Below are 54,689 nucleotides of genomic sequence, written 5' to 3'. Positions count from 1 at the left end.
TCTCCGATGACAAGCATCGCTGCGGTGGGGTTCGGCATGGAAAGGCCCTCCTTGAGTGCGGGTGAAGAAATCTATAGGCCCGCCTCATGCGCTTTCAAACCCCTCTTATGTCGGCCACGCTTTTGCGCCGATACAAACGCTTCCTCGCCGATATCCGGCTGGAGGACGGCACCGAGGCGACCGCCCATTGCGCCAACCCCGGGTCCATGATGGGGCTGGCGGAGCCCGGCAGCCGCATCTGGGTCGAGCCCAACGACGACCCTAAGAAGAAGCTGAAATACGGCTGGCGCCTGGTGGAACATCCGGACGGCCATTTCACCGGCGTCGACACCTCTGTTCCCAACCGCGCGCTGCGCGAGGCCTTGATGGCCGATGCCGTACCGGGGCTTCAGGGCTATGATCAGGTCCTGCCGGAGCAGAAATACGGCACGAAGAGCCGGATCGACTTCCTGCTGCGCGGCACCGCCCGACCCGACTGCTATGTCGAGGTGAAATCCGTCACGCTCTCGCGCCAGCCGGGCCTGGCCGAGTTTCCCGACAGCGTCACGGCTCGCGGGCTGAAGCACCTGCACGAATTGTCGCAGGTGGCGCAGGCGGGGCACCGCGCGGTCATGTTCTTTCTCGTCCAGCGCACGGACGCCCTGCGCACGGCGATCGCCGCCGATATCGATCCGGCCTATGCCGCAGGCTATGCGGCTGCCCGCGCGGCGGGGGTCGAGGTGCTTGCCATGCGCTGCGTGATCACCCCGCAGGAGATCACGCTCGGTCCCGCCCTGCCGGTGCCGCCCGCGACCTGAGGAGTGCGGCTTTTGGCCCGCGTCTCTGGCATTTTCCGGCAGAGTGCATTATTTCTACGGTCCAGGCGCCGGTGGCCTCTTTTCGGGCCGCCTCGACGCGAGACCGGATTACAGACAGAGGCGCATTGATTTGAGACAGGAACATCGCGGTCGCATGACACGGGAAGGGATCCGCATCCACGAGGCTGCGGACTTCGAAGGCATGCGCAAGGCAGGCGCCGTCGCGGCACAGATCCTCGACGATGTCGCCGCCATCATCGAGCCGGGCAAGACCACCGCCGAGATCGACAAGTTCATCGAGGACAAGGTCACCGAGTACGGCACGACCTCGGCCACGATCGGCTACAAGGGCTACAAGCACGCCTCCTGCATCTCGATCAACCATGTGGTCTGCCACGGCATTCCCAGCGAGAAAAAGCTGAAGGATGGCGACATCCTGAACATCGACGTCACCGTCATCCTCGATGGCTGGTACGGCGACAGCTCGCGCATGTACGTGGCAGGCAAGCTCTCCCGCAAGGCCGAGCGCCTGCTGCAGGTCACCCACGACAGTCTGATGATCGGCATCGAGACGGTGAAGCCGGGCAATACCTTTGGCGACATCGGTCATGCCATCCAGAGCTATGTCGAGGCACAGCGCATGTCCGTCGTCCGCGATTTCTGCGGTCACGGTCTGGGCCAGGTGTTCCACGCGCCGCCGAACGTGCTGCACTATGGCCGCCCGGGCACTGGTCCCGTCCTCGAAGAGGGCATGTTCTTCACCATCGAGCCGATGGTGAACCTCGGCCGTCCGGAAACCAAGGTGCTGGCCGATGACTGGACTGCCGTGACCCGCGACAAGTCGCTCTCGGCGCAATACGAGCACTCGCTCGGCGTCACCGCCGATGGCTGCGAGATCTTCACGCTTTCGCCGGGTGGCCTGTTTCACCCGACCTACAAGCAGGACTGAGCGCGCCGCGCCGGCATCATGAAAAGGCCAGCCTCCTGGGCTGGCCTTTCGCGTTTCAGCTCGCTTCGAGCAGCGTCACATGCGTGTCGCCGTACCGGCGGTCGCCCAGCAGCGTGAAACCTTCGGGCGCGGCCTGCACGCCGTTTTCCTCGAAGACCACCAGCGCCCCAGGAGCGATCCAGCCCTGCGTCCGTGCCCCCTCGAGCGCCAGCGGGCCAAGCCCCTTGCCATAGGGTGGATCCAGGAACACCAGCGACGCGGGGGCGCCGGGGCAGGGCGGCAGGCGCGTCGCATTGGCCTTCATCACCCGGGTGCGGTCCTTCACGCCCAGCTCGCGGATGTTCTCTGCCAGCAGCCGCCCGGCTACGCGTCCGTCGTCCACGAAGGTCACGCTCTCCGCCCCGCGCGACAGCGCCTCCAGTCCGAGCGCACCGGTGCCGGCGAACAGATCCAGCACCACGGCCTCCTCGATCGGGTCGCCATAGCGCCCCCCGGTCAGCATCGAGAAGAGGCTCTCCCGCACGCGGTCGGTGGTGGGGCGCAGATGCGCCCCCGCATCGCCCTTGCCGAGGGCCGCCAGCCGGCGGCCGCGGAACTCTCCGGCGATGATCCGCATCAGCCGCGCATCAGCGTTTTCAGGTCGACCTCCGGATCGGCCACCTTCGCCGGGTCGGCGGTCTTGCCGGCGTCGATCAGGCGCTTGCCCACCATGTAGCCGCGCGGATCATTCATCGCGTCGACGGCCAGCAGCTGGTCACCCAGGTAGTACCAATGGCTGATCGCACCCTTGTCGCCATGGCGCACGACCACCTTGTCATACCCGGTATTCAGCCCCGCGATCTGCAGCTTGACGTCGTACTGATCCGACCAGAACCAGGGTTTCGGGTCATAGGTCTCGCCGGCACCCAGCATGTTGGATGCCACGCATTCCGCCATGTCGATGGCGTTCTGCACGCTCTCCAGGCGCAGCCGCGCGCCGCGGAAGGGGAAGCTGGCGCAATCGCCGGCGGCCCAGACATGGGGATCGCTGGTGCGGGCCTGTTCGTCACAGCGGATGCCGTTCTCGATGCGCAGGCCGGCCTCTTCGGCAAGGGTTTCGCCGGGCAGGATCCCCATGCCGACGATGACGAAATCGCATTCGATCTCGCTGCCGTCCGACAGGATGGCACCGGTCACCTCTGTCTCGCCGGTCAGTCGTTCAAGGCCCGTGTTCTCGCGCAGGTCAACGCCGTGTTCGAGGTGCAGCGCGCGGAAGTAGTCCGAGGTCTCGGGCGAGGCGACGCGCTTCAGGATGCGCTCGGCCATCTCGATCAGGGTGACCTTCAGGCCCTTCTTGGCGGCCACTGCGGCGGCCTCCAGCCCGATGTATCCGCCGCCCACGATCAGTACCCGCGCGCCTTCGCGGAACTGTGGCTCCATCGCGTCCACATCGGCCAGGGTCCGCACCGGAAACACCTTGCCCAGCGTGCCGCCGAGTGCCGCGGGGAGGTGTCGCGGCACCGACCCGGTGGTCAGCGCCAGCATGTCATAGTGCACCACCTCTCCCCCCACGATCAGTTCCTTGGCCGCAGGCGAGATCGCCTCTACCGGCTTGCCGAGGGCGAGGGTAATGTTGTTCTCCTCGTACCAGCTGCGCGGACGCAGGTAGAGGCGCTCCTCTTCCATCTCGCCAAGCAGGTATTTCTTCGACAGGGGCGGGCGCTGGTAAGGCGGTGCGGCCTCCTCGCCGAAAATGGTGATCTCTCCGTCAAAGCCGAGGGCCCGCAATTTGGCCACCAGCGAGGCACCGGCCTGTCCGGCACCGATAACGGCGATATGGGTCATGATTTCTTCCTTGCTTTCTCTGGCTCCGCCCGACGGGCAAGCTATAGTCCTTCGGGGAAGAAACGCAAATCAAGGACAGGATCGCGACATGACCATCAAGACAGGGGACAGCCTGCCCGATGCCACTCTGGTCACCATGACCGCAGAGGGCCCGGCGCCGGTGTCGATCAAGGACAAGACTGCGGGCCGGAAGGTAGTGATCTTCGGCCTGCCGGGCGCCTATACCGGTGTCTGCTCCACCGCCCACGTACCCAGCTTCATTCGTACCAAGGACCAGTTCGCCGCCAAGGGTGTGGACGAGATCATCTGTGTCTCGGTCAACGATCCCTTCGTCATGGGCGCCTGGGCCAAGGACACCGGCGCCGACGAGGCCGGGTTGACCTTCCTGGGCGATGCCCAGAGCGAATTCACCAAGGCGATCGGCATGGATTTCACGGCGCCGCCGGCGGGGCTCATCGACCGCTCCAAGCGCTATGCCATGTACGTCGAGGACGGTGTCGTTAAGGTGCTGAACCTCGAGGAGAGCCCCGGCACCTGCGAGATTTCCGCCGGCGAGGGCCTGCTCGCCGCACTCTGAAGCGCCTGACACAAAAGGCCCGGAGACCGACTGTCTCCGGGCCTTTTCATTTTGCCCAGTGATTAGAACTTCTACCCATTTCCCTTGATGGCGGATCTTTTCGCCCGCCTCCGGCCCCTGTTTGTCACGGATGACCTTAACGTCAATCTACCCTGTATACAGATGTACGTCAATGTTCGGAGGTGCGCCGATAGGCCGCCAGATGGCCGGAATTGTGCATTATTTGCTACCTGTTGTTATTTCCTCGATGGGGTTTGCGCGTTCAGCCAGGCGTGCTGGATTTCGCTCTCGACGGCCTCTTCGAAATGACTGCGGACGAGTGCGACCGCCGCCGCGGGCGACATCCCCCTCTCGATCAGCAGCAGTGCGGAGACCAGCCCGCTCCGCCCGGCGCCATACTGGCAGCAGAAGGCAAGTGTACCGCCATGGTCCAGCAGGGCGTCCAGCCGCGGCAGCAGGCCCGCCCATTGCGCCATGAAGGCCTCGGAAGGGGCCGAGAAATCCTCGATCGGCATGAAGAGCATCTCTGCGGGATGGTCCTGCATTCGTGTCCGCAGCAAGGCAAAGGCCCCCGCGGGCAGTTCGCTCTCCTCGGTCAGGATGATCAGCAGCTCCGTTCCGGCGGTCTCTACGGCGGCCAGGGTGTCATCCATGGCTGTCGGATCAATATAGGCGCGGCCGTCTATGGCGGTCTCCAGGCCGGGAAACCCGAGCATGATGGCGCGGCCGGTGCGCCCTGCCTGGCCAGGTATCGGGATGATCGCTCGGACGCTTCCTATATGGCTGGTTTCACTCACCAAAATGCACTCCAGAGGGCGCCGTGCGCGCAAATCGGCAGGCGAGAAGGGCTGGCGATATACAAGCGGATGGCTGCATGTTATCTCTCGCGGATCCCCCATTCCAGCGTCCAGTTCAGGTTCCATGCGCATGAGAAAGAACAGCAGTGAAATTGCCGCGGTAATCCGCGAGCGGATCTGCCTCATGGCCGGCGTCGATGAAATGCTGCTGCACGAAGGCGAGCTGGCCGCCGAATTCGGGGTGTCGCGCACGCCGATCCGGCAGGTGCTGCAGATGCTGGCCTATGAAAGCCTGGTGGAAACGCGTTCCGGAGTGGGCACCATCGTCACGCCGCTCTACCCGGAGGCCCGCGCGGCCGATGAACGTGCCTTTCGCGCCATCCTTGTCGCTGCGGGCAGCTGCCCGTCCGGTGCGCGGCATATCCCGGAGATCACCCGGTTGCGCCTGTCCGAGGCCCGGCGCAACGTCAACGCCGATCCGACCTCCGAGGAAGCGCTGTTCGGCGGCCTCTCCGGCCTGCTCGAGGCCACGATACCGCTGGTCGCCGATCACATCATCGCCACCGCCCTGCGGGCCGCCTACTGGCGCCACATCCGCTGGTCCCTGTCCCAGGACGAGGCGACGCGGCTTGCTGCACTCAAGGTGATCAAGGCGCTGCTCGACCGCGCCATTGTCACGGCAGACGAGATCGGGCCCGACGGGCTGTTGAAACTGCTGACAAGCGAGGCGGTCTGAGCCGCAAAAGCGAAGGGGCCCGCGTTGCCGCAGGCCCCCTTGCCGTGACATGTCCGGCCTTCAGGCCGCGTCGCGTGGCGGCTCGCTGTCGCCGCCACTTTCGGCCTGAACAAGGGTCCGCGTCGGGAAGGGAATGTCGATCCCGCCGGCATCCAGGGCTTCCTTCACGTTGCGTTTCATGTCGGCCTGGAACTTGAACAGCTCGCTTCGGTCGCACCAGACCCGCACCAGGAAATCGACCGAGAAATCGCCGAGGTTGTTGACCTGGATGAAGGGCTCGGGGTCGGTATGGCTGCGGGGATCGGACATGATGGTGTCGCGGATGATCTCCTCGGCCTTCTTCAGGTCGCTGTCATAGCTGACGCCAAAGGTCCATTCGGCACGGCGCGTGGGATAGACCGAGTAGTTGATGATCGTGTTGCCCCAGACTTCCGAGTTGGGGATGATGATCTGGGTATTCGAGAGGCTCGCCAGCTCGGTGTAGTTCAGGCTGATGTCCTTGACCGTGCCCGACTGACCGTTGATCTCGACGAAATCACCGCTCTTGAAGGGGCGGAAGAAGATGATCATCACCCCGGCCGCGATGCTCGAGAGCGTGCCCTGCAACGCCAGGCCAATGGCCAGCGAGAAGGCACCGATCATCGCAACGAGCGAAGTCGTCTGGATGCCGAAGGTGTTCAGTACGAAGAGCAGGGCCAGCGCGATGATCGTGTAGCGCAGCAGTGTGCCCATGAAGCTGAACAGCGTATCGTCGAGCTGGTCGTGACGCTGTGCAAGGTTCGAGACGCGGCGCTTTGCCCAGCCCGCCAGGAAGAAGCCGACGATCAGGATGATTGCGGCGGCAACCACGTTGCCCAGCAACGCCATCAGGGTGTCGAGGGTGAACCAGTCGCGAAGCGATTGCCCACCCACGACGTCCGTGTTCAGAAAGTTCTGTAATTGTGCCTGCAGGTCTTCGTTCATGCCAGGATCTGATCCATCTTTCGTGCCAGTTTCGCGTCCAGCGCGGTGATGCCGCCCATGTCATGAGTGGTCAGGCGCACGGTCACGCGATTGTAGCTGTTGCTCCAGTCGGGATGGTGGTCCCATTTCTCAGCCCAGATAGCGGCTCTGGTCATGAAGGCAAATGCCTCCGGAAAATCACTGAATTTGTATGTCTTTTTCAGCACGTCCCCACCGTCCTCAAGCTCCCAGCCGTTCTGCAGCAGGGGTTCGATGATGGTTTCTCGGACGGTTGCACTCAGGATCTCGCTCATTCCTGTTCCTCCTGATTGTCGCGGCGGAAGGGGCCATAGGCGGTCAGCACCTCGACCTCCTCGTCTACCGCGCGGGCTTCGGCCTTCAGATATTCGCCGATGGCACGGGCCAGCCCGGGGTCCGCGATCCAGTGCAGCGAATGGGTGTAGCTGGGCAGGTAGCCCCGCGCCAGCTTGTGTTCTCCTTGTGCGCCGGCTTCCACCCGCGACAGGCCGCGGGCAATGGCATGGTCAATGGCCTGATAGTAGCACAATTCGAAGTGAAGGCACGGGTGGTGCTCGATACACCCCCAGTAGCGGCCATAAAGCACGTCGCGGCCGATGAAGTTCAGCGCGCCGGCCACGTTGCGCCCCTCTCGCTCGGCCAGCACCAGCAGAACGTCGTCGCGCATGGTTTCCTGCACGATCTCGAAGAAGGCCCGTGTCAGGTATGGGGTGCCCCACTTTCGGCTGCCGGTGTCCAGGTAGAAGCGCCAGAAGTCGTCCCAGTGTTCCGGCCTCAGGGCATCACCGGTCAGGGCGTGGATCTCTCCGCCGAAATCCTGCGCCTGCCGGCGTTCCTTGCGTATGTTCTTGCGCTTGCGCGACGACAGGCCTTCCAGGAAGCCGTCGAAATCCGCATAGCCCTCGTTTTCCCAGTGGAACTGCTGCGAATAGCGTCGCATCAGCCCCATCGCCTCGCCCGCGACCGCCTCGGCCTCGGTGCAGAAGGTCACATGCAGCCCGGAGAGCCCGTTGTCGGAGGCCAGTTGCACCGCGCCCTGCACGAGGGCGCCTATCCCCTGGGCCTCGTGGCCGGGTTTCACCAGGAAACGGCGCCCGGTCGCCGGCGTGAAGGGAACGGCGATCTGCAGCTTGGGGTAATATTGTCCGCCCGCCTGCTCGTAGGCATGGGCCCAGTTGAAATCGAAGATATATTCGCCCTGGCTGTGGCTCTTGGCATAGAGCGGCGCCACCGCGATCAGCTCTTCGCCGAGGTAGACCGCGAGGTAATGCGGCTCCCATCCGGTGCCGCGTCCGACCGATCCGCTGTCTTCAAGCGCCTTCAGGAAACGGTAGGTGGTAAAGGGATCTGCGGGTGGCCCGCCGTCGGCAGATTCGGGGCAGGCGCAGGCGTCCCAAGCGGCCTCTCCGATCTCGGAAATGGCCGGCAGGGCGCGGATCTCGATTGTCGGTTGCTCGGGCATGTCCATGTGCCCGACTATCTGGCCCCGCAGGGGCGGGGATCAAGCGGGAATGACGGCCTGATAGTGTTCGAAGGTCACATTATCGGCAATCTGCCGCGCGGCAGCCTCGTCCCCGGCACTTCGGATGGTCCAGCAGAGGATCGGGAAACCTTGTGATTTCAGCGCCTTTACCCGGGCGCGGTCGAGGTCGGAGGCTTCGTGGCTGATAAAGGACGCCCCGGTTTTCGCAAAGGCTGCGATGTCGCGCAACTCTGCTCGCCAGGCCGGATCGAGCGGGTCCCAATCATGGGTGTCATAGCCGCAGGTGGTGATGCCCCGGGGGGTGTCGGGGGCACATTCGGCCATCTTCGCGACCGAATGCGGGTTGAAGGACATGAAGGCGATCGGCCCCGCGTATCCCTCTGCCACCTTTGCGGCGGCGGCTTCCAGGTCCCCCAGGGCGGGCCCCATGGCGCGATCCTGGTCCTTGATCTCGACCAGCAGAGGCACGCGGCCCGCCACCAGCTCCAGCACCTCGGCAAAGGTGGGGATGCCGGTGGCACCACCGAGCAGCGGAATGGCCGAGAGCTCTGCGGCATCGCGGGCGTTGATCTCGCCCGTCTCGCCGGTCAGGCGCTCCATGTCGTAGTCGTGAAAGACCATCGGCACGCCGTCGCGCGAGGGCTGCAGGTCGATCTCGATGCCATAGCCCGCCTCTGCCGCCGCCAGAACCGCCTCGCGGCTGTTCTCCGGCCGCCCGCCCGCCTTGTCGTGATAGGCGCGGTGGGCAATGGGCGCCTTGAGGAAGGCGGCAGGCAGGGACGGGCTTTGCATCATTTACTCCAGTTCAAAGATCGCTTCGATCTCGACGGCGACGCCGAAGGGCAGGCCACCGGCCGAGACGGCCGAGCGCGAGTGACGCCCGGCATCGCCAAGGGCCTCCACCAGGAAGTCCGAGCAGCCGTTGATCACCTTGGGCTGGTCGCCGAATTCCTTGGTCGAGTTGACGAAGCCGGTCAGCTTGACCACGCGCTTCAGTTTCGAGAGGTCGCCGCCGCAGGCCGCCTTGGCCTGGGCCAGCAGGCTGATCCCGCAGAGCTTGGCAGCCGCGGCGCCCGCATCGACGTCCATGTCGTCGCCAAGCACGCCCTTGACCAGGCCGTTGGCATCCTGGCTGACCTGGCCGGACACGAAGACCAGGTTGCCGACCTGCACGAAGGGCACGTAGTTGGCTGCGGGGGCGGCGGCTTCGGGCAGGGTGATGCCCATTTCCGCCAGGCGGGTTTCGATTGCGTTGCTCATGAGAGAACCTCCTGGAAATATCGCGGCGACGCTAGCGGCCCACGCCGGGATTGCAACCGCGATTGCAATCGGGGATGGCATGGGTATCCAGCTCGCGCGACGAACTCTGCGGAGGTCTCCGCCGGGTCGGCGCTTGCGCCCCTATGGCACGCGGATGTGACAGGATCGTGTCAGCGGCGGCGCGATATCACGTCTCCCGGAAGGCCTTGGCAAAGTAATCCGTCACCGGTTTCACCAGATAGGCCAGCGGCGTCCGGTCGTCGGTGCGGATGAAGGCCTCCACCGGCATGCCCGGGATCAGCGTCAGCCCCGCGGGCAGGCGCTCGCGTTCGCCGTCATCGATCCGCACCTGCACCCGGTAGTAGGCGCGGCCCGTGGCCTCGTCGGTAAAGGCATCTGCCGAGATCTGCATCAGGTGACCGTTCAGCTCCGGTGTGGTGCGCCGGTCAAAAGCCGAAAACCTCAGCAAGACAGGCTGTTCCAGGCGCAGCGTATCCACGTGGATCGGTTCCACCTTGGCGGTGATCACAAGGGGCCGGTCCTGCGGCACCAGGTAGAGCACAGGTTCCGCCGGCCGGACCACCGACCGCGGAGCGAAGACCGTCAGCCCGTAGACCACGCCGGAGACCGGCGCCGTGATCTGAAGCCGCTCCATCTCGTCCTTCAGGCTGCGCCGCCGCTCCGCCAGTTCGAGCTCGCGGTACTGCTGGTTGCGCAATTCCGTGATCGCATCCTGCCGGCGGGTACTCTCCAGCTTCATGATCTCAAGCTCGTATTCGGTGATCTTGCCCTGCGCCTCGGCCTTGCGCGCCGTGAGGTCGCCAAGGGCACCACGAAGCCGTGCCTCCTCACGTTCCAGCGCCAGCACCCGCGACACCTGCGTCAGCCCCTTGCCCAGCAGGGCTTGCTGCGTCGCCAATTCGCGCGCGACCAGCGAAAGTTGGAGGCCAAGCGCCTCGTATTGCGCGTCGATCCCGTCGATCTGGCTGTCGATCTGCCCGATGCGCTTTTCCATCTGCTCACGGGCCTGGCCGCGGCTCTCCGCTCGCGCGCTCAGCAGGCGCCGCTGTCCGGTCAGCAATTCGGCAACCTCGCTGTTCAGCCCGGCCGCGGCCGCCAGTGCCGGGTCGAAACTGATGGTGTCGCGGTCGTCGCGCTCCGCCTCGAGCCGTCCGCGCCTGGCCATCAACTCGTAGAGCTGCCCCTCGACGATCGCCAGATCCGACTCCAGCTGAACCGGATCGAGTCGCAGCAGGATCTGCCCGGCCTCCACCTCCTGGCCCTCGCTCACCAGGATCTCCTCCACCACGCCGCCGTCCGGGTGCTGCACGATCTGCCGGTTGCTCTCCACCTCGATCTGCCCCGGGGCGATGATCGCGCCGGCGATCCGGGTCAGCGCGGACCAGCTGCCGAAACCGCCCACCAGCAGGATCAACGTGACCACACCCAGCAAAAGCGGGCCTTGCGCGGAATAGCGATCCTTTCTCATCTTACGCCTCCTCCGCCACTGGCCCTCTGGATGTGCTCATGGTTCTGCACCACCTTCCGCAGCACCTCGTCGCGGGGCCCAAAGGCCACGCGTGCGCCGCCGTCCAGCACCAGCAGCAGGTCGCATTCGCGGATCGCCGCGGGGCGATGGGCCATGATCAGCACTGCGCGGCCCTCCTCCTTCATGGTTCGGATCGCGGCGTTCAGGGCCTCGCTGCCCTCGTTGTCCAGATTCGAGTTCGGCTCGTCCAGCACCAGGACGACCGGATTTCCGTACATCGCCCGGGCCAGGCCGATCCGCTGGATCTGTCCGCCAGAGAGCCGCCCGCCATGGGCGCTGACCCGGGTGTCATACCCTTCCGGCATCTTCAGGATCATGTCGTGAGCGTCGGCGCGTTGCGCTGCGGCGACCACCAGGGCGTCATCCGGCACCTCTGCCATGCGGGCGATATTCTCGGCGATCGTCCCGTCGAACAATTCGACCCGCTGCGGCAGGTAGCCGATCAGCTGGCCCAGTTCGGCAGGGGGATATTGATCGAGGGCTGCGCCGCCCAGGCGGATCTTGCCGCCGGCACAGGGCCAGGCGCCGGTCAGGGCCCGCGCCAGGGTGGATTTGCCCGCGCCGGAGGGCCCGATCACCCCCACGGCCTGCCCGGGCGAGACGGCAAAGCTCAGCATGCGCAGGGCGGCATTGTTCTGGCCCGGTGGCAGGATCGTGGCCTGCACGGCCTCCAGTTCGGCCGCGGGCCGGGGCAGGGCCGTGCGTGGCGGTGCCACCGGCGTGCTGCCCAGCAGCCCCGACAGGTTGGACCAGCCCCGCTGGGCCCTTTGGACGACGGGCCATTGGCCGATCAGCACCTCTACCGGGGTCAGGGCCCGGCCGAGCAGGATCGACCCGGCGATCATCGCCCCCGCGGAAACCTGCCCGGTCATGGCAAGCCAGGCCCCCAGCCCCAGCATGGCCGATTGCAGGAAGAGCCGCAGGGTGCGCGTCAGCGCGGAAAAGCCCGACGTCACGTCGGAGGAGGTCACCTGGCTGTCGAGGGCCCTGCCTCGATGCCCCTGCCAGCGGCGGGCGACGGCCTCTCCCATGCCCATGGCGCGGATCATGCCAGCCTCGGCACGCATCTGGTCGGCCTGGGCCTGGGCCGCGACCGTTGCATCCAGGGCGCGGGCCTGGGGCGGCTGACCCAGCATCCGGTTCAGTATCGCAACCAGCACCAGGACGCCGCCGCCGGTCAGGGCCAGAAGCCCCAGAAGAGGATGAAAGAGTGCGATTCCCCCCAGGAAGAGCGGTGTCCAGGGCAGGTCGAAGGCTGCGGGCACCACCGGCGAGGCCAGCAGCCGCTGCACCGCCTCGAGATCGCTCAGCGCGGTATCGGCGGCGGGATCGGGCCGCAGCGCCGCGCGGCGCAGCGCCGCGTCATAGACGCGGTCATCGAGGTCGGCCTGAAACCGCGCCCCGATTCGGGTAAGAATCCTTGCGCGGCTCAGCTCCAGCACCCCCATGACGGCAAAGAGAAAGGCCGCCAGTCCGGTCAGCGCCAGCAAAGTCTCGACCGAGCGCGAGGTCATGACCCTGTCATAGACAAGCAGCATGTAGAACGGACCGGTCAGCATGAGCAGGTTGGCAAAGATGGAAAAAATGCCCACGGCCCAGAAAAGGGAACGGCTTCGGCGGCGAACCGCGCGAAGTTCTTCGGCACCAGCCTGTTTTTGCCTGTCCGGCGTCATTCGCCACCACCCTTTATCGCGAATTGCGGGTTTCCCGTTCTCGTCCAAGCGCATAGTCTTCCGGCAGACGGGCCAACCCCAGGGCGGCAGCGCCTGTTGCCGATCGGTGACAAGTTGATCGAGACACCTGTGGTCTTATGGCGCGACTGATTTTAAGGATTAGATAAACCGGGTCGTTTACCACACTCCGGAAAACATCAGATTTGAGACGATTGTCACCAGCCATGTTCCAGCATTCTGCCATGACCCGTTCCCGTTTCGGTGCCCGCTCCATGTTTTCCCTGCTCGCGGTTTCGGCCGTGGTGGTCACGGCAGGCTGCAGCACGCCTGACCCGGATGCGCCGACACAGATGTTCTACGATCCCTACGAGGACACGAACCGGCACACTCATGAATTGAACAAGGCGATCGACAGCGCGCTGCTGCGGCCGGCCGGCGTGACCTATGTCACCATCGTGCCAGAGCCCGTCGGCGACATGGTCAGCAACTTCGGCAAGAACCTCACCACGCCCACCGACGTTGTGAACAACGTGCTTCAGGGCAACTTCCAGGATGCGCTGACCAATACCTTCCGTTTCGCGCTGAACTCCACCGTGGGTATCGGCGGGCTGATCGACGCGGCGACGCTCTGGGGCGTGCCCGACCCCGAGACCGACTTCGGCGAGACTCTCTATATCTGGGGCGTGCCCGAGGGGGCCTATCTCACCCTGCCGGGGCTGGGGCCCTCAACGGAACGTGATGCCTTCGGCAAGGTCGTCGACATCCTTATGGACCCGGTCGGCATTGTATTGGGCGGCACCGATCAATACATCGGCACCGCGGCGCGCGCGGCCTCGACCGTCGGGGAGCGCGGCAAGTACGCCGATTCCGTCGACGCCCTGCTATACGACAGCGCCGACAGCTATGCGCAGTTGCGGTCGATCTACCTGCAGAATCGGCGTTACGAACTGAGCAAACTGAAACAGATCGGCGCCGCTCGCCCGGGTGCCGATGCCGCTTACGATGATCCTTATGCCGACCCCTACGGCGACCCCTATGGTGAACCAGAGGCCGAAAGTTATGATGACCCCTATGCCACTTCCTACCAAGACCCGTACGACATCCAGTAACCTGAGCCGCCGCGGTTTCATCGCGGCTGCCGCGGCCCTTGCGGCCGCGCCGATGGTCCTGCCGCGTCCGGCCTTCGCCCTCTCCACCGGGCAGGCCGAACAGCTGGTGAATACCGTCGTGACCGAGATCAACCGCATCATCGCCTCGGGTCAGTCCGAATCCGCGATGATCGCCGATTTCGAGCGTCTCTTTGCCCGCTATGCCGATGTCAGCATCATTGCGCAGTCCTGCCTCGGCCCCGCGGCCCGCAGCTTCAATGCCCAGCAGCTCGCCGCCTATACCCAGGCCTTCCAGGGCTATATCGCCCGCAAGTACGGCAAGCGCTTCCGCGAGTTCATCGGCGGCGAGATCATCGTCAAGGGCGCCCGTCCGGTGAAGAGCTGGGTCGAGGTCGACGCCACCGCCAACCTCAAGGGGCAGGCCCCCTTCGACGTCAAGTTCCTGGTTTCGGACCGATCGGGCAAGGATCTCTTCTTCGATCTCTTCATCGAGGGCATCTCGATGCGCCTGACCGAACGGGATGAGATCGGGGCCATGCTGGACGCCAATCGCGGTGACATCGGCGGCCTGACGCAGGCCCTGAAAAAGGCCGGCTGATCGCGCCGGCAAGGCACGCGTCGCCAGGCATGTTGCACATGATCAAGGGCCCTGTCCGCCAGTGCGGGCAGGGCCCTTGATCTTGCACGGCGCGCTCTGCGCGGCTCTGCGCATGAATAAAGGCGGCGCTCCAGCAGGGGCGCCGCCTTTTTCCGTTCCGGTCTCCGACCCTCAGTTCAGGCCGAAGATATCCTTGATTGCGCGTTCGATGACGCTTTCGTTGCGGCGCTGGCCCTGGCTGTCGGTGTTGCCGGCGATGGCGCGACTCGGGGCCGGTTCCGGGCGCAGCATCGGCAGGGGCTTCGGTTCCAGGCCGTCCATCACCCGCGACATGGTCGCGTGGAAGATCTCGGCCGGCAGGCCGCCACCGGTCACGCCGGTCAGGGGGGTGTTGTCGTCATAGCCCATCCACACGCCCACCACGTAATCGGCCGAGAAGCCGACGAACCAGGCATCGCGGGCAGCCTGCGTGGTGCCGGTCTTGCCGGCGATCTCCACCCCGTCGACGGCGGCACGACGGCCTGATCCCTTGGTCACCACCTGGTGCATCATGTAGATCAGTTCGCGCGCCGCATCCTGGCGGATCACCCGTTCGCCGATGCCACCGTCGCTGCCCATCAGGGGCTCGTCGTCGCCCTGCAGGGTCACGTCCTGGATGCCATAGGGGGTTACGGAGGACCCGCCGTTCAGGATCCCGGCATAGGCACCCACCATCTCGATCAGCGTGCTTTCGGAGGCGCCGAGCGCCAGCGCCGGGCCCTGAGCCAGGTCGCTCTCGATGCCGAAGTCGCTGGCCACCCGGCGCACGTTGTCCAGGCCCGCGGCCTCGGCCACGCGCACGGCGGGGATATTCAGTGACTTGTAGAGCGCTTCCTCCAGCGGCACGGGGCCGCGGAACTGGTGGTCATAGTTTTCCGGGCTCCAGGGACCCGAGCCGGGAATGTCGATGGTCAGCGGGCTGTCGTCGACCATGTCGTTGTAATGCCAGCCGAGTTCCAGCGCAGTGGCATACACGAACGGCTTGAAGCTCGATCCCGTCTGGCGCAGCGCCTGGGTGGCCCGGTTGAACACGCCGCCGCCCTTGACGTTGCGCCCGCCGACCATGGCGCGCACTGCCCCGTCCGGGCTCATCACCACAACGGCGGTCTGCGCCTTGGATCCTTCCCTGACCTTGTTCGAGAAGATCTCGGTCACGGCGTCCTCGGCGGCCTGCTGGATGCGGGGATCCAGCGTGGTGCGGAAGACTGCGTCGGCGGTCGACTTGTGGGTCAGGAAATCGGGACCGGACGACATGATCCAGTCGGCGAAATAGCCCCCCGATTGCTCCTGCGCGGCCTTCGACAGCTCGGCGGGGTGGGCGCGGGCCTCTTCGGCCTGGGCGTGGGTCAGATAACCCTGGTCCTCCATCAGACCCACGATCACGGTGGCGCGGTTCTGGCTCCGGGCCAGGTTGTTGGTGGGGGCATAGCGAGTCGGCGCCACCAGCAGGCCGGCCAGCATCGCGGCCTCGGCCGGATCGACATTGGCGGCGGACTTGCCGAAGTAGCGCTGGCTGGCGGCCTCGAAGCCGCGGGTGCCTTCGCCCAGGTAGGCGCGGTTCATGTAGATCGTCAGGATGTCGTTCTTGGTGTAACGCATCTCCATCGCGATGGCATAGATTGCTTCCTTGGCCTTGCGCCACAGGGTGGTCTGGCGACAGTCGGCCTCATAGGCCGCTTCGTTCTTCCACTTCTTCGGATCATAGGGCGTGCCCATGCACAGCAGCTTCGCGGTCTGCTGGGTGATGGTCGAGCCGCCGTGCCCCGAGAGCGGCCCGCGGCCTTCGCGCAGGTTGATCGCGACAGCGCTGGCAATGCCGCGCGGGCTGACACCGAAGTGCTTGTAGAAACGCCGGTCCTCGGTGGCGACGATGGCGTTGCGCAGGTTGGGCGAGACCGAGTTCGCATCCACGCCGCCGCCGAACTGGTCGCCCCGCCAGGCAAAGACCTGGCCAGTGTCGTCCAGCATGGTGACAGAGCCATGGGTGCGCCCGTCATAGAGCTCTTCGGGGGCCGGCAGGGTCATCGCGGTGATGCCCGCGGCAATCAGCACGATGGCCGCGCCCACGGCCACCAGCCGCCAGGAGATCCGCCAGATCAGCGACAGGATCAGGCCAATGAAGCCCAGGACCGCCGCGATGATCGGGTTGCGGTGCCGGCCGCCGCCATTGCCCCCGGCCTTGCCGCCACGGCCACCGCCGCCCTTGCCGCCGCTTCCACCATTGCGCGCGGCCTTTTGCGGTGCCGCGCGCTTGGGGCTGGCGCTGCTCTTCTTCGGAGGGGCCTTCTTGGGAGGCGCAGGTTTCCTTGGGGCCGAACTGCCGGAGCCGCCCGTGCCGCTCGCACGGGGCTTGCCTGCCCCGGAAGGGGCGCCGCCAGAGGTACGCTTGCTGGTCGCATAACGCTTGTCGGCCACCAGAGGCGGTGTCCTGCGTCCTGATTCACTCATGTATTGCCCTGCCCGAGCCACTTTGTCGTTTTATGGCACCCTACAGGTTTTGCGACCCAATGTTGAGACATCACATTTTGGATAGAGTGTTTTTGATCTGCATAAAAATGATGCATTTCGGCAAAACTGTCGAAAAAAGTGGCGCCCCCGACGCATTTTCCCCTAGCCGACAGGGCCCTCTGTTCCTCATGTGGGTGCCGCGACGCTTATCTGCGATTGCCAAACTGCGGGCCCGGACCCGCATTAAGGAAGGGGATAGTAGTGAAACTGATCATTGCAACAATCAAACCGTTCAAGCTCGAGGAGGTCCGCGAGGCGCTGACCGAGATCGGCGTGCGCGGGATGATGGTGACGGAAATCAAGGGCTTCGGTTCTCAGTCCGGCCACACCGAAATCTATCGCGGTGCAGAATACGCGGTGAACTTCGTGCCGAAGATCAAGCTCGAGATCGCAGTGACGGCCGCCATGGCCGACCAGGTCGTCGAGACCATCACCACCACTGCCAAGACCGGGAAAATCGGCGACGGCAAGATCTTCGTGCTGGACATCCAGCAGGCCGTTCGTGTGCGGACCGGCGAAACCAACGACGACGCACTCTGAGCGCCAGCGGACAGGGAAAGGAACTCAACTAATGAAAACCGTTACGAAACTGGGCCTTGCCGCAGCGATTATCGCGCTGCCGAGCATGGGCTTCGCGCAGGAAGCGGCCGAAGTGGCCGAAGCTGCTGCGCCGGCCGCCGTGCCCACGGACACCGTGTTCATCCTGAACACGCTGCTGCTGCTGATCGGTGGCTTCCTGGTGTTCTTCATGGCTGCGGGCTTCGGCATGCTCGAAGCAGGCCTCGTGCGTTCCAAGAACGTCGCGATGCAGTGCACCAAGAACGTCGCGCTCTTCTCGCTGGCCTCGATCTTCTACTACCTGATCGGCTACAACCTGATGTACCCGCTGGGCACCTGGGCCATTGACGGCGTGCTCTCCGGCGTCTGGGGCCCCGCGGTCCTCGAAGCTGTCGGCGTGACCGCCGATGCCGCCGACGACTACGGCTATGCCTCGACCTCCTCGGACTTCTTCTTCCAGGTCATGTTCTGTGGCGCCACCGCCTCGATCGTTTCCGGTACCCTGGCAGAACGCATCAAGCTCTGGCCCTTCATGATCTTCACGGTCATCCTGACGTCGCTGATCTACCCGATCTCCGCATCCTGGAAATGGGGCGGCGGCTTCCTCGACGAAGCAGGCTTCCTCGATTTCGCCGGTTCGACCGTCGTGCACTCCGTGGGTGGCTGGGCCGCTCTCGCCGGCGCCATCATCCTCGGCCCGCGCCTTGGCAAGTACAAGGACGGCAAGGTCACCGCGTTCCCCGGTTCCAACCTGACCCTCGCCACCCTGGGTACGTTCATCCTGTGGCTCGGCTGGTTCGGCTTCAACGGTGGTTCCCAGCTCGCCATGGGTTCGATCGGTGACGTGGCCGACGTGGGCCGCATCATGGTCAACACCAACGCTGCTGCCGCCGGCGGTGCCGTTGCTGCCATGATCGTCACCCAGCTGGTCTACAAGAAGGTCGACCTGACCATGGTGCTGAACGGCGCCCTTGCCGGCCTCGTCTCCATCACCGCAGAGCCGCTGACCCCCTCCATCGGTGCCGCAACCATCATCGGCATGATCGGTGGCGTGATCGTGGTCTTCGTGGTCCCGATGCTCGACAAGATGAAGATCGACGACGTCGTCGGCGCCATCCCGGTCCACCTCGTCTGCGGTATCTGGGGCACCATCGCGGTTGTCTTCACCAACCCCGACGCCACCATCGGCGCCCAGCTCTACGGTATCATCGTCGTTGGTGTCTTCACCTTCGTGGTCTCCGCCGTTGTCTGGCTGATCCTCAAGGGCATCATGGGCCTGCGCGTCTCCGAAGAGGACGAGCTCATGGGTCTCGACATGGCCGAACTGGGTATGGAAGCATATCCGGAATTCGCAAAGGGCTGAATTCTTCCTTCCAATTCAGTCTGATGACTGGCCCGGGCAGACATGCCCGGGCCTTTTTTCTGGGGGCCCTATTCCGTCGTCCTTGGCGTCGCGACCATTGCGTCCCGCAGGAGTTCCGGGTCCACGTTGCGCCCGGACAGGATGACCACCACGCATTTGCCCTCATGCACCGCCGAGGCCCGCAGCGCCGCCGCCAGGCCCACTGCCGCCCCCGGCTCGACGATCAGGCCGAAATCCTGCGCTGCGATCCGCATCGCCTCCATGGCGCCCAGGTCACTCACGCTGGTCAGGCCGATGTCTGCGTCACGCAGGATCCCGAAGGGGATGCGCGCCGTGAACAGCCCGTTGATCGCATCGCAGATCGATTGACCGCCGGGCTCAAGGTCCACCTGCCGCCCGGCACGCAGCGAATTGGCCATCTTCTCAAAGCCCTCGGCCTCCACCGCGACGATCTCCGTGGCGGGGCTCAGCGCGTCGCGCGACAACAGGCTGCCCGCGGTCAGCCCACCGCCGGAGCAGCTCGCCATCAGCGTATCCACCTGCAGGCCGATCTCCGCGGCCTGTTCAAAGATCTCCCGCGCGACCGTGCCGGCGCCGGCCACCACGTGAAAGTCATCTGCCGGCGGCACGAAGATCCGGTTCTCTTCTTCCTGGATGCGCAGGGCCGCCCGGGTCAGCTCGGCCTTGGGCACCTGCACCACCCGCGCGCCAAGGTCGCGGATCATCTGCACCTTGATCGCGGGGGCCGACGCCGGCACCACGACCACCACAGACACGCCCGCTGCCGCCCCGGCCAGGGCCAGCGCCTGCCCGTGGTTGCCGGAGGAGCGAGCCACGATACCGCGCACCTTTTCCTCCTCCGTCAGGGCCGCGACCCTGTTCATCGCGCCGCGGATCTTGAACGATCCGGTCGGTTGCAGCCCCTCGGGCTTCACCAGGATCCGCATGCCCGCCTCGGCCGAGAGGCGGGGCGATTCCAGCAGGGGCGTTCGCACGACGCCCGCGCGGATGCGCGCGGCAGCGGCTTCGATGTCGGCATAGCCGGGCAGGGCGATGCCCTCGTGTGTCGTCATGTCTTGGGTCTCCAGAGCTGCGCCGCCCGGGCCCTTGCCGGGGCGGCGCACCGTTTCACTTGGTCGGAGTCTGCTCCACCTGTCTCGAAGGTGTAAGGCAGGAAGTGCGGTTGCGGGGCCCCGGCGCTGCCATGGGGCGAAGAAACGACACGAAAAAATACAGGCGCACGGCTGCCGGCCCGCTGCAATGCGCCGGCCGTGCCTTGCCGCGCCGCGCTGTTCTCCCAGGATACCCGCATGACCCGCCCCTATACCCTTCCCGAGCAGTTCGAGACCGCCCGCTATCACCTTCGCAGGGTGCGGGTCGGTGATGCACAGGCCATCTTCGACAGCTACGCGACCGACAGCCGCGTCACGCGCTGCCTTGGCTGGCGTCCTCATACCGATGTCGGCGAAACCCGCGCCTTCCTGGAAAGCGCCGCGGCTTTCCCTCCGTCGTCTTTGACAGGCAGCGGCCGGAGGAGCTGATCGGGCATGTTCCACCCGCATCTGTCCGCGCGGGGCCTGAACTATGGCTACGTGCTCTGTCACGCGGCCTGGGGGCAGGGCTGCGCCCGCGAGGTGCTGAGCTGGCTCGTCGGGCATGCCCTTTCGCATCCGGCCATCTTTCGGGCCGAGGCTTTCTGCGATCTCGAGAACCCGGCCTCGGCCCGGGTGATGGAAAAGGCCGGCATGACGCGCGAGGGCACCCTGCGGCGCTACTTCATCCATCCCAACGTCTCGGACGAGCCGCGCGACTGCGCGCTCTACGCCCGGGTCCGCTAGGCGGCAAAAGGGGGCGTTGCCGCCCCCCTCTGTCCTTCTCAGCCTTTTTTCACCGGGCCGCCGGTGGCCATGTCAGTGCCGATATGGGGCTTCTCCGCGGCCTTCCAGGCACCAAAGCCGCCCTCCATGTGGGCGATCTTCTCCACTCCGGCGGCAAGCGACTTGCGCGCCATCCTGTCGGACCGCACGCCCGATCCACAGTGCAGCACGATGCGCTTGTCGCTCTGGCCGGGCAGGGCCTCGGGGGTGAAAAACGCCATCGGCATCAGAAAGGCTCCCTCGATGTGCTCGAACATGAACTCCTGCGGGGTGCGCACGTCGATCAGGACGATCTTGCGGGTGTCGAGCGCGGCCTGCACCTCGTCGGGGGTCCATGTTTCCAGTGTGGCGCCGTTCACGTCTTCGGTCTTCATGCTGCTGTCCTTTGGCTTGCGGCAGGGGCTCTGCCTTTCGGGATTTCGGTTTCAGAACCGGTTGGCCGGAATCTTGAAATAGCTTCGTCCATCGGCCTCGGGCTCGGGCAGCTTGCCGGCGCGCAGGTTCACCTGCAGCGCATGCAGCATCCGGTCGGGCAGGGGCAGCGTGGCGTCGCGGGCCTCGCGCAGGGCGATGAACTCGGCCTCGCTCTTGCCGGCCAGGTGCGGGTTGTGCGCACGGTGCTCGGCCACCGTGGCCTCCCAGGCAGGCTCCTTGCGCTCCTTCACCGGCGCATAATCATGGCCGATGAACAGCCGCGTTTCGTCGGGCAGCGACAGGATCTCCTGGATCGAGGCCCAGAGATCGGCGGCGGACCCGCCGGGGAAATCCGCCCGCGATGAACCCACGTCCACGTGCATCAGCGTGTCGTGCACAAAGGCCGCGTCGCCGATCACATAGGTGACCGAGCCCAGCGTATGGCCGGGCGACAGCATCACCCGCACCTCGAGCTCGCCGAGCGCAAAGGTCTCGCCGTCGTAGAAGAGGTGGTCAAAGTCGTTCTCCACGTCGAAGGCCTCCGGCGCGTTGTAGATGCCGCGCCACAGTTCGGCGATCTCGGCCACCTTGGCGCCGATGCCGTTGGGCGCGCCGGTCTTTTCCTTCAGCCAGTGCGAGGCCATCAGGTGATCCGCGTGGGGGTGGGTGTCCAGCACCCATTGCACCGTCAGCCCTTCACGGGCGACGAAATCGAGAATCTCCTGCGCGCAGGCCATCGAGGTGCCCGCGCTGCGCGGATCGAAATCCTGCACGACGTCGATCAGCGCTGCCCGTTTCGTGGCCTCGTCGACGGCGACATATTGCACCGAACCGCTGGCCTTGTCGTAGAACCCATGCACGCGGGGCGATCCGGGCCCGCGAGAGGGGCTGGTCAGGGTGAACATCAGGGTCTCCTTCATCTTGATCCCGTAATCGGCGCCAGGGAGGCACCTTTCATATTCAGATAGTGGAATTCAACGCCTGGGCAAGGGGCGATCTGCACGTTTCCGAACCGTACCGCCAGACGCACCCCCGTGTTGCAAAACCGAAGATTGCCGCTGTCGCCCCGCGGCGGTAGTTTCGGGGACATAAGAATAACGAGGGACACCAAAATGTATGACCTGACCGCAATCGGGGCATGGCTGGAATTCGCGGTGCGCTGGACGCATGTCATCACGGCAATCGCATGGATCGGCTCTTCTTTCTACTTCATCGCGCTCGATCTCGGCCTGCATCGTGACCGCAATCTCGCCTCCGGGGCGGATGGCGAGGAATGGCAGGTCCACGGCGGCGGCTTCTACCACGTGCAGAAATACCTCGTGGCGCCCGACCGGATGCCGGATGACCTCATCTGGTTCAAATGGGAGAGCTATTCGACCTGGCTCTCGGGCTTCGCGCTGCTCTGCCTGGTCTATTACCTGGGCGCGGACTTCTACCTGATCGACCCCGCGGTCATGGACCTGAACAAGTTCCAGGCCATCGGCATCTCTGCCGGGTCGCTCGTGCTGGGCTGGATCGTCTACGACCGCATCTGCAAGTCGAAGTTCGGTGACAACAACACCCGGCTGATGCTGGCGCTCTACGTGATCCTCGTCGCTCTGGCCTGGTTCTATACGCATGTCTTTGCCGGGCGTGCGGCGATGCTGATGCTGGGGGCCTTTACCGCAACCATCATGACGGCCAACGTCTTCTTCATCATCATGCCGAACCAGCGCATCGTGGTCGCCGACCTCAAGGCAGGCCGAACCCCCGATGCCAAGTACGGCAAGATCGCCAAGCAGCGCTCGACCCACAACAACTACCTGACGCTGCCGGTCATCTTCATGATGCTCAGCAACCACTACCCGCTGGCCTTCGGCACCCAGTACACCTGGATCATCGCGTCGCTGGTCTTCCTGATGGGCGTCACCATCCGCCACTTCTTCAACTCCATGCATGCGCGCAAGAAGGTCCCCTACTGGACCTGGCTGGTCACCGCGATCCTCTTCCTGATCGTCATGTGGCTCTCGACCGCGCCTCTCTGGATGACCGACGACGAAGATCCCGAGGCCGGCCTGCTGACGCAATATGCCCAGGCCGACGGTTTCGAGCAGGTCCATGACATTGTCATGGGCCGCTGCTCCATGTGCCACAACGCCGAGCCCTTCTATGACGGCATCCTCTGGGCGCCCAAGGGCGTGCGTCTCGACACGGCGGCCAACATCACCCGCAACGCGCGGGCGATCTACCTTCAGGCGGGCCTCAGCCACGCCATGCCGCCCGCCAACGTCAGCTATATCGAGCCGGAGGAGCGCAAGGCGATCCGTGACTGGTACGAGGCCGCCACCGGCCAGCATCAGAAGAGCTGAACCATGCGCATTGCCCCTCCCGCCCTCTGCTGTCTCGCCCTGCTGGCCCTGACACCGGGGGCGGGGCTGGCCCAGACCACGGCACTCGCCGCCCCCGTGGCCTTTGCCCCCGACGAGGGCAGCACCCAGGTGCGCATCTACCTCGTCGATTTCGCCGCCATCGCGGACGAGGCATGGTTTCTCGCCGGCCCCTGTCTCGGGGCGGACAACCCCACGATGATCCGCGCCGTGCAATTCCCCGCCTGGGCCGATGTCTCCGTCTACCTCTCGCCCCATGCGCTTCAGGCCGACCGTGTGCTCTGTCTCTCCAGCCTCGCCGGCGCCCCCGCGGCCTTCCTGCCGGCGGAACCCGGCTGACAACCGGCCCGGCTGGCGTAAACCATCGGGCGGCTATCCACAGCTTATCGCATCCCGACCCGTTCCCGACTCGCATCACCCGTGCTAAGTCTTGGGTCATGCACCGCCCAGACCCCAACATACGCGAAACCGCCCCCGTCATCCGTCAGCTGGACGAGGCCGCCGTCAACCGCATCGCCGCCGGCGAGGTGGTCGAGCGCCCGGCCTCTGCCGTCAAGGAGCTGGTCGAGAACGCCCTCGACGCCGGCGCGATGCGGATCGAGGTGACGGTGGCCGATGGCGGCAAGACCCTGATCCGGGTCAAGGATGACGGCTGCGGCATCGCGCCGGAGGCCCTGCCGCTCGCCCTTTCGCGCCATGCCACGTCCAAGATCGACGGCTCCGACCTGCTGAACATCCACACCTTCGGTTTCCGGGGCGAGGCGCTGCCCTCGCTGGCCGCCGTGGGCCGGCTCACGCTGACCTCGCGCGCCACCGGCCATGACGCCGCCGAGATCCGCGTCTCCGGTGGCCGCGCCGATCCGGTGCGCCCCGCCGCCCTCAACCAGGGCACCGTGGTCGAGCTGCGCGATCTCTTCTATGCCACCCCCGCCCGGCTCAAGTTTCTGCGCACCGACCGGGCCGAGATGCAGGCCGTCACCGATACCATCAAGCGCCTGGCCATGGCCGAGCCCTTCGTCGGCTTCACGCTGCGCGATGCCTCCGGCGGCGCGGCCGGCAAGGGGGGCGAGCCGCGGGTAATCTTCCGCGCCGATGCCGAGACCGGCGACATGTTCGATGCCCTGCACGGGCGGCTCGCCAATATCCTCGGTCGCGAGTTCGCCGAGAACGCCTTGCGCATCGACGCCACCCGCGATGGTCTGCACATGACCGGCTATGCCGCGCTGCCCACCTATTCGCGGGGCGCCGCCGTGGCGCAGTTCCTCTTCGTGAACGGCCGCCCGGTCCGCGACAAGCTGCTCACCGGCGCCCTGCGCGCCGCCTATTTCGATTTCCTGTCGCGCGATCGTCACCCGGCGGCGGCGCTCTTCATCGACTGCGATCCGGTGCTGGTCGACGTCAACGTGCACCCCGCGAAATCCGAGGTTCGCTTCCGTGATCCCGGCACCGCGCGCGGGCTGATCGTCTCCGGGCTGCGCCATGCCCTGGCCGAGGCCGGCCACCGCGCCTCTACCACCGTTGCCGGCGCCACGCTCGGCGCCTTCCGGCCAGAGCCGCTGCTTACTCCGGAAGGGCGCCCGACCACCTATCAGCGCGATTATTCCGCGCCGTCGGGCGGCGGCTATTCCGCGATTTCGCACCGACGCGATACCGACGTAATACCGACGCAATACCGACGTCAGAATCCCGGCTTTTCAGAGGGTTACGAATCCGGCTTTTCGGGCCTCGACAGCGCCCCTTCGGCCCGTGCTGAACTGCCCGAAGAAGCCATCGAACGCCCCAATGAAAGGCCGCTCGAGGAATACCCCCTCGGCGCTGCCCGGGCGCAGGTGCACGAGAATTACATCATCGCCCAGACTACCCGCGGCATGGTCGTCGTCGATCAGCACGCGGCCCATGAGCGGCTGGTCTACGAGCGTCTGAAGAAGCAGATGGCCGAGAATGGCGTGGCCTCTCAGGCCCTGCTAATCCCGGAAATTATCGAGCTTTCACAAGGGGATGCGCAGAGTCTGCTTGATGCGGCAGAGGATCTCGCGCGCCTTGGCCTGCATGTCGAGCCCTTCGGCGGCGGTGCCATAGCGGTGCGCGAAACGCCGGCGATCCTGGGCGAGATCAATGCCGAGGCGCTGATCCGCGACGTGCTCGACGAGCTGGCCGATCAGAACGAATCCATGACCCTGCAGGCCCGGATCGAGGCGATCCTGTCGCGCGTCGCCTGTCATGGCTCCATCCGCTCCGGTCGCCGCATGCAAGTGGCTGAAATGAATGAGCTTTTGCGCCAGATGGAGGCCACGCCCCATTCCGGCCAGTGCAACCACGGCCGCCCCACCTACGTGGAGCTGCAACTCTCTGATATAGAACGGCTTTTCGGGCGCACATGATCCAGTTCGGCGGCACCACGCTCTCCCTCTCTGATCCGCTCGTCCTGGCGCTGTTGATCGGCGGGCTGGCTTTCCTCATCCTTTTGATTCTGTTGGTCTATTCTATCCGTGCTGCGGGCCGCTCGGCCGAGCCGGTGATCTGGCAGATGGATCAGCTCTCCCGCACGGTCGAGAGCCTGGCCCGTGGACAGGAGGGGCTCGCCGGGAATTTGTCCAGTGTTTCCAACGCGCAAACCAATGGTCAGGCACAGATGCTGCAGAGCATGGAGGCCCGCATGGCCCAGGTGCAGCAACAGATGAACGACCGTCTGCACGAGAATGCCATGCGCCAGGCCCGTTCCCTCTCCGAGATGCAGGAGAAGATGAACGCCCAGTTGCAAGGCGGCTCGGAACAGACGGTCAAGCGCCTGGCTGAATTGCAGCAGCGGTTGCAAATGATTGACAAGGCTCAGGAAAATATCACCAAGCTCTCGGGAGACGTGCTCTCCCTGCAGGATATCCTGTCCAACAAGCAGACCCGCGGTGCCTTCGGGGAGATCCAGCTGAACGACATCGTCTCCAAGGCGCTGCCTTCCGACAGCTACTCGATCCAGCACACGCTGTCGAATGGCCGCCGCGCCGACTGCCTGATCCATCTGCCCAACCCGCCGGGCCCCATCGTCATCGATGCGAAGTTCCCGCTGGAACCCTACGAAGCCCTGCGTGCCGCCGAGAACCGTGATCAGACGCGGCTGGCCGCGACCCAGTTCCGGAATGCCGTGCGCCAGCATATCCGTGCAATTTCAGACCGTTACATTATCGAGGGCGAAACGGCGGACGGCGCGCTGATGTTCCTGCCCTCCGAGGCGGTCTATGCCGAGCTGCATGCGAACTACTCCGACGTGGTACGCGAGGGGTTCAACGCACGGGTCTGGATCGTGTCACCGACCACCTGCATGGCGACGCTGAACACCATGCGTGCCATCCTCAAGGACGCCCGCATGCGTGAACAGGCCGGCGCGATCCGCAAGACGCTCCACCTGCTGCACCGCGACGTCGAGCTGGTGGTCGAGCGGGTCGGCAAGCTCGAAACCCATTTCGATCAGGCCCGGCGAGACCTTGATGGCATCGGCACGGCGGCGGAACGTGCCGGCAAACGCGCGTTGAAGCTCGACAATTTCGACTTCGAAGAGCTTACCTCGGACGATGCGACCCCGCTGGAAAGCCTCGGGCATGATGTCGCGAAAACCTGACATTGAGATAAATCAAGGACCGTGGGCGCGGGAAATGCGGTAAGCTGAAGTGCAACAGGAGGAACCGCCATGCTGGAAATCTCGATCACCAAAGTCGCCAATGTCATCCTCATGGCACGCGAGCTGAACCGTGCCGAAGGCGAATTGCGGGCCTTTCTGGAAGGACTGAACGAGGACGAGCTGACCAGCCTGGTGGCCATCATGTGGATCGGCCGCGAGGCCTTCGGCCCTGAGGAGCTTGAAGAGGCCATTGCAACGGCGCGCAACGAGGCGTCCAGCCCGACCGAGGATTATCTCCTTGGCACGCCTCATCTTTCCGATCATCTGGAAAACGGTCTCGAGGCGCTTGGACTGTCCGCACAAGATGATGAGGACGACCTGGTCCGCGGCGGCTGAGGCCGGTGATTTGCCTTCGACCGACATCGGGTGTTTCTAGGGGCCAAGCAACCAAAGAGGCACCCTATGATTCCCGTGAACCCCGACCGTTTCCTGGCCGACCTGCACCATCTGCGCAGTTTCGGCGCCTCGGGCGTTGGCAAGGGCGTTGTGCGCAGGGCCTATTCAAACCCCGATATCGCCTCGCGCAATTGGCTGGCCGGGCAATTCGGCGCGGCCGGTCTTCAGGCCGAAATCGATCCGGTGGGGACGGTCTGGGGTCTGGCGCCGGGCAAATCGATTCTCGTTGGATCCCATAGTGATACACAGCCCGAGGGGGGCTGGCTCGACGGCGCCCTCGGTGTGATCTGTGGCCTCGAGCTTGCCCGCGCGGCGCGTGAGGTTGGCCTGCCGGTGTCCGCGGTTTCCTTCCAGGACGAGGAGGGGCGTTTCGGCGTCATGACCGGCAGCCGCGTCTGGTCTGGCCGCACGACACTCTCCGAGGCCGATGTGCTGACCGACAGCACGGGCGTAAGCTTTGCCGAAGGTCGTGCGCGGATGGCTGATCTGGTGACGGGCGAGGTGGATCCCACGCGATTTTCCGGCTTCGTGGAGTGCCATATCGAGCAGGGCCCCTGGCTGGATGAAGCGGGGGAAGCGGTGGGTGTGGTCAGCGATATCGTGGGTATCCGCGATATGCGCATTACCTTCACGGGCGAGCAGAACCATGCAGGCACCACCCCGATGCACCGGCGCAAGGATGCGTTCAAGGGCATGCTGCGGTTCCAGGCCCTTGTCGAAGAGCGATTCCGTAACGTGGTGACGCCGCAGACGGTCTGGACCACTGGGCATGTCGAGCTCTATCCCGGCTCGCATTCCGTTGTGCCCGGCAGCTGCAGCTTTGCGATGCAATGGCGGGATGGGGACAAGAACCGCCTGGACCGGATGGAAGAGATCATCCGCGAAACAGCCTCCGAGGTCGCCGAGGCCATGGGCTTCGGTCTCGAGACGACTGGTATGCTCGGGCTGGAGCCGGTGCCAATGGATGCCGGGTTTCAGAAGGCACTCGCCGATGCAGCCGAAGCTCAGCTGCCGGGGCGCTGGCGCAAGATACAGTCGGGGGCGCTGCATGATGCGGCGAGCCTCTCTCGCCTGATGCCGGTGGCCATGCTCTTCGTGCCGTCGATCGGCGGGATCAGTCATGCCTTCGGCGAGGATACGGCAGAGGCCGACCTGGTGGCCGGCCTGAAGGTGCTGGCGGCGGCTGTCGAGGAGATCGCGGCCGGGATCTCTCAGGGCTGACCCCAGTCGACATCGCCGAGGAAGATATAGCCCGCACCGTATATCGTCTTGATTAGGAGCGGGTTTTTCGGGTCTTCGCGCAGTTTCGTGCGCAGCCGGGAGATGCGGACATCCATCGCCCGATCGAAACTCTCTCCCGCGGCGCCACCCAGGACCTCCTGCATCGTTGACCGCGAGACGAGTCTCTTCGGGCGCTCAAGAAAGAGACGAAGCACCTCGGCCTCGGCATGTGAAACAGGGATTTCCGCGCCCGCGTCATCTTCGAGCATGAACCGATCGAAATGGGCCGCCCAGCCATTGAAGCGGGCGGTCTGACTGGCGCTCGCGACGGGGCGATCCCGCCGCAGCCGTGCGCGAACCCGGGCCACCACTTCGGCAGGATCGAAGGGTTTACTGATATAGTCGTCTGCCCCGAGCTCCAGTCCGGTCACCCGATCCTGCACCTGCGCCCGCCCGGAGATGATGATCACCGTCGCCCCCTTCTCCAGCGCCAGCCGATGCACGAGCGTCAAGCCGTCGCGGTCCGGAAGTGACAGATCCACGAGGCAGAGATCGGGGGTAGACGCCTGAAGGGCCGCCTCGAATTCCGTTGCGCGCCCAAAGGCCCGGGTGCGGAATCCTGCCTGCTCCAGCGCGGTGGACAGAATGCCGCGGATGGCGGGCTCGTCGTCCAGTATGGCAATCGTCGGGGCGCTCATGCGGCCACGTCTCCCTTTTTCAGGAACATGCTCAACTGCCCTGCATCAAAGGGCTTTTGCAGTACAGGCCCGCGGGTGCGGGCGATGCGATGCAGCGGGTGGTCCTGTCGCAGCGATGTCATGATGCAGCAGGTCGGAGCTTCGGGGGGCAGGGCGTCGAGCAGGTCGATACCGGTCGATCCCCCTTCCAGTGTCAGGTCGCTCAGGATCAGCGTGAGGTCGGGGACTTTGCCCGCGAGCTCCGCCGCTTCCTGAGCAGAACTGGCCTCGATCACGGAATACCCCTCGGCAATCAGCATGGTACGGACCGAGAGCCTCAGGTCGGGGTTGTCCTCGACCAGAAGGACCAACCCGGGCCGAACCACGGGCAGGACTTCGCGCCAGGGCAAGGACAAGGTGACCTCGCCGCCCGGGCTGTTACGCAGCTTCATCCGCCCGCCAGCGCGCTGCGTCATGTCATAGACCATCGACAGACCCAGCCCGGAGCCTTCGCTACCCTTGGTTGTGAAGAAGGGCGTCAGTGCCTTTTGCAAGGCCATATCGGAAAAGCCCGGGCCGGTATCGCTCACACTCAGCCGCAGCCAGGTATCCTGCTGGCTGGTCGCTGTCAGGCGGATGCGGCCCGGTCCCTTCCCGATGGCGTCGCGAGCGTTGAGCACAAGGTTCAGCAGGCTGTCCTGAAGCATGCCAGGGTCAAGCCAGAGGCTTCGGTCTCCCAGGCTGTTCTCGACCTGCAGGGCGATTCCGGCGGGCAGGGCAGAGCGGGCAAGGGTCTCGAAATCCTTCAGGAAAGACGACCAGTCGGTCGGCCCCGGTGCATGTTCCCTCCCTCCGGTCATGTCCGCGATGCGGTTCAGCAGCCGGCCCCCGCGCCGCGCGGCGCCCTGTGTCGCCTCGACAAGGTCGCGGGCCGACTCGGTCAGCTCGAACCGCGCCAGCTGTGACTGAAGCCCCATGATGATGGTCAGGAGGTTGCCAAAGTCATGGGCCATGCCGGAGGTCACCTGCGCGGCCAGCTCGCGGCGGCGCGTCTGTTGAAGGGCGGCGCGGGTCTGGCTTTCTTCCGTTATATCGGTGGAAAGCAGGTAGGTGCCCTCGCGGCCATTCGGTGTCAGGGCGGTGCGGATGCGGCGAGAGCTGGCCTCGTCCGTGAATTCGAAGACCGAGGGTCGCCCCTCGAAGGCGGCGTCGAGAAAGGGGCGGACAGCCTGATAGGCCTGGTGGCCAAGGACATCGGCGATATGCATTCCGACGATGTTGCCCGGCCGGCCGGGCATGATCCTGTTCAGGCGCCGGTTGGAGTAGGTATAGATCCGATCCGGCGAAACATGGGCGATATGGGCGGGAATCATCTCGGTTGTCAGCCGCGTGCGGGCTTCCATCTCGGTAAGTTCGCGCCGGGTTTCCTCCAGTACCGCATTGGTGGCGAGCAGCTTGCGGTTGGCGGCAGAGAGTTCCTCGGCGCGAGTGAGAAGCTGATCCGAGAGCTCCTCGGATCTGGCGCGCAGCAGGCCCTCTTGTCGCTTTACGTCGGTGATGTCGGTGTAGACGGCAACCCATCCGCCCTCGGCCAGCGGGGCGCCCTCCACGCTGATGGCGCGTCCGTTGGAGCGTACCCGTTCGAGGTAGTGGGGCTGAAACGCTCGGGCCTTCTCGACGCGTATCCGCACGGCCTCCTCAAGGTCGTCGATCGGGCCGTAATCTCCTGTCACGCAAAGGAAACGTATCGTGTCCTCGAAACGTGCGCCGGGGCGCACCAGTTCGGCTGGCAGATCGAACATGGCGCGAAAGCGGCTGTTGCATTGCACCAGCTTCAGGTCCTTGTCGTAGATGGACAGGGCCTGCTGAATCAGGTTCAGCCCGGCCATGGTCATCAGCTCTCGCTGTGAAGGGCTGGTGCTCACGATATCTCCTCCTTCCTCCTTGGCTATACTGAAACGTGTGCTTTGCACAGGGAGTCTCTTTGCGGCTGCGGAATCCCGCTTTGCGGCTGCGGCACCCGTAACAATTCGAAAGGTTTTGGAAATGATCGAGAAAAAATTGGGGTCGACGCTGATCTGGTCGGACGGCTGATCGTTCGGCCCGCCTTGAGGAGGGCGGTTCCGGCTTGGGAGGGCTGGAAAAGAGGGAGGAGACAGCGTGAGTGATATCTCGCAGCTGGCAGGCGGCACGGAGCAATCCGTGCCGGCCCTGCTGGACCGCAATGCGCGGACGTTCGGCGAAAAGACCGCCTATCGGGAAAAGGAATTCGGGATCTGGCAGAGCTGGACCTGGGCCGAGACCCGTGAAGAGGTACGAGCCCTGGCCCTCGGCCTGCTGGATTTGGGCGTCGAACAGCATGACTTCATTGCCATAGTCGGCGCGAACAGGCCGCATCTCTACTGGTCCATCGTGGCGGCGCAGATGATCGGGGCACGTCCGGTGCCCGTTTATGCCGACAGCGCAGCCGAAGAGATGGCCTATGTCCTCGATCATTGCGGCGCGCGCTTTGTCATCGCCGAGGACCAGGAGCAGGTGGACAAGGTCATGGATGTGCATGACCAGCTTCCTGGTCTGGAACAGATCCTCTACCTCGATCCGCGAGGCATGCGGAAATATGACCATGCCCACCTGCACGAGCTGGCCCGTGTGCAGGCCGTAGGGCGCGACAAGCGCGACGAGCTGACGCCCGAGCTGGAGCGGCGGCAGGCGGGCATCACCTATGACGACGTCTGCGTGATGCTCTATACCTCCGGCACGACGGGCAAGCCGAAGGGCGTTGTCCTGTCGAACCGCAACATCATAGAAACCTCGAAAAACTCTTCTGAATTCGACCACTTGGGGCCGGGCGAAGAGGTGCTGGCCTACCTGCCGATGGCCTGGGTGGGGGATTTCATCTTTTCCATTGGGCAGGCCTACTGGACCGGCTTCTGCGTGAACTGCCCTGAGAGCGAGTTCACCCTGGCGACCGACATGCGAGAGATCGGGCCGACCTACTACTTTGCGCCGCCGCGGATCTTCGAGACCCAGCTGACCAACGTGATGATCCGGATGGAGGACGCGGGGAAGCTGAAGAAATGGCTCTTTGACCATTACCTGAAACTGGCGCGTGAGGTGGGGCCCAGGATCCTTGACGGCAAGCCGGTGAGTGGCGTGCAGAAGCTGCGCTATGCCTTGGGGAATCGGCTGATCTACGGCCCGCTGAAGGACACGCTTGGCCTTGGCCGGGTGCGCGTGGGCTACACAGCGGGCGAGGCAATCGGACCGGAAATCTTTGATTTCTATCGATCTTTGGGGATCAACCTGAAGCAGCTCTATGGCCAGACCGAGGCCAGCGTCTTCATCGCGCAGCAGCCCGACGGCGAGGTGCGCAGCGATACGGTGGGCGTGGCCTCTCCGGGAGTGGAGATCCGCATCGATGCGAGTGGCGAGGTCTTCTATCGCGGGCCGGGCGTGTTCGAATATTACTACAAGAACGAGGCCAGCACCGCTTCGACCAAGGATGCCGAGGGCTGGGTGGCGACAGGAGATGCCGGTTTCATCGAGGAAGGCAGTGGCCACCTGCGGATCATCGACCGTGCCAAGGACGTGGGCAAGATGGCCGACGGCAGCATGTTTGCGCCCAAGTACGTTGAAAACAAACTGAAGTTCTATCCGTCGATCCTAGAGGCGGTGGTCTTTGGCAATGGCCGCGACCGCTGCACCGCCTTCGTCAACATCGACCTGGGCGCGGTGGGCAACTGGGCCGAGCGCAACAATATCGCCTACTCCAGTTACCAGGAGCTGGCCGGGCACCCGCAGGTTCTGGAAATGATCCGGGGCCACGTCGAGGAGGTGAACCGATCCGTCGCCGAGGACGAGATGCTCTCGGGGTGCCAGATCCACAGATTTCTTGTGCTGCACAAGGAGTTGGACGCCGATGACGGCGAGATGACCCGCACCCGCAAGGTGCGGCGCAAGATCGTGGCGGAGAAATACGACGACCTGATCCAGGCGCTTTACGATGGGTCCAAGACCATCAGCACGCGCACGGAAGTGACCTACGAGGATGGGCGCAAGGGCTATATCGCGGCGACGCTGACGCTGTGCGATGCGGCGGTCGCGCCCCGCAACACGATGGGGGTGGCCGCGGAATGAGCCTTGCACAACAGATGGTTACACCGGAGCCGGCCATGAACGACGAGGGCTATGTTACTGCGGATGGGCGCAGGATCGGCGGGGTGATGATGGAGATGCGGAACATCACGCTGAAATTCGGCGGGGTGGTCGCGATCAAGGACATTTCCTTTGACATCCGGCAGGGCGAGATCCGGGCGATCATCGGGCCGAACGGCGCGGGGAAATCGTCGATGCTGAATGTTATCAGTGGCTTCTACCACCCGCAGGAGGGCGAGGTCTGGTACCGGGGCGCGAAGCGCGCGGCGATGCGGCCCTATGAGGTGGCACGGCTGGGCGTGGCGCGGACCTTTCAGAACATCGCCCTTTTCGAGGGGATGACGGTGCTCGACAACGTCATGACCGGGCGCCTCAACCATATGAAAACCGGGATGTTTTCTCAGGCGATCTGGCGCGGGAAGGCGCGGCGCGAGGAGGTGGAGAACCGCGAGGTGGTGGAGAAGATCATCGACTTTCTCGAGATCCAGAGCATCCGGAAAAAGCCCGTGGGATCCTTGCCCTATGGCCTGAAGAAGCGGGTCGAGCTGGCGCGGGCGCTGGCGGCCGAGCCTTCGCTGCTGCTGCTGGACGAGCCGATGGCGGGGATGAACGTGGAGGAGAAGGAGGACATGAGCCGCTTCATCCTTGATGTTAATGACGAATTCGGAACGACGATCGCGCTGATCGAGCACGACATGGGCGTGGTCATGGACCTGAGCGACCGCGTTGTGGTGATGGACTACGGCAAGAAGATCGGCGACGGAACGCCCGAGGAAGTGCGAAACAATCAGGCTGTTATCGACGCCTACCTGGGGGTGGCCCATGATTAGGTTCTGCAGCGCGGAAATACCTGAAAAATCAGTGAAAACCCCCAGGCTGTATCGCGTCGGTATTACGTCGGTATCACGTCGGTACTGCAGTGCAGCATTTACGTCAGTAACACTGGCGTTTCGCAGGGGGCAAAGCGGCGCGGCGTGCGGCGTGAAAAACGGGGAGGACGTATGATGCCGGATCAGCTGCTCTATGGAATGGAAGTCTTCCTCAACGGGCTGATGGCGGGGGTGCTCTATGCGCTGGTCGCCTTGGGCTTCGTGCTGATCTACAAGGCCAGCGGCATCTTCAATTTCGCCCAGGGCGTGATGGCGCTTTTCGCGGCGATGACCCTGGTGGGGATCATGGAGGGACAGGTGCCCTTTGCGCATCTGATCAACGCGATCTTCGGCACCGACGTGCATGCCTTCGGCTGGACGGTGCCGGCGCTGGCGGCGATCATCCTGACGACCGGGGTGATGGTGCTGCTGGCCTGGCTGGTGAACAAGCTGATCTTTCGCCACCTGGTGGGGCAGGATCCGATCATCCTGTTCATGGCGACCATCGGCCTGGCCTATTTCCTGGAAGGTTTCGGCGACCTGATGTGGGGCGCAGACATCAAGAAGCTGGACGTGGGCCTGCCGCAGGGGATCAACGACTGGATCGATGGCACCACCTTCGAGATCTTCGGCTACGGTTTCTTCATCGACAACCTGGATATCTGGGCGAGCGTGATCGCGGCGCTGCTGGTGATCGGCCTGACGGTCTTTTCGCAATACTCGAAACAGGGCCGGGCCCTGCGCGCGGTGGCCGACGACCACCAGGCGGCGCTCTCGGTGGGCATCAGCCTGGATTTCATCTGGGTGCTGGTCTGGTCAATCGCGGGGTTCGTGGCGCTGGTGGCGGGCATCATGTGGGGCACCAAGTCCGGCGTGCAGTTCTCCCTCAGCCTGATCGCGCTGAAGGCGCTGCCTGTGCTGATGCTGGGCGGCTTCACCTCGATCCCCGGCGCCATCATCGGCGGGCTGATCATCGGGGTGGGCGAGAAGCTGTTCGAGTTCACCGTGGGGCCCATGGTGGGCGGGGCGACCGAGAACTGGTTTGCCTATGTGCTGGCACTGCTGGTGCTGATCGTGCGGCCGCAGGGCCTGTTCGGGGAGCGCATCATCGAGCGGGTTTGACGGTGTGTTGCCTGGAAGGGGGCAGGTTGGAGACGAGTGATGAAGATGAAGCTGATCGCGGTGCTGAACATCGTCGCCTGGGGTGCCTTCTGGGTGTTCGGCTATATCGCGCTGACCTCGGGCAAATGGGGCGAGACGCATACGCTGATCTCGGCCGCGCTGGCGGGAATGGGATTCCTGGTGGGGATCCTGGCCTATCTGATGCTGTGCAACATGATGCGCCCGGTTCAGCGGCGCGCGGCCATCAAGGAAACGGAAGGGGAGGGGTGAGAGGATGATCTATCGCGAGGCAGGGGACTTCAAGACGAGCTACGTGGCCGACAGCCAGACCTTTCCGATCCGGTTCGACCGGATAACGGTCTGGGTGGTGCTGGCCGTGGCCTTTGGCGTGGTGCCGTTCTTCATCAACGATTACTGGGCCAACGCCGTGGCGCTGCCCTTTCTGATCTATGCCATCGCGGCGATCGGGCTGAACATCCTGGTGGGCTATTGCGGGCAGGTGAGCCTGGGCACCGGGGGCTTCATGGCGGTGGGGGCCTTTGCCACCTACAAGCTGATGACGGCCTTTCCCGAGGTGAACATCTTTTTCCACATCCTGATCGCCGGTGGCATCACCGCGATGGTGGGGGTGGTCTTTGGCCTGCCGAGCCTGCGTATCAAGGGGTTCTACCTGGCGGTGGTGACTCTGGCGGCACAGTTCTTCCTGGTCTGGCTCTTCAACCGGGTGCCGTGGTTCTACAACTACTCGGCCAGCGGCCAGATCAACGCACCCGAGCGCACCGTTCTGGGCGTGGCGGTGACCGGCCCCTCGACCCATGCCTGGGCGACGTACCTGTTCTGCCTGGTGTTCCTGGTGGCGAGCGCCGTGGTGGCGCGAAACCTGACCCGCGGCACCCAGGGCCGCAAGTGGATGGCGATCCGCGACATGGACATTGCCGCCGAGATCATCGGGGTGAACCCGCTGCGGGCCAAGCTGACGGCCTTTGCGGTGTCGTCCTTCTTCGTGGGTATCGCGGGGGCGCTGTTCTTCTCGGTCTACCTGGGCGCGGTGGAGGTGGGCGAGGCCTTTGGCATCAACAAGTCGTTCCTGGTGCTCTTCATGGTGATCATCGGCGGGCTTGGGCGGATCTTCGGCTCGCTCGCCGGGGCGGCCTTTCTGGTGCTGCTGCCGGTGCTGCTGAAGAACACGCTGGTGGGCACGATGGGATGGCCCACGGACCTGGCCGCGCATTTCGAGATCATGATCGTGGGTGCGCTGATCATCATCTTCCTGGTGGCCGAACCGCATGGGCTGGCGCAGCTGTGGCGGGTGGCAAAGGAAAAGCTGAGACTCTGGCCCTTTCCGCACTGAGGACGGGCCAGCAAGACGCCGGCGCCGGGGGAAGAGGAGCCCGTGGCGCAGGACATCATCGGATAATTCAGGGAGGATAAGACCGATGAAGAAGACTTTCGTGACCGCCGCGGTGGCGGCGCTGATCGCGGGCGTAAGTGCCCCGGCCATGGCCGAGCTGGTGTTTCCGGACCTGAGCTATCGCACCGGGGCCTATGCAGCGAACGGGATCCCGTTCTCGGACGGCTACCAGGATTACATGACGCTGCTGAACGAACGCGACGGCGGGATCGGCGGCGAGATGATCCGGGTCATCGAATGCGAGACCGGCTACAACACCGAGAAGGGCGTGGAATGCTATGAGGCGACCAAGGACGAGGGCAGCCTGCTGTACCAGCCGCTCTCGACCGGGATCACCTATCAGCTGATTCCCAAGGCCACGGCCGACGGGATCCCCGTGCACACCATGGGCTATGGCCGGACCAGCGCCAAGAACGGCGAGGTCTTCCGCAACATCTTCAACTATCCCGCCAACTACTGGGACGGGGCGAGCCACGCGGTGACCCATATCCTCGACCAGGAGGGCGGTGACCTCTCGGGCAAGAAGATCGCGCTGGTCTATCACAACTCGGCCTACGGCAAGGAACCGATCCGGACGCTGGAAGAGCTGAGCAAGAAGCATGGTTTCGAGCTGGTGCTGCTGCCGGTGGATCACCCCGGACAGGAGCAGAAGAGCCAGTGGCTGCAGGTGCGCCGCGAACGGCCCGATTACACGATCCTCTGGGGCTGGGGCGTGATGAACCAGGTGGCGGTCCAGGAGGCGGTGAACATCCGCTATCCGATGGACCACCTGATCGGCATCTGGTGGAGCGGCTCCGAGAACGACGTGCTGCCCGCGGGCGAGGCCGCCGATGGCTACAAGGCGCTGACCTTCCACAACCTCGGGGCCGATTACCCGGTCTACGACGATCTGAAGACCTACGTCGTGGATGCGGGCAAGGCCGCAGGCAACGGCGATCAGCTGGGCACGGCGCTCTATAACCGCGGCATGTACGCGGCAATGCTGGCGGCCGAGGCGGCGAAGACGGCGCAGGAACTGGCGGGAACCGCCGCGATCACGCCCGCGCAGATGCGCGACGGAATGGAGGCGCTGGAGATCACCGAGGAGAAGATGGCGGCGCTGGGCCTGCCGGGCTTTGGCCCGGAGTTCACGGTGACCTGCGAGAACCACGGCGGCGATGGCTATGGCGCCATGGCGCAATGGGATGCCAAGGCACAGCAATGGTCGCTGATCACCGATTACTACCCGGCCGACGACGAGGTGCTGAACCCGCTGATCATCGCGGACAGCACCGCCTATGCCGAGGAGAACGGCATCACGCCGGGCTGCGACTGATCAATGGCCCGGCCCCCGGAGGCGGGGGCCGGGCAGGGGCCTGCGGTTGCCGGGACGAGCCCGGCACCGGAACATGGGGGAGACACGATGCTGGACGCGCGCGGGCAGGGCGAGACCCTGCTGGATGTGAACAATATCGAGGTTATCTACAATCACGTGATCCTGGTGCTGAAGGGGGTGAGCCTCTCGGTGCCCAAGGGTGGGATCACCGCGCTGCTGGGCGGCAATGGCGCCGGCAAGACCACGACGCTGAAGGCGATCTCGAACCTGCTGCAATCGGAGCGGGGCGAGGTGACCAAGGGCAGCATCACCTATCGCGGCACGCGCATCCAGGACCAGGCCCCGGCGAGCCTGGTGAAGAGCGGCGTGATCCAGGTGATGGAGGGGCGGCACTGCTTCGAGCACCTGACGGTGGAGGAGAACCTGATGACCGGCGCCTATACCCGGGGCGCCGGGCGCGGAGAGATCGAGAAGGACCTGGAGATGGTCTATTCCTATTTCCCGCGGCTGAAGGTGCGGCGCAAGAGCCAGGCCGGCTATACCTCGGGCGGCGAACAGCAGATGGTGGCGATCGGCCGGGCGATCATGTCGCGCCCGGAGATGATCCTGCTGGACGAACCCTCGATGGGGCTGGCGCCGCAGCTGGTCGAGGAGATCTTCGGCATCGTGAAGAGCCTGAACGAGAACGAGGGCGTCACCTTCCTGCTGGCAGAGCAGAATACCAACGTGGCGATGCGATTCGCCCATTACGGCTATATCCTGGAATCGGGGCGCATCGTGATGGACGGGCCGGCGGCGGAGCTGCGCGAGAACCCGGACGTGAAGGAATTCTACCTCGGCATGTCGGACGAGGGGCGCAAGTCGTTCCGCGACGTGCGGTCGTACCGGCGGCGGAAACGCTGGCTGAGCTGATTGGACCCATGGGAGTGCCTTGGGGGTGCCGCGAGCGGTGGAGGGAAAGATGACGAGCTATTTCGATACGCTGGAGACGCGCAGCCAGGATGCCCGCGAGGCGGCGCTGGCGCGTGACCTGCCGCGGCAGATCGCAGCGGCGCAGGCCCTGCCGGGCTATGCCGAGGCGCTGGGCCCGGTGGATTCGCGCGAGGTGCGCACGGTGGCCGACCTTGCCGCGCTGCCGGTGCTGCGCAAGAGCGACCTGGTGGCGAAACAGCGCCCCGGCGCGCCGCTGGGCGGGCTGACGACGCTGCCGGTGCATGGCTTTGCCCATGTGTTCCAGAGCCCCGGGCCGATCTACGAGCCGGGCGGAGCCAGCCACGACTGGTGGCGGATGGGGCGGTTCCTGCATGCCTGCGGCATCGGCAAGGGCGACATCGTGCAGAACTGCTTTGGCTATCACCTGACGCCGGCGGGCATGATCTTCGAGAACGGTGCCCGGGCGGTGGGGGCGGCAGTGCTGCCCGCGGGCACCGGGCAGACCGAGCTGCAGGCGCGGGCGGCCCATGACCTGGGCGTCACGGCCTATGCCGGCACGCCGGATTACCTGAAGGTGATCCTCGACCGCGCCGAGGCCGATGGCCTGGCGCTGAAGATCACCCGTGCGGCGGTGGGGGGCGGAGCGCTCTTCCCCTCGCTCAGGGCGGAATATGCCGATCGCGGCATCACCTGCCTGCAGTGCTATGCCACGGCGGACCTCGGCAATATCGCCTACGAGAGCGCGGCCATGGAGGGGATGATCGCCGACGAGGGCGTGGTGATAGAGATCGTGCGCCCCGGCACCGGCATCCCGGTGGCCCCCGGCGAGGTGGGCGAGGTGGTGGTGACGACGCTGAACTCGGATTATCCGCTGATCCGATTCGGCACCGGCGACCTGAGCGCGGTGCTGCCCGGAGAGAGCCCCTGCGGCCGCACCAACCTGCGCATCAAGGGCTGGATGGGCCGCGCCGATCAGACCACCAAGATCAAGGGCATGTTCGTGCGCCCCGAGCAGGTGGCGGCCTTTGTCGCGAAACACGCCGAGGTCAGCCGCGCCCGGGTGATCGCACAGCGCGAGGGCGAGATGGACGTGATGGTGGTGCAGGTCGAGAGCGAGGCCGGCGATGGCGAGGCCTATCAGGGCTCGATCATCGAGGCGCTTAAGCTGAAGGCGCGAATCGAGGTGGTGCCGCTGGGCAGCCTGCCGAACGACGGCCTGGTGATCGAGGACCAGCGCGTCTACGACTGAGGGCGGCTTGAGTATTTGGGGAAAGATGAAGGGGGGCGCTGCGCCTGCCTCTTTCATCTTTTCGAAAATACTCATGGCGCGAGGGGGAAGCCCTTGCGGCCCATGACTCTCAGAGCCCGCGCCAATGGTAGAGGCGGCCGCCCCCCTTCTTTTCTCCGCTGTCCTCGACCCCTGGGAAATGTCCCGCGCGCACGGCCATCAGGAACTGATGCCCGAGTTGCACGCGGTCGCCGATCCAGAGGCCGTCCCAGTTGGGCCCGTAGAGCTCTGGGAAGTGGAAGGGACCGGGGGCGCGGTCGGCCAGGTGCCGGCGCAGGCGGGAAAGAAGAGCTTCGTCCATGGCAGGGAGATTGGGGCGCGGGACGCGGGTGTCAATGCGGGCGCTGCCCTGCGGCCGAATACGAGGCCGAATACGAGGCCGAAAAGCGTGCGGAAAAGCAAAAGGGCCGCGAAATCGCGACCCTCTTGAAAGTACCTGCTGCTGGCAGCCTCAGCCCTGACGGGCCTTGAAGCGGCGTTGCGTCTTGTTGATAACGTAGACGCGGCCTTTGCGGCGCACGACGCGGCAATCGCGGTGGCGCTGCTTCAGCGAGCGGAGCGAGTTACGAACCTTCATGTCCATCTCCTCATGTCGCGGCGCGGCAAGCGCCAGTTTCGCGGATGGATCCGGGCGATGCCCTGATCCGGTGAATATCGTGGTGGGCGGTACAAGGATCGAACTTGTGACCCCTTCGATGTCAACGAAGTGCTCTACCGCTGAGCTAACCGCCCACTGGCCGATTCGAAGCTGCTCCCCACTTGAAAAGTTAGCTCTTTTCAAAAAAAGGAGCGCGGGAGCTCCGCGCCGGTTCGGGTCGTATAAAAGGAGTCGGGGGCGGGATCAAGGGGCTTTTGGCAAGGTTTTTTTGCGCTAATATCGGGAGGCTTTCGGAGTTGCCATGCCCCCTTCCTCCTTCGATCTCTTTCGGCCCCCGCAGGTCACCACCAGCGTCGTCTTCGCCTCGCCTCACAGCGGGCGCGAATACCCGCGTGACATGGTGGAAAGGAGCCGTCTGGACGGGCTGCAGATACGATCTTCGGAAGATGCCTATATAGATGACCTCTTTGCCGGCGCCGTGGCCGAGGGGGCGCCGTTCCTCTGCGCGCGGGCGCCGCGGGCCTACGTGGATCTGAACCGTGCGGTGGACGAGCTGGACCCGGCAGTGGTCGACGGCGCGCGGCGGCGCGGTCACAACCCGCGAATCGCCTCCGGTCTCGGGGTGATTCCCCGCGTCGTGGCCGGCGGGCAGCCGATCTATCACGGCAAGATCACCATGGAAGAAGCCGAGGCGCGGCTGGACTGGGCCTGGAGGCCCTATCATCGGGTGCTGCAGGAGCTGTTGGGCGAGGCGCACCGCAGGTTCCGCGAGGCGATTCTGCTGGATTGCCATTCGATGCCGCGCGAGGCGCTCGACGGGGTGGCGCGCAATGCCCGCCGCCGGCCAGACGTGGTGATCGGCGACCGTTTCGGCGCCTCGGCGGACAGTTACATTGTCGACCGGATCGAGGCGATCTTTACCGATGCCGGGCTGGTGGTGGTGCGCAACGCGCCCTTTGCCGGAGCCTATGTGACCCAGCAGTACGGGCGGCCCAGCCGCAACCAGCACGCGGTGCAGATCGAGATCGACCGGTCGCTCTACATGGACGAGAAGCGAATCGAGAAGCGCAGCGATTTTGCGGCCTTCGCGGCCCTGATCCGGGGGGTCACGGGCGAGCTGGCGGCGCTTGGACGCCGGGCGGTGCCGCTGGCGGCCGAATAGGCGCATGGCGCGGTGGCCCGCGCCAGCCTGCGGCGCGGATATTTCCAACAGGGAAACGGGAGGGGTCAGCGCAGGGCGCGGCCCTTCAGGATCGCGCTCTCGCCGAAGCGGGTGCGAATCGCGTCGGTGGCGCGTTCGGCCCGGGCCCGGCGGGCAGCATCGGGATCCAGGAGGTCGGCGCTGCGATCGGCATCGCCGGCAGGAGTGAGATCGGACAGCCCGGTGCCGATGAGCCGGTAGGGGCCCTGATCGCCCACGGCATCAAAGAGGGCGCGGGCCTCTCGGTAGATGCGGTCGGCCATCTGGGTGCTGTCGCGGAGGGAGTGGCGCCGCGATATCAGCGAGAAATTCGTCCGCTTGAGCTTGAGCGTGACGGTGCGCCCGGCAAGGTCCTTGGCCTTGGCGCGGTCGGCGACCTTTTCGGCCAGGCGCCAGAGATGGCCGTCGAGCAGGTCCGGGTCTGAGGTGTCCTCGAAGAAGGTGGTCTCGTTCGAGATCGACTTGACCGGGCTGTGCGGCGAGACGCGGCGGTTGTCCTCGCCGCGGGCGAGGTGCCAGAGCCGGTCGCCCATGGCGCCGAAGCGCGCCGCGAGATCGCGCCGGTCCCAGCGGCGCAGGTCGGCAAAGGTATGGATCCCGGCCTTGTCGAGCGAGGCCTGGCCGGCGGCGCCGACGCCCCAGATCATGCGCACCGGTTTCTCGGCGAGGAAATCGAGCGTCTCGGCCTGACCGATCACGGAAAACCCGTGCGGCTTGTCGAGATCGGAGGCGATCTTGGCCAGGAACTTGTTGTGCGACAGGCCGACGGAGCCGGTGAGGCCGAGCTCGTCGCGCATGCGTTTCACAAGTCGTGCCAGCATGACGGCGGGCGGGCGCCCGTGCAGGCGGGCGGTGCCGGTGAGGTCGAGAAAGGCCTCGTCCAGCGAGAGCGGCTCGATGGCGGGCGTCAGCTCCTCCATCATGGCGCGGATCTGGCGCGAGGCCTCGACATAAGCGGACATGCGCGGGCGGATCACCACCGCGTCGGGGCAGAGTTTCAGCGCCTGGAACATCGGCATGGCCGAACGCACGCCGCGAATCCGCGCGACGTAGCACGCGGTGGAGACCACCCCGCGCCTGCCGCCGCCGATGATCACCGGTTTCGCGGCCAGATCGGGATTGTCGCGTTTCTCGACCGAGGCATAGAATGCGTCGCAATCCATGTGCGCGATGGAGAGCGACATCAGCTCTTCGTGCGCGATGGTGCGCGGCGAGCCGCAGGCCGGGCAGCGGCTGCCCTGGCGCCGGGGCGCGGGAAACTCGGTCAGGCAATCGCGGCAGAGGGCGTCCATGGGGACCTTCGGAAGGCCGGGGATGCGGGGCATCGGGGCGGCACGCGGGGTGAGAATTTGTTACCGCTCCATGATATACCCGGCGCATGAGCAGGCAAACCGGCATTTCCGAAAAGGCATTCGACCGCGCGCGGCCCGTCCGCGGCGCCAAGCTGGCGCTCTTTCTGGGCGACCGGCTGGCGGTGATCCTGCGCGACGATTTCGCCCATATTCCCCATCCCGCGCACTGGGATTTCCCCGGTGGTGGCCGCGAGGCGGGCGAAAGTGCCGTGGACTGCGTGCTGCGCGAGACGCGCGAGGAGCTGGGGCTGAGCCTGAAGCCTAAGGAGCTGGGCTATGGCCGGGTCTATCTGGAGGGCACCGTCGAGGAGGTCTGGTTCTTTGCGGCGCATCTGCCCGAGGCGCGGGGCGCGGAAGTGCGCCTTGGCGACGAGGGGCAGGAGTGGCGATTGATGAGCGCGGCGGAATACGCCGCGCATCCCAAGGCCATCGAGACGTTTCGGGAACGGCTTTCGGAGTACCTGAGCCGAAGCACCTGACGCAGGCCAGGCAGGGGGCGCTGCCCCCATCGGCTGCGCCGATTCCCCCGGGATACTTCCGGCCAGATGATGAAGAGCCGTCGCGCTCTTTCATCTGGCCAAAAATATCCCCGCCGGAGGCATCGGACTCGGGCAATCAGCGGAAACTGGTGTCGGTCTCGTGCGCCGTGGCGATCTCGTGCTGGATCTCGCGCGCGGCGGCACGGGGATCTTCGGCGCGCCAGATCGGGCGGCCCACCACGATGTGGTCGGCGCCGTCGTTGATCGCGGTGCGCGGCGTGGCAATACGCTTCTGGTCGTCGCTGGCCGAGGTGGCCGGGCGGACGCCGGGGGTGACGATCAGCCGGCCTGCCGCGCCGGGCAGGGCGCGCACGGCAGCGGCTTCCTGCGGCGAGCAGATGATGCCGTCGGCGCCGGCCTCGAAGGCCCGGGCGGCGCGTTCGATCACCAGCTCGCGTGGGGTGCCGGTGACGAGCAGGCTGTCATCGAGGTCGCCGCGATCGAGCGAGGTGAGGATGGTGACGGCGAGGATCTTGGTCTGCGAGCCGGCGGCGCCTTCCTTGGCGGCGCGCACCACGTGCGGATCGCCGTGCACGGTGAGGAAGTCGAGATCGAACTGCGCAAGGCCACGCACGGCCTTTTCCACCGTGGCGCCGATGTCGAATAGCTTCATGTCGAGGAAGATGCGCTTGCCGTGTTCCTGCTTGAGCTCGTTGGCGAGGGCCAGGCCGCCGCCGGTCAGCATGCCCAGGCCGATCTTGTAGAAGGTGGCGGCATCGCCGATGCGTTCGGCCATCTGCAGCCCCTCGAGGGCATTGGGCACATCGAGGGCGACGATCAGGCGATCCCTGGTTTCGGCTGCTGCGTCGGTCGGGTTGACGGTCTGGGCGTCGATCTGGGCGGCGGTCATCGGCGGTGTCCTGGGCTGAGGAATGGGAAAGTCTCTCGGTCTCCCTGTTGCGCAGCTGGCGCGCGGGGTCAAGCATACCGGGGACAGCCTAACATACAGGCCCCCTGACGCACAGGCCCTCCAAAAATACAGCCACCCAAATACCTCCCCCCCAAAAAACAGGCCCCCTGGAAAACAGGCCAGGGGCGGAGTGTGGGAAGGGCAAAGGACGCGCCGCCCTTCAGGCGGCGCGGTTCAGCAGCCGGTCCCAGAGCGCCGAGGTGGCCTGTTGCACGGCAGCCGGCAGCTGATCGAGGCCGAGCGGTGCGCCGGCGGTGCGGTGGTGGCTGTGCAGACCGCCGTCCTGGCGGGCGTGACGACGCTGGGCCAGCTCGGTGATTGAGCGGCTGACGTCCTCGTATTCGGTGGTCATCGGCGCGCGCAGCGAGACCGGGTAGGTAAAGGCCTCTCCGCGATCGAAGAGGGTGACCGAGGCCTCGAAGCTGCGTTCGGCCGGGTTGTAGCGGATGGCCGAGATCCGGGTGCGTGTATCTTTCATGGAAACCTCCTGTGCCCTTTCCTGCCTTCTCCGGCGCGGGCGAACGGTTCGTCGATGTGTTCGTCGGATGTAATCACTCGTATTGCGTGTAAAACGGTCCAGGTCTGCTCAAGGTTCCGTTTTTCCTGTCACATGCGCTTGACTGCGCCGTGAGGCATTCCCATCTCAATTCAGGAGGTTCCGAGCCCGGTATGCCTAGCGAGGGTGCCGGCAAATGGGACGCTTGGAAAAGGAGATATGCCATGGACTTGAGCAAGTTCACGGAGCGGTCGCGCGGTTTCATCCAGGCAGCGCAGACGATCGCCATTCGGGAGAGCCACCAGAGGCTGCTGCCGGAACACATTCTGAAAGCATTGATGGATGACGAGGAAGGCCTCGCCAGCAACCTGATCCGCAAGGCCGGGGGCGACCCGGCTGCCGTGGTGCAGGCGACCGATCTTGCATTGGGCAAGATCCCCGTCGTGGGCGGTGACGCCAGCCAGACCTACATGGACAACCAGACGGTCAAGGTGATTGCCGAGGCCGAGAAGGTGGCCAAGCAGGCCAAGGACAGCTTCGTGCCGGTCGAACGGCTGCTGACCGCGCTTGCGCTGGTGAAATCGGGCGCTAAGGATGCGCTGGATGCCGGCGGCGTGTCGGCGCAGAAGCTGAACGCGGCCATCAACGAGATCCGCAAGGGGCGCACCGCCGATACGGCCAGCGCCGAGGATACCTTTGAAGCGCTGGAGAAATATGCCCGCGACCTGACCAAGGCCGCCGAAGAGGGCAAGATCGACCCGATCATCGGCCGGGACGACGAGATTCGTCGTGCCATGCAGGTGCTGAGCCGCCGGACCAAGAACAACCCGGTGCTGATCGGCGAACCCGGCGTCGGCAAGACGGCCATCGCCGAGGGCCTTGCCCTGCGCATCATCAACGGCGACGTGCCGGAATCCCTGCGCAACAAGCGCCTGCTGGCGCTGGACATGGGCAGCCTGATTGCCGGTGCGAAATACCGCGGTGAATTCGAGGAGCGCCTGAAGGCGATCCTGAAGGAAATCGAGGCGGCAGCGGGCGAGATCATCCTGTTCATCGACGAGATGCATACCCTCGTCGGCGCCGGCAAGACCGACGGTGCCATGGATGCCGCCAACCTGATCAAGCCTGCACTGGCGCGCGGGGAGCTGCACTGTGTCGGTGCGACGACGCTCGACGAGTACCGCAAGTACGTCGAGAAGGACGCCGCCCTGGCCCGCCGCTTCCAGCCGGTGATGGTTTCCGAGCCGACGGTCGAGGACACGATCTCGATCCTGCGGGGCATCAAGGAGAAATACGAGCTGCACCACGGGGTGCGGATCAGCGACAGCGCCCTGGTGGCGGCTGCCACGCTCTCGAACCGCTATATCACGGACCGGTTCCTGCCGGACAAGGCCATCGACCTTGTCGATGAGGCCGCCAGCCGTCTGCGGATGGAAGTGGACAGCAAGCCCGAGGAGCTGGACCAGCTGGACCGGCATATCCTGCAGCTGCAGATCGAGGCCGAGGCCCTGAAGAAGGAAGACGATGCGGCCAGCAAGGACCGGCTTGAAAAGCTGGAGCAGGAGCTGGGCGACATGATGGAGAAGGCCGACGCGATGACGGCCAAGTGGCAGGCCGAGCGCGACAAGCTGGCCTCTGCCCGCGAACTGAAGGAACAGCTCGACCGGGCACGTGCCGACCTGGAGATCGCGAAGCGGAACGGCGACCTGGCGAAGGCAGGGGAACTGTCCTATGGCGTGATCCCGCAGCTTGAGAAGCAGGTGGGCGAGGCCGAGGCCGCCGAGGCCGAAGGCGAGGTCATGGTCGAGGAAGCCGTGCGTCCGGAGCAGATCGCCCAGGTGGTCGAACGCTGGACGGGTATCCCGACGGCCAAGATGCTGGAAGGCGAGCGCGACAAGCTGCTGCGCATGGAAGACGGGCTGCACAAGCGCGTCATCGGCCAGAATGCCGCCGTGCGCGCCGTGGCCAATGCCGTGCGCCGGGCCCGTGCCGGGCTGAACGACGAGGGGCGGCCGCTGGGCAGCTTCCTGTTCCTCGGCCCGACGGGCGTGGGTAAAACCGAGCTGACCAAGGCTGTCGCGGAGTTCCTCTTCGACGACGACAACGCGATGGTGCGGATCGACATGAGCGAGTTCATGGAGAAACACAGCGTCGCGCGGCTGATCGGTGCCCCGCCGGGATACGTCGGCTATGACGAAGGCGGCGTGCTGACCGAGGCCGTTCGCCGGCGCCCCTACCAGGTGATCCTGTTCGACGAGGTCGAGAAGGCGCACCCGGATGTCTTCAACGTGCTGTTGCAGGTGCTGGACGACGGGGTTCTGACGGATGGCCAGGGCCGCACGGTCGACTTCAAGCAGACGATGATCGTGCTGACCTCGAACCTGGGTGCCCAGGCGCTGAGCCGGCTGCCCGACGGCGCGGATGCCGCCGAGGCGAAACGCGACGTGATGGATGCGGTGCGGGCCCACTTCCGCCCCGAGTTCCTGAACCGTCTCGACGAGATCATCGTGTTCGACCGGCTGGGCCGCGAGGACATGGACGGTATCGTCGACATCCAGATGGCACGGCTGCTCAAGCGGCTTGCCGGTCGCAAGATCGAGCTGGTGCTGGATCAGGATGCGCGCACCTGGCTGGCTGACGAGGGTTACGACCCGGTGTTCGGCGCCCGGCCGCTGAAGCGGGTGATCCAGCGTGCCCTGCAGGATCCGCTGGCCGAGGCGATCCTTGCCGGCGACATCAAGGATGGCGACACCGTGCCGGTGACCGCGGGCCCCGACGGGCTGATCATCGGCAACCGCCTGGGCACGAGCGACCGCGACGCTCCCCATGAGGCCACGGTACACTGAGCCGCCCGGAAAAAGGAAAAGGCCCCGCCATCGCGCGGGGCCTTTTTTCATTGGCCTTTGGCATCTGTGCAGGTGCGATTGCAGTTTTGCGCAATTGCCCGAAACCTGGATAAGGCGCAGAGTGAAGTACGGTTGGGACACCGATTTTCATGATGTCAGTCGCATGGGGGCAGGAACGGCACTTCGGGAGCCGTTCCTGCCTCCGGACCTGCGCAGATCCACCCCGCCGGCCCTCTTTTCCGACAGCCTCAGATCAGCTGGCTCTTCATCGCGATGGCGACGGCATGGGCATTGCTCTGGGCATTGAGCTTGCGGCGCAGGGCGGCGAGGTGATGCGCGGCGGTGCGGTCTGCCAGAGACATTCGGTCGGCGATCTGCTGAACCTGTAAGCCCTCGCAGAGCAGGCCGAGCACCTCGTATTCGCGATCGTTGATGTCGTAATGGGCCCGCGCCGTGCGGGCCAGGTCGAGGCTCGAGATGAAATGTTCGAGCACGACGCCGAGATAGGGCGACAGCTCCTGGAAGGCGCGGTCGTGATCCTCGGCCCTGGCTCCGACGCTCTGCACCAGGCTGATGCCGGAATAATAGCAGCTGCGCCCCAGGGCAAAGCGGCGCAGGCGCTTGGTGAACCCGGCGGTAAGGCCGAAATCCACGATGCTGTCGATTTTCAGCCGGTGCGCATCGGTCATTTCGGGACGGTTGTAGTCGTCCTTCAGCTCGGACCAGAATTTTGGCCTGTCCTCTCGCAGGCAATGAAAGACGAACGGGTCGTCCATGCGGTGGGCATCGGCGGCCCAGCTTTCCTCGTAGGCGCGGCCCATGCGCGACAGGCGCACGATGGTCTCGACCTGCCCGTCCGGGGCGATGGTGGCATGGGTGTAGTGGAAACGGCAGTAGCCATAGGGCGCAACCGTATCCGCGAGTACGTCCATGCAATCCTCTGGCGACAGGGTGCCGATGAAACGGTCGGCAAGGTCGATATGGATATTGGCAAGAGGGCCCATGGCAAGCGATGTCGTTGTTTCGGAAAAGGGGTGAGGCGCCGGGGCCGCAACCCCGAGCCAGAGTATGGTTTTGAAAGACTGTGTCCGTGTAGTCGGCCCAAAATCAAGCGTGATCTTGGGTTTCAGTGGTCCGTGCCGGGGCGTCAGTGCCCGGAGGGCAGGCTTTCGTGCAGGGCCGCGACGCAGCGGCGGAAGACGGAGAGGTCCTCGAACCGCAGGGCCGTTGTGCCCTCGGGGTGCAGGACCCGGCCACCACCGGCAATGATGCCGCCGTCGACCATCAGGTTGTCTGTCAGTCCGAAGCTCTCGATGCTCATGCCGTCGGGGGTGCGTTCGGCATCGTCCGGCGCGGTGCCATAGGCGGCGATCACCCGGTCGTTGAAGGGCTGCGGGGTGTTGGAATAGCCGAAGAGCAGCCGGCCCAGCCCGAGCATGTAGCCGAGTTCGACCGCGGAGCCGACGTCCATCGAAGGGCCGTGGAAGGGCGTCAGGTTGACGATGGTGGCATCGCAGGACTGCGCGAGGCGGAAGTCCTTGCGGGAGATTGCCAGCCCGTGTTCGGCGGGCGAGAGACCGTCGCTGGGCACATCCTCGTCGAAGGGGAACACGCCGGTCAGGCCGAATTCGGCACAGATCGCCTTTTTCGCGGCACCGAGCGCGAGGGCATCGGGGTGAAAGACGTCGGGTCCGGCGAGATAAATCCGCATGAGCTGCTCCTTTTGCGCCCAGATGCCGTGATCGGCGGAGCGCGGCAAGGGCTGGTCGGGGCAGGGCGGTAGATGGCGCCGGTTCCGCGGCGAAAATGACGCGGAACCGGGCAGTTGCGGCCCGGGAGCCGGGCCGCGGCTGGCCTTACATCTGCGGCATCAGCACGGTGTCGATCACGTGGATCACGCCGTTGGAGGCCTCGATGTCGGGGGTGGTGACGGTGGCATCGTTGACCATGACCTTGTCGCCAAGCTCGATGGTCACGTCCTCGCCTTCAACGGTTTCGGCCATCATGCCGTCCGACAGGTCGGCCGAGGTCACTTCGCCCGGGACCACGTGATAGGTCAGGATGGCGGCGAGCTTGTCCTTGTTCTCGGGCTTGAGCAGGTCATCGACGGTGCCCTCGGGCAGCTTGGCAAAGGCCTCGTCGGTGGGGGCGAAGACGGTGAAGGGGCCGTCGCCCTTGAGCGTGTCGACCAGGCCGGCGGACTGGACCGCGGCGACGAGGGTGGTGAAGTCACCGGCCTCGACGGCCGTATCGACGACGTCCTTGCCCATGTGATGGTCGGCGAGGGCCGGAACGGTCAGGGCGGGGGTTGCGAGGAAGGCGGCGGCGCTCAGGCTCAGGAAAGTACGTTTCAGCATGTCTTCATATCCTCCGAAGGTCAGGTGTGACTGTGAGTGTCGGTGCCGTTCGTGGCACTGATCGGGGTACGGCGCCCCCAGTGCTGCGGATGAATTGAATTTCCGGGAAAGTCGGTATTGAAATCGGCAGGGGCGGGCTAAGCTCGGGGTTTCCCGCGGGTCCAATAACGTTTTTGTCAGCGAATTTTTTGAATCTGCTGCAAGATTCCGGCACCGACATCCGAAATCTACGGTTGCCCATGAACCCGGGGGACCGCATTGTGCCGCTAGGGCAGAACGCCGTCACAGGGGGAAACAATGGCTTTCATCGCGCCGGTCGTGGAATGGATGGTCTTCTTTTTCGTGCTTGCCATCGGGCTGGCCGTGGCGACCGTCGTGATCATGACGCTGATGGACCTGGGCCAGCGCGAGGACGCGATCCGGCGGAACTATCCGCTGATCGGGCGGTTCCGGGGGCTGTTCACCAAGCTGGGCGAATTCTTCCGGCAGTACTTCTTTGCCATGGATCGCGAGGAGATGCCCTTCAACCGGGCGCAGCGCGACTGGGTCTACAATGCGGCCAAGGGCGCGGACAACACGGTGGCCTTCGGCTCCACCCGCAACCTCTCGGTGCCGGGCACGCCGATTTTCGTCAACGCGGTCTTTCCGCCGCTGGACAACCAGTTTGCCCAGACCAAGCCGCTGGAGATCGGGCCCTACACGCGCCATCCCTATCTGGCGCCCTCAATATACAATATCTCCGGCATGTCCTTTGGCGCGCTGTCGCAGCCCGCGGTCGAGGCGCTGAGCAAGGGCGCCAAGGCGGCCGGCATCTGGCTGAATACCGGCGAGGGTGGGCTGTCGCCGCATCACCTGGTGTCGGACTGCGATATCGTCATGCAGATCGGCACCGCCAAGTTCGGCGTGCGCGATCACGACGGCAACCTGAGCGACGAGAAGCTGCGCGCCGTGGCCGCCCGCCCGCAGGTGAAGATGTTCGAGCTGAAGCTGGCGCAGGGCGCCAAGCCCGGCAAGGGCGGCATCCTGCCCGCGGCCAAGATCGACGACGAGGTCGCCGAGATCCGCGGCGTGCCCAAGGGCAAGGACGCCGTCTCTCCCAACCGCCACAAGGAGATCGACGATTTCGACGATCTTCTGGACATGATCGCGCATATCCGCGAGGTGACCGGCAAGCCGGTGGGCTTCAAGACGGTGATCGGGTCTTCCGAGGCCTGGGAGGAGCTCTTTGACAAGATCCTGCAGCGCGGGGTCGAGAGCGCGCCCGATTTCATCACCATCGACGGCGGCGAGGGCGGCACCGGCGCCGCGCCGATGCCGCTGATGGACATGGTGGGCATGCCCCTGCGCGAGGCGCTGCTGCGCATGGTCGACCTGCGCGACCGCCACGGCCTGAAGGAACGCATCCGGATCATCGCCAGCGGCAAGCTGGTGAACCCGGGTGACGTGGCCTGGGCGATCTGCGCGGGTGCGGATTTCGTGACCTCGGCGCGGGGCTTCATGTTCTCGCTGGGCTGCATCCAGGCGCTGAAGTGCAACAAGAACACCTGCCCCACGGGCATCACCACCCATGACCTGCGCCTGCAGCGCGGCCTGGTGGTGGAAAAGAAGTACATGAAGGTGGCGAATTTCGCCCGCGCCGTGGTGCACGAGGTCGAGATGATCGCCCATTCCGTCGGCGTGGCCGAGCCGCGGCTGATGCGACGGCGCCATGTGCGGGTGGTGCAGGCCAACGGCGATTCCGTGGTGCTGCGCAAGATCCGCCCCAGCTACGACGACAACATGCCGCCGCACCTGTCGCCCAACAAGGCCCCCGTCGAGGCCCCCGACCGCCGGCAGGATCACGTGACCGGCCCGAGCTGAGCGGCCCGAGCTGAGCGGCCCGAGGCGGAGGGGCATGGGGCCCGGGTCATGGGCCCGGCTGAGCGCCGGGCGGGCCTGCGGGCCGGCAACGGCCGGGTGAAATGTTTCCGCTACGGCACGCAGAAGTTATCAAACCTCATTTTGATGAAACTGCGGGCCGGGTTACTTCGTAGATACAGCAATGCCTGTAACAGGAGGAGCCGACATGCCCAGCCGTTCGACCCGTACGTGGACCCGTCCCTGGAAAGACAAGCTGACCGAGAATGACGTCACCCCCGAGGGCGTCTACATGAACCGTCGCCAGATCATGGCGGGGGCCATGGGCGCGGGTCTTGGCGCGATCGCCGGGCCGGCCCTGGCCGCGCCGCAGGGGCTTGAGCCCAATACCTTCGAAGAGATCACCAACTACAACAATTTCTACGAGTTCGGCACCGGCAAGGAAGATCCGGCGCGCTATTCAGATGCGCTGGTTACCTCGCCCTGGTCGGTGGAGATCAGCGGCATGGTCGACAAGCCCGGCACCTACGGGCTCGAGGATATCCTGAAGGGCAAGACCATCGAGGAGCGCATCTATCGCCTGCGCTGCGTCGAGGCCTGGTCGATGGTGATCCCCTGGAATGGTTTCATGCTGTCCGAGCTGCTCGACCAGGTCGGTGTGCGGCCCTCGGCGAAATACGTGGCCTTCGAAACCGCCTATCGCCCGGACGAGATGCGCGGCGTGCAGCGCCCGGTGCTCGACTGGCCCTATCGCGAGGGGTTGCGCCTGGACGAGGCGATGCATCCGCTGACAATCCTGGCCACCGGGGTCTATGGCAAGGACCTGCCCAATCCCAATGGCGCGCCGCTGCGCCTGGTGGTGCCATGGAAGTACGGCTTCAAGGGGATCAAGAGCATCGTGCGGATCACGCTGCAGGAAGAGCAGCCCTTCACCAGCTGGAAGGACGCCAATTACCGCGAGTACGGCTTCTATAGTAACGTGAACCCCGAGGTCAGTCATCCGCGCTGGTCCCAGGCCACGGAACGGGTGATCGGCGCCGGCCTTTTCGGATCGCGCCGCGACACCGAGATGTTCAACGGCTACGGCGAGGAGGTTGCCTCTCTCTATGCCGGCATGGACCTGAGCAAGAACTACTGAGCCATGGTCACAGCCACGCTTCGCGCCACTGTCGGCGACCCGGTCAACCGTGCCCTGCGGCGGGTGCCGGCCTGGCCTCTCTATATACTGGGGGCGCTGCCGCCGGCCTGGCTGTTCTGGGCGGGGGTCACCGGGCAGCTCGGGGTGGACCCGGTCAAGGACATGGAACACCAGATGGGCGAATGGGGGCTGTGGCTCCTGATCGCCGGGCTGGTGGTCACGCCGCTGCGGCGACTGACGGGGATCAGCCTGCTGAAGTATCGCCGGGCCGTCGGGCTGCTGGCCTTCTTCTATATACTGGGGCACCTGCTGGTCTGGCTGGTGCTGGATGTGCAGATCCCGGCTCAGATCTGGGCCGATATCCTGAAACGCCCCTATATCACCATCGGCATGGCGGCCTTCGTTCTGATGATCCCGCTGGCGATTACCTCGAACAACCTGTCGATCCGGAAGATGGGACGCAATTGGCGCCGGCTGCATCGCGCGGTCTATGCGATTGCGCTGCTGGGCGCGCTGCACTTCATCCTGCTGGCCAAGGGCTTCCAGATCGAGCCTCTGGTCTACATGGCGGTGATCCTGGCGCTACTGGTTCTGCGCGTGCCGGGCGTGATTCCGAACCACAGGCCCCGCTGACCCGGCGTCAGCCGGGTTTCCGTCCCGATTCCGTCACTTAGCGGGCGACGCGACTCGCGAGTCGGGGGCGATTCAGGGGCAGGGGAGGGGCCAAAAGCGGCTAAATGTACCCGATTTCCCCTTTCTGTCCGCCCTAAAGTTGCAAATTCTTGTCCCAAGAGGCCATTCGGCCCTCCCAGCGGCCAGGTTTTCGAGTTTGGTCTAACTCTTAACGTGCTGAATTTGTGCAATATTTCAGTTTCTT

The 54,689-nt window shown here is 65.0% G+C and carries 55 protein-coding genes and 1 tRNA gene (1 of these 56 cut by a window edge); 30 read left to right on the top strand and 26 right to left on the bottom strand.

Annotated features, from left to right (window positions below):
• A protein-coding gene (locus AC0WR5_RS18160) for a competence/damage-inducible protein A (RefSeq protein ID WP_475865210.1) crosses the window boundary here: on the bottom strand, window positions 1-38 show its start. It extends 685 nt beyond the left edge of the window; only the first 38 of its 723 coding nucleotides appear in the window; its start codon is at window positions 36-38; the stop codon falls past the left edge of the window.
• 48 nt (window positions 39-86) lie between these two features.
• On the opposite strand from AC0WR5_RS18160, the gene sfsA reads away from it, so the two are divergent.
• On the top strand, window positions 87-797 hold the full coding sequence (gene sfsA, locus AC0WR5_RS18155) for a DNA/RNA nuclease SfsA (RefSeq protein WP_475865209.1): 711 nt from the start codon (window positions 87-89) through the stop codon (window positions 795-797).
• 154 nt (window positions 798-951) lie between these two features.
• Window positions 952-1,746, top strand: coding sequence for a type I methionyl aminopeptidase (map, locus tag AC0WR5_RS18150; RefSeq protein WP_475865208.1), 795 nt, complete (start codon window positions 952-954; stop codon window positions 1,744-1,746).
• A gap of 55 nt (window positions 1,747-1,801) precedes the next feature.
• On the opposite strand, the gene rsmD is transcribed toward map, so the two are convergent.
• On the bottom strand, window positions 1,802-2,362 hold the full coding sequence (gene rsmD / locus AC0WR5_RS18145) for a 16S rRNA (guanine(966)-N(2))-methyltransferase RsmD (protein ID WP_475865207.1): 561 nt from the start codon (window positions 2,360-2,362) through the stop codon (window positions 1,802-1,804).
• Window positions 2,362-3,570 (bottom strand): NAD(P)/FAD-dependent oxidoreductase, encoded by a 1,209-nt coding sequence (locus tag AC0WR5_RS18140; protein ID WP_475865206.1) that lies wholly within the window; start codon window positions 3,568-3,570, stop codon window positions 2,362-2,364. Before AC0WR5_RS18140 ends, rsmD begins: the two co-directional genes overlap by 1 nt.
• A gap of 88 nt (window positions 3,571-3,658) precedes the next feature.
• Between AC0WR5_RS18140 and AC0WR5_RS18135 the strand changes: the two genes are divergently transcribed.
• Window positions 3,659-4,147, top strand: a complete 489-nt coding sequence (locus AC0WR5_RS18135; protein ID WP_475865205.1) for a redoxin family protein — start codon at window positions 3,659-3,661, stop codon at window positions 4,145-4,147.
• Window positions 4,148-4,383: 236 nt separating this feature from the next.
• Here AC0WR5_RS18135 and AC0WR5_RS18130 read toward each other — a convergent pair whose 3' ends face one another.
• Entirely contained in the window at window positions 4,384-4,944 is a 561-nt protein-coding gene (locus AC0WR5_RS18130; RefSeq protein WP_475865204.1) for a protein-tyrosine phosphatase family protein, read from the bottom strand.
• Window positions 4,945-5,074: 130 nt separating this feature from the next.
• Between AC0WR5_RS18130 and AC0WR5_RS18125 the strand changes: the two genes are divergently transcribed.
• A complete protein-coding gene (locus AC0WR5_RS18125; protein ID WP_475865203.1) occupies window positions 5,075-5,680 on the top strand; it encodes a GntR family transcriptional regulator in 606 nt (201 codons plus the stop codon).
• 60 nt (window positions 5,681-5,740) lie between these two features.
• Here the strand turns inward: AC0WR5_RS18125 and AC0WR5_RS18120 are convergent, their stop codons facing one another.
• The 7 genes from AC0WR5_RS18120 to AC0WR5_RS18090 form a co-directional block, all read right to left on the bottom strand.
• On the bottom strand, window positions 5,741-6,643 hold the full coding sequence (locus AC0WR5_RS18120) for a mechanosensitive ion channel family protein (RefSeq protein ID WP_475865202.1): 903 nt from the start codon (window positions 6,641-6,643) through the stop codon (window positions 5,741-5,743).
• Complete coding sequence (locus tag AC0WR5_RS18115; protein ID WP_475865201.1) at window positions 6,640-6,936, bottom strand: 4a-hydroxytetrahydrobiopterin dehydratase; 297 nt, start codon at window positions 6,934-6,936, stop codon at window positions 6,640-6,642. The genes AC0WR5_RS18120 and AC0WR5_RS18115 overlap by 4 nt, the downstream gene beginning before the upstream one ends.
• Window positions 6,933-8,123, bottom strand: a complete 1,191-nt coding sequence (locus AC0WR5_RS18110) for a GNAT family N-acetyltransferase (protein ID WP_475865200.1) — start codon at window positions 8,121-8,123, stop codon at window positions 6,933-6,935. The genes AC0WR5_RS18115 and AC0WR5_RS18110 overlap by 4 nt, the downstream gene beginning before the upstream one ends.
• A 39-nt stretch (window positions 8,124-8,162) precedes the next feature.
• Window positions 8,163-8,936 (bottom strand): glycerophosphodiester phosphodiesterase family protein, encoded by a 774-nt coding sequence (locus AC0WR5_RS18105; RefSeq protein ID WP_475869063.1) that lies wholly within the window; start codon window positions 8,934-8,936, stop codon window positions 8,163-8,165.
• 3 nt (window positions 8,937-8,939) lie between these two features.
• Entirely contained in the window at window positions 8,940-9,404 is a 465-nt protein-coding gene (locus tag AC0WR5_RS18100) for a RidA family protein (protein ID WP_475865199.1), read from the bottom strand.
• A gap of 187 nt (window positions 9,405-9,591) precedes the next feature.
• Window positions 9,592-10,893 (bottom strand): HlyD family type I secretion periplasmic adaptor subunit, encoded by a 1,302-nt coding sequence (locus AC0WR5_RS18095; RefSeq protein WP_475865198.1) that lies wholly within the window; start codon window positions 10,891-10,893, stop codon window positions 9,592-9,594.
• A complete protein-coding gene (locus tag AC0WR5_RS18090; protein ID WP_475865197.1) occupies window positions 10,890-12,626 on the bottom strand; it encodes a type I secretion system permease/ATPase in 1,737 nt (578 codons plus the stop codon). Before AC0WR5_RS18090 ends, AC0WR5_RS18095 begins: the two co-directional genes overlap by 4 nt.
• A 242-nt stretch (window positions 12,627-12,868) precedes the next feature.
• On the opposite strand from AC0WR5_RS18090, the gene AC0WR5_RS18085 reads away from it, so the two are divergent.
• Both AC0WR5_RS18085 and AC0WR5_RS18080 read left to right on the top strand, forming a co-directional pair.
• Window positions 12,869-13,735 carry an MlaA family lipoprotein gene (locus tag AC0WR5_RS18085; RefSeq protein WP_475865196.1) on the top strand — a complete coding sequence of 289 codons (867 nt, stop codon included), beginning with the start codon at window positions 12,869-12,871 and terminating at the stop codon, window positions 13,733-13,735.
• Window positions 13,698-14,333 (top strand): MlaC/ttg2D family ABC transporter substrate-binding protein, encoded by a 636-nt coding sequence (locus tag AC0WR5_RS18080; protein WP_475865195.1) that lies wholly within the window; start codon window positions 13,698-13,700, stop codon window positions 14,331-14,333. The genes AC0WR5_RS18085 and AC0WR5_RS18080 overlap by 38 nt, the downstream gene beginning before the upstream one ends.
• A 171-nt stretch (window positions 14,334-14,504) precedes the next feature.
• On the opposite strand, the gene AC0WR5_RS18075 is transcribed toward AC0WR5_RS18080, so the two are convergent.
• The gene (locus tag AC0WR5_RS18075; protein WP_475865194.1) at window positions 14,505-16,820 is read right to left on the bottom strand and encodes a transglycosylase domain-containing protein; all 2,316 of its coding nucleotides are present in this window, start codon (window positions 16,818-16,820) and stop codon (window positions 14,505-14,507) included.
• 261 nt (window positions 16,821-17,081) lie between these two features.
• Between AC0WR5_RS18075 and AC0WR5_RS18070 the strand changes: the two genes are divergently transcribed.
• A complete protein-coding gene (locus AC0WR5_RS18070) occupies window positions 17,082-17,420 on the top strand; it encodes a P-II family nitrogen regulator (RefSeq protein ID WP_119400263.1) in 339 nt (112 codons plus the stop codon).
• A 31-nt stretch (window positions 17,421-17,451) separates the two neighbouring features.
• Entirely contained in the window at window positions 17,452-18,801 is a 1,350-nt protein-coding gene (gene amt / locus AC0WR5_RS18065; protein WP_475865193.1) for an ammonium transporter, read from the top strand.
• A 68-nt stretch (window positions 18,802-18,869) separates the two neighbouring features.
• Here the strand turns inward: amt and AC0WR5_RS18060 are convergent, their stop codons facing one another.
• Window positions 18,870-19,874, bottom strand: a complete 1,005-nt coding sequence (locus tag AC0WR5_RS18060; protein ID WP_475865192.1) for a threonine ammonia-lyase — start codon at window positions 19,872-19,874, stop codon at window positions 18,870-18,872.
• Between the two features lie 237 nt (window positions 19,875-20,111).
• Between AC0WR5_RS18060 and AC0WR5_RS18055 the strand changes: the two genes are divergently transcribed.
• Window positions 20,112-20,342, top strand: a complete 231-nt coding sequence (locus AC0WR5_RS18055) for a hypothetical protein (RefSeq protein WP_475865191.1) — start codon at window positions 20,112-20,114, stop codon at window positions 20,340-20,342.
• A gap of 6 nt (window positions 20,343-20,348) precedes the next feature.
• On the top strand, window positions 20,349-20,639 hold the full coding sequence (locus AC0WR5_RS18050) for a GNAT family N-acetyltransferase (protein ID WP_475865190.1): 291 nt from the start codon (window positions 20,349-20,351) through the stop codon (window positions 20,637-20,639).
• A 38-nt stretch (window positions 20,640-20,677) separates the two neighbouring features.
• Here the strand turns inward: AC0WR5_RS18050 and AC0WR5_RS18045 are convergent, their stop codons facing one another.
• Window positions 20,678-21,052 (bottom strand): rhodanese-like domain-containing protein, encoded by a 375-nt coding sequence (locus AC0WR5_RS18045; RefSeq protein ID WP_475865189.1) that lies wholly within the window; start codon window positions 21,050-21,052, stop codon window positions 20,678-20,680.
• Between the two features lie 51 nt (window positions 21,053-21,103).
• Complete coding sequence (locus AC0WR5_RS18040) at window positions 21,104-21,997, bottom strand: MBL fold metallo-hydrolase (RefSeq protein WP_475865188.1); 894 nt, start codon at window positions 21,995-21,997, stop codon at window positions 21,104-21,106.
• 207 nt (window positions 21,998-22,204) lie between these two features.
• On the opposite strand from AC0WR5_RS18040, the gene AC0WR5_RS18035 reads away from it, so the two are divergent.
• The 6 genes from AC0WR5_RS18035 to AC0WR5_RS18010 all read left to right on the top strand — a co-directional run bounded on the left by AC0WR5_RS18035 (window position 22,205) and on the right by AC0WR5_RS18010 (window position 28,748).
• Complete coding sequence (locus tag AC0WR5_RS18035; RefSeq protein ID WP_475865187.1) at window positions 22,205-23,440, top strand: urate hydroxylase PuuD; 1,236 nt, start codon at window positions 22,205-22,207, stop codon at window positions 23,438-23,440.
• Between the two features lie 3 nt (window positions 23,441-23,443).
• Window positions 23,444-23,797 carry a hypothetical protein gene (locus AC0WR5_RS18030; protein WP_475865186.1) on the top strand — a complete coding sequence of 118 codons (354 nt, stop codon included), beginning with the start codon at window positions 23,444-23,446 and terminating at the stop codon, window positions 23,795-23,797.
• 98 nt (window positions 23,798-23,895) lie between these two features.
• Window positions 23,896-25,839, top strand: a complete 1,944-nt coding sequence (gene mutL / locus AC0WR5_RS18025; RefSeq protein WP_475865185.1) for a DNA mismatch repair endonuclease MutL — start codon at window positions 23,896-23,898, stop codon at window positions 25,837-25,839.
• Window positions 25,836-27,071, top strand: coding sequence for a DNA recombination protein RmuC (locus AC0WR5_RS18020; protein ID WP_475865184.1), 1,236 nt, complete (start codon window positions 25,836-25,838; stop codon window positions 27,069-27,071). The genes mutL and AC0WR5_RS18020 overlap by 4 nt, the downstream gene beginning before the upstream one ends.
• 69 nt (window positions 27,072-27,140) lie before the next feature.
• Complete coding sequence (locus AC0WR5_RS18015; RefSeq protein ID WP_475865183.1) at window positions 27,141-27,467, top strand: DUF3775 domain-containing protein; 327 nt, start codon at window positions 27,141-27,143, stop codon at window positions 27,465-27,467.
• A 66-nt stretch (window positions 27,468-27,533) separates the two neighbouring features.
• Complete coding sequence (locus AC0WR5_RS18010) at window positions 27,534-28,748, top strand: hydantoinase/carbamoylase family amidase (RefSeq protein ID WP_475865182.1); 1,215 nt, start codon at window positions 27,534-27,536, stop codon at window positions 28,746-28,748.
• Here the strand turns inward: AC0WR5_RS18010 and AC0WR5_RS18005 are convergent.
• Window positions 28,739-29,446, bottom strand: a complete 708-nt coding sequence (locus AC0WR5_RS18005; RefSeq protein ID WP_475865181.1) for a response regulator transcription factor — start codon at window positions 29,444-29,446, stop codon at window positions 28,739-28,741. The two genes, AC0WR5_RS18010 and AC0WR5_RS18005, sit on opposite strands and share 10 nt — an antisense overlap.
• The gene (locus AC0WR5_RS18000) at window positions 29,443-31,320 is read right to left on the bottom strand and encodes a PAS-domain containing protein (RefSeq protein WP_475869061.1); all 1,878 of its coding nucleotides are present in this window, start codon (window positions 31,318-31,320) and stop codon (window positions 29,443-29,445) included. The genes AC0WR5_RS18005 and AC0WR5_RS18000 overlap by 4 nt, the downstream gene beginning before the upstream one ends.
• A 265-nt stretch (window positions 31,321-31,585) precedes the next feature.
• Between AC0WR5_RS18000 and AC0WR5_RS17995 the strand changes: the two genes are divergently transcribed.
• The 8 genes from AC0WR5_RS17995 to AC0WR5_RS17960 all read left to right on the top strand — a co-directional run bounded on the left by AC0WR5_RS17995 (window position 31,586) and on the right by AC0WR5_RS17960 (window position 40,479).
• Window positions 31,586-33,562: an AMP-binding protein gene (locus AC0WR5_RS17995; protein ID WP_475865180.1), complete on the top strand. Its 1,977-nt coding sequence runs from the start codon at window positions 31,586-31,588 to the stop codon at window positions 33,560-33,562.
• Window positions 33,559-34,410 carry an ABC transporter ATP-binding protein gene (locus AC0WR5_RS17990; RefSeq protein WP_475865179.1) on the top strand — a complete coding sequence of 284 codons (852 nt, stop codon included), beginning with the start codon at window positions 33,559-33,561 and terminating at the stop codon, window positions 34,408-34,410. Before AC0WR5_RS17995 ends, AC0WR5_RS17990 begins: the two co-directional genes overlap by 4 nt.
• A 174-nt stretch (window positions 34,411-34,584) precedes the next feature.
• The gene (locus AC0WR5_RS17985; RefSeq protein ID WP_475869060.1) at window positions 34,585-35,571 is read left to right on the top strand and encodes a branched-chain amino acid ABC transporter permease; all 987 of its coding nucleotides are present in this window, start codon (window positions 34,585-34,587) and stop codon (window positions 35,569-35,571) included.
• A gap of 39 nt (window positions 35,572-35,610) precedes the next feature.
• The gene (locus AC0WR5_RS17980) at window positions 35,611-35,841 is read left to right on the top strand and encodes a hypothetical protein (RefSeq protein WP_475865178.1); all 231 of its coding nucleotides are present in this window, start codon (window positions 35,611-35,613) and stop codon (window positions 35,839-35,841) included.
• Window positions 35,842-35,845: 4 nt separating this feature from the next.
• Window positions 35,846-36,922 (top strand): branched-chain amino acid ABC transporter permease, encoded by a 1,077-nt coding sequence (locus AC0WR5_RS17975; RefSeq protein ID WP_475865177.1) that lies wholly within the window; start codon window positions 35,846-35,848, stop codon window positions 36,920-36,922.
• Window positions 36,923-37,007: 85 nt separating this feature from the next.
• Entirely contained in the window at window positions 37,008-38,297 is a 1,290-nt protein-coding gene (locus AC0WR5_RS17970; RefSeq protein ID WP_475865176.1) for an ABC transporter substrate-binding protein, read from the top strand.
• A gap of 87 nt (window positions 38,298-38,384) precedes the next feature.
• Complete coding sequence (locus AC0WR5_RS17965) at window positions 38,385-39,209, top strand: ABC transporter ATP-binding protein (RefSeq protein WP_475865175.1); 825 nt, start codon at window positions 38,385-38,387, stop codon at window positions 39,207-39,209.
• A 49-nt stretch (window positions 39,210-39,258) separates the two neighbouring features.
• Window positions 39,259-40,479, top strand: coding sequence for a phenylacetate--CoA ligase family protein (locus AC0WR5_RS17960; RefSeq protein WP_475865174.1), 1,221 nt, complete (start codon window positions 39,259-39,261; stop codon window positions 40,477-40,479).
• 109 nt (window positions 40,480-40,588) lie between these two features.
• On the opposite strand, the gene AC0WR5_RS17955 is transcribed toward AC0WR5_RS17960, so the two are convergent.
• The 3 genes from AC0WR5_RS17955 to AC0WR5_RS17945 form a co-directional block, all read right to left on the bottom strand.
• Window positions 40,589-40,819: a DUF1413 domain-containing protein gene (locus tag AC0WR5_RS17955; protein WP_475865173.1), complete on the bottom strand. Its 231-nt coding sequence runs from the start codon at window positions 40,817-40,819 to the stop codon at window positions 40,589-40,591.
• Between the two features lie 150 nt (window positions 40,820-40,969).
• Window positions 40,970-41,095 (bottom strand): type B 50S ribosomal protein L36, encoded by a 126-nt coding sequence (ykgO, locus tag AC0WR5_RS17950; protein WP_010141322.1) that lies wholly within the window; start codon window positions 41,093-41,095, stop codon window positions 40,970-40,972.
• Between the two features lie 80 nt (window positions 41,096-41,175).
• Window positions 41,176-41,250: transfer RNA gene (locus tag AC0WR5_RS17945), tRNA-Val, on the bottom strand.
• Between the two features lie 167 nt (window positions 41,251-41,417).
• Between AC0WR5_RS17945 and AC0WR5_RS17940 the strand changes: the two genes are divergently transcribed.
• Complete coding sequence (locus AC0WR5_RS17940; RefSeq protein WP_475865172.1) at window positions 41,418-42,278, top strand: N-formylglutamate amidohydrolase; 861 nt, start codon at window positions 41,418-41,420, stop codon at window positions 42,276-42,278.
• A gap of 65 nt (window positions 42,279-42,343) precedes the next feature.
• On the opposite strand, the gene AC0WR5_RS17935 is transcribed toward AC0WR5_RS17940, so the two are convergent.
• Complete coding sequence (locus AC0WR5_RS17935) at window positions 42,344-43,609, bottom strand: DNA polymerase IV (protein ID WP_475865171.1); 1,266 nt, start codon at window positions 43,607-43,609, stop codon at window positions 42,344-42,346.
• An 86-nt stretch (window positions 43,610-43,695) separates the two neighbouring features.
• Between AC0WR5_RS17935 and AC0WR5_RS17930 the strand changes: the two genes are divergently transcribed.
• Complete coding sequence (locus tag AC0WR5_RS17930; protein ID WP_475865170.1) at window positions 43,696-44,148, top strand: NUDIX hydrolase; 453 nt, start codon at window positions 43,696-43,698, stop codon at window positions 44,146-44,148.
• A gap of 136 nt (window positions 44,149-44,284) precedes the next feature.
• On the opposite strand, the gene pyrF is transcribed toward AC0WR5_RS17930, so the two are convergent.
• Together pyrF and AC0WR5_RS17920 are read right to left on the bottom strand one after the other, a co-directional pair.
• On the bottom strand, window positions 44,285-45,058 hold the full coding sequence (gene pyrF / locus AC0WR5_RS17925) for an orotidine-5'-phosphate decarboxylase (protein ID WP_475865169.1): 774 nt from the start codon (window positions 45,056-45,058) through the stop codon (window positions 44,285-44,287).
• A 220-nt stretch (window positions 45,059-45,278) separates the two neighbouring features.
• A complete protein-coding gene (locus tag AC0WR5_RS17920) occupies window positions 45,279-45,596 on the bottom strand; it encodes a hypothetical protein (protein WP_475865168.1) in 318 nt (105 codons plus the stop codon).
• A gap of 242 nt (window positions 45,597-45,838) precedes the next feature.
• On the opposite strand from AC0WR5_RS17920, the gene clpB reads away from it, so the two are divergent.
• A complete protein-coding gene (gene clpB, locus AC0WR5_RS17915; protein ID WP_475865167.1) occupies window positions 45,839-48,460 on the top strand; it encodes an ATP-dependent chaperone ClpB in 2,622 nt (873 codons plus the stop codon).
• Between the two features lie 248 nt (window positions 48,461-48,708).
• On the opposite strand, the gene AC0WR5_RS17910 is transcribed toward clpB, so the two are convergent.
• The 3 genes from AC0WR5_RS17910 to AC0WR5_RS17900 all read right to left on the bottom strand — a co-directional run bounded on the left by AC0WR5_RS17910 (window position 48,709) and on the right by AC0WR5_RS17900 (window position 50,817).
• Window positions 48,709-49,464, bottom strand: a complete 756-nt coding sequence (locus AC0WR5_RS17910; RefSeq protein WP_475865166.1) for a helix-turn-helix transcriptional regulator — start codon at window positions 49,462-49,464, stop codon at window positions 48,709-48,711.
• 143 nt (window positions 49,465-49,607) lie between these two features.
• Complete coding sequence (locus AC0WR5_RS17905) at window positions 49,608-50,171, bottom strand: nucleoside 2-deoxyribosyltransferase (RefSeq protein WP_475865165.1); 564 nt, start codon at window positions 50,169-50,171, stop codon at window positions 49,608-49,610.
• 145 nt (window positions 50,172-50,316) lie between these two features.
• A complete protein-coding gene (locus AC0WR5_RS17900) occupies window positions 50,317-50,817 on the bottom strand; it encodes a fasciclin domain-containing protein (protein ID WP_475865164.1) in 501 nt (166 codons plus the stop codon).
• Between the two features lie 297 nt (window positions 50,818-51,114).
• Here AC0WR5_RS17900 and AC0WR5_RS17895 point away from each other — a divergent pair, with 297 nt between their 5' ends.
• The 3 genes from AC0WR5_RS17895 (at window position 51,115) to msrQ (ending at window position 54,445) form a co-directional block, all read left to right on the top strand.
• Window positions 51,115-52,677 (top strand): FMN-binding glutamate synthase family protein, encoded by a 1,563-nt coding sequence (locus AC0WR5_RS17895; protein ID WP_475865163.1) that lies wholly within the window; start codon window positions 51,115-51,117, stop codon window positions 52,675-52,677.
• Between the two features lie 205 nt (window positions 52,678-52,882).
• Window positions 52,883-53,812 carry a protein-methionine-sulfoxide reductase catalytic subunit MsrP gene (gene msrP, locus AC0WR5_RS17890; RefSeq protein ID WP_475865162.1) on the top strand — a complete coding sequence of 310 codons (930 nt, stop codon included), beginning with the start codon at window positions 52,883-52,885 and terminating at the stop codon, window positions 53,810-53,812.
• A gap of 3 nt (window positions 53,813-53,815) precedes the next feature.
• Window positions 53,816-54,445 (top strand): protein-methionine-sulfoxide reductase heme-binding subunit MsrQ, encoded by a 630-nt coding sequence (gene msrQ / locus AC0WR5_RS17885; protein ID WP_475865161.1) that lies wholly within the window; start codon window positions 53,816-53,818, stop codon window positions 54,443-54,445.
• The last annotated feature ends 244 nt before the right edge of the window (window positions 54,446-54,689 follow it).

The sequence above is a fragment of the Pseudooceanicola sp. DL12 genome (assembly GCF_056270665.1).
This window is presented reverse-complemented; position numbering and strand designations above follow the sequence as displayed.

Bases quoted from the DNA above. Each gene is read 5' to 3' on its own strand.
- pyrF (WP_475865169.1), bottom strand. From the start codon at position 45,058: ATGACCGCCGCCCAGATCGACGCCCAGACCGTCAACCCGACCGACGCA.
- AC0WR5_RS18075 (WP_475865194.1), bottom strand. From the start codon at position 16,820: ATGAGTGAATCAGGACGCAGGACACCGCCTCTGGTGGCCGACAAGCGT.
- AC0WR5_RS18110 (WP_475865200.1), bottom strand. From the start codon at position 8,123: ATGCCCGAGCAACCGACAATCGAGATCCGCGCCCTGCCGGCCATTTCC.
- AC0WR5_RS18125 (WP_475865203.1), top strand. From the start codon at position 5,075: ATGAGAAAGAACAGCAGTGAAATTGCCGCGGTAATCCGCGAGCGGATC.
- AC0WR5_RS18140 (WP_475865206.1), bottom strand. From the start codon at position 3,570: ATGACCCATATCGCCGTTATCGGTGCCGGACAGGCCGGTGCCTCGCTG.
- AC0WR5_RS18090 (WP_475865197.1), bottom strand. From the start codon at position 12,626: ATGACGCCGGACAGGCAAAAACAGGCTGGTGCCGAAGAACTTCGCGCG.
- AC0WR5_RS17975 (WP_475865177.1), top strand. From the start codon at position 35,846: ATGATCTATCGCGAGGCAGGGGACTTCAAGACGAGCTACGTGGCCGAC.
- ykgO (WP_010141322.1), bottom strand. From the start codon at position 41,095: ATGAAGGTTCGTAACTCGCTCCGCTCGCTGAAGCAGCGCCACCGCGAT.
- AC0WR5_RS18000 (WP_475869061.1), bottom strand. From the start codon at position 31,320: ATGACCATGGCCGGGCTGAACCTGATTCAGCAGGCCCTGTCCATCTAC.
- AC0WR5_RS18080 (WP_475865195.1), top strand. From the start codon at position 13,698: ATGCCACTTCCTACCAAGACCCGTACGACATCCAGTAACCTGAGCCGC.
- AC0WR5_RS18135 (WP_475865205.1), top strand. From the start codon at position 3,659: ATGACCATCAAGACAGGGGACAGCCTGCCCGATGCCACTCTGGTCACC.
- AC0WR5_RS18095 (WP_475865198.1), bottom strand. From the start codon at position 10,893: ATGAGAAAGGATCGCTATTCCGCGCAAGGCCCGCTTTTGCTGGGTGTG.
- msrQ (WP_475865161.1), top strand. From the start codon at position 53,816: ATGGTCACAGCCACGCTTCGCGCCACTGTCGGCGACCCGGTCAACCGT.
- AC0WR5_RS18050 (WP_475865190.1), top strand. From the start codon at position 20,349: ATGTTCCACCCGCATCTGTCCGCGCGGGGCCTGAACTATGGCTACGTG.
- mutL (WP_475865185.1), top strand. From the start codon at position 23,896: ATGCACCGCCCAGACCCCAACATACGCGAAACCGCCCCCGTCATCCGT.
- AC0WR5_RS17895 (WP_475865163.1), top strand. From the start codon at position 51,115: ATGGCTTTCATCGCGCCGGTCGTGGAATGGATGGTCTTCTTTTTCGTG.
- AC0WR5_RS18005 (WP_475865181.1), bottom strand. From the start codon at position 29,446: ATGAGCGCCCCGACGATTGCCATACTGGACGACGAGCCCGCCATCCGC.
- AC0WR5_RS18105 (WP_475869063.1), bottom strand. From the start codon at position 8,936: ATGCAAAGCCCGTCCCTGCCTGCCGCCTTCCTCAAGGCGCCCATTGCC.
- map (WP_475865208.1), top strand. From the start codon at position 952: ATGACACGGGAAGGGATCCGCATCCACGAGGCTGCGGACTTCGAAGGC.
- AC0WR5_RS17990 (WP_475865179.1), top strand. From the start codon at position 33,559: ATGAGCCTTGCACAACAGATGGTTACACCGGAGCCGGCCATGAACGAC.
- AC0WR5_RS17970 (WP_475865176.1), top strand. From the start codon at position 37,008: ATGAAGAAGACTTTCGTGACCGCCGCGGTGGCGGCGCTGATCGCGGGC.
- AC0WR5_RS18015 (WP_475865183.1), top strand. From the start codon at position 27,141: ATGCTGGAAATCTCGATCACCAAAGTCGCCAATGTCATCCTCATGGCA.
- AC0WR5_RS17905 (WP_475865165.1), bottom strand. From the start codon at position 50,171: ATGCGGATTTATCTCGCCGGACCCGACGTCTTTCACCCCGATGCCCTC.
- amt (WP_475865193.1), top strand. From the start codon at position 17,452: ATGAAAACCGTTACGAAACTGGGCCTTGCCGCAGCGATTATCGCGCTG.
- rsmD (WP_475865207.1), bottom strand. From the start codon at position 2,362: ATGCGGATCATCGCCGGAGAGTTCCGCGGCCGCCGGCTGGCGGCCCTC.
- AC0WR5_RS18115 (WP_475865201.1), bottom strand. From the start codon at position 6,936: ATGAGCGAGATCCTGAGTGCAACCGTCCGAGAAACCATCATCGAACCC.
- AC0WR5_RS17955 (WP_475865173.1), bottom strand. From the start codon at position 40,819: ATGGACGAAGCTCTTCTTTCCCGCCTGCGCCGGCACCTGGCCGACCGC.
- clpB (WP_475865167.1), top strand. From the start codon at position 45,839: ATGGACTTGAGCAAGTTCACGGAGCGGTCGCGCGGTTTCATCCAGGCA.
- msrP (WP_475865162.1), top strand. From the start codon at position 52,883: ATGCCCAGCCGTTCGACCCGTACGTGGACCCGTCCCTGGAAAGACAAG.
- AC0WR5_RS18120 (WP_475865202.1), bottom strand. From the start codon at position 6,643: ATGAACGAAGACCTGCAGGCACAATTACAGAACTTTCTGAACACGGAC.
- AC0WR5_RS17900 (WP_475865164.1), bottom strand. From the start codon at position 50,817: ATGCTGAAACGTACTTTCCTGAGCCTGAGCGCCGCCGCCTTCCTCGCA.
- AC0WR5_RS18020 (WP_475865184.1), top strand. From the start codon at position 25,836: ATGATCCAGTTCGGCGGCACCACGCTCTCCCTCTCTGATCCGCTCGTC.
- AC0WR5_RS17910 (WP_475865166.1), bottom strand. From the start codon at position 49,464: ATGGGCCCTCTTGCCAATATCCATATCGACCTTGCCGACCGTTTCATC.
- AC0WR5_RS18035 (WP_475865187.1), top strand. From the start codon at position 22,205: ATGTATGACCTGACCGCAATCGGGGCATGGCTGGAATTCGCGGTGCGC.
- AC0WR5_RS17960 (WP_475865174.1), top strand. From the start codon at position 39,259: ATGACGAGCTATTTCGATACGCTGGAGACGCGCAGCCAGGATGCCCGC.
- AC0WR5_RS17985 (WP_475869060.1), top strand. From the start codon at position 34,585: ATGCCGGATCAGCTGCTCTATGGAATGGAAGTCTTCCTCAACGGGCTG.
- AC0WR5_RS18100 (WP_475865199.1), bottom strand. From the start codon at position 9,404: ATGAGCAACGCAATCGAAACCCGCCTGGCGGAAATGGGCATCACCCTG.
- AC0WR5_RS18085 (WP_475865196.1), top strand. From the start codon at position 12,869: ATGACCCGTTCCCGTTTCGGTGCCCGCTCCATGTTTTCCCTGCTCGCG.
- AC0WR5_RS18055 (WP_475865191.1), top strand. From the start codon at position 20,112: ATGACCCGCCCCTATACCCTTCCCGAGCAGTTCGAGACCGCCCGCTAT.
- AC0WR5_RS17930 (WP_475865170.1), top strand. From the start codon at position 43,696: ATGAGCAGGCAAACCGGCATTTCCGAAAAGGCATTCGACCGCGCGCGG.
- AC0WR5_RS18040 (WP_475865188.1), bottom strand. From the start codon at position 21,997: ATGTTCACCCTGACCAGCCCCTCTCGCGGGCCCGGATCGCCCCGCGTG.
- AC0WR5_RS17940 (WP_475865172.1), top strand. From the start codon at position 41,418: ATGCCCCCTTCCTCCTTCGATCTCTTTCGGCCCCCGCAGGTCACCACC.
- AC0WR5_RS17920 (WP_475865168.1), bottom strand. From the start codon at position 45,596: ATGAAAGATACACGCACCCGGATCTCGGCCATCCGCTACAACCCGGCC.
- AC0WR5_RS18045 (WP_475865189.1), bottom strand. From the start codon at position 21,052: ATGAAGACCGAAGACGTGAACGGCGCCACACTGGAAACATGGACCCCC.
- sfsA (WP_475865209.1), top strand. From the start codon at position 87: ATGCGCTTTCAAACCCCTCTTATGTCGGCCACGCTTTTGCGCCGATAC.
- AC0WR5_RS18060 (WP_475865192.1), bottom strand. From the start codon at position 19,874: ATGACGACACACGAGGGCATCGCCCTGCCCGGCTATGCCGACATCGAA.
- AC0WR5_RS17965 (WP_475865175.1), top strand. From the start codon at position 38,385: ATGCTGGACGCGCGCGGGCAGGGCGAGACCCTGCTGGATGTGAACAAT.
- AC0WR5_RS17980 (WP_475865178.1), top strand. From the start codon at position 35,611: ATGAAGATGAAGCTGATCGCGGTGCTGAACATCGTCGCCTGGGGTGCC.
- AC0WR5_RS17935 (WP_475865171.1), bottom strand. From the start codon at position 43,609: ATGGACGCCCTCTGCCGCGATTGCCTGACCGAGTTTCCCGCGCCCCGG.
- AC0WR5_RS18010 (WP_475865182.1), top strand. From the start codon at position 27,534: ATGATTCCCGTGAACCCCGACCGTTTCCTGGCCGACCTGCACCATCTG.
- AC0WR5_RS18030 (WP_475865186.1), top strand. From the start codon at position 23,444: ATGCGCATTGCCCCTCCCGCCCTCTGCTGTCTCGCCCTGCTGGCCCTG.